This is a genomic window from Neobacillus sp. NPDC058068 (assembly GCF_042885335.1).
Lineage (GTDB): Bacteria > Bacillota > Bacilli > Bacillales > Cytobacillaceae > Neobacillus.
In genome coordinates, this window is sequence record NZ_JBHVSI010000029.1 from 1 (window position 1) to 56622 (window position 56622).

Annotated in this window: 55 protein-coding genes and 1 rRNA gene; 53 read left to right on the forward strand and 3 right to left on the reverse strand. The window is 41.8% G+C overall.

Features of this window, described 5'->3' with window-relative positions; all coding sequences use genetic code 11:
- The 11 genes from rrf to rsmI form a co-directional block, all read left to right on the forward strand.
- Positions 1-95, forward strand: a 5S ribosomal RNA gene (gene rrf / locus ACFVSW_RS24960); the annotation flags it as partial.
- A 210-nt stretch (positions 96-305) separates the two neighbouring features.
- Complete coding sequence (locus ACFVSW_RS24965) at positions 306-524, forward strand: sigma factor G inhibitor Gin (RefSeq protein ID WP_387319313.1); 219 nt, start codon at positions 306-308, stop codon at positions 522-524.
- 86 nt (positions 525-610) lie between these two features.
- The gene (locus ACFVSW_RS24970) at positions 611-2050 is read left to right on the forward strand and encodes an aminotransferase class I/II-fold pyridoxal phosphate-dependent enzyme (protein WP_387319314.1); all 1440 of its coding nucleotides are present in this window, start codon (positions 611-613) and stop codon (positions 2048-2050) included.
- Positions 2051-2077: 27 nt separating this feature from the next.
- Positions 2078-2704: a dTMP kinase gene (gene tmk, locus ACFVSW_RS24975; RefSeq protein WP_387319315.1), complete on the forward strand. Its 627-nt coding sequence runs from the start codon at positions 2078-2080 to the stop codon at positions 2702-2704.
- 141 nt (positions 2705-2845) lie between these two features.
- On the forward strand, positions 2846-3175 hold the full coding sequence (locus ACFVSW_RS24980) for a cyclic-di-AMP receptor (protein ID WP_034725482.1): 330 nt from the start codon (positions 2846-2848) through the stop codon (positions 3173-3175).
- Between the two features lie 25 nt (positions 3176-3200).
- Positions 3201-4208 (forward strand): DNA polymerase III subunit delta', encoded by a 1008-nt coding sequence (gene holB, locus ACFVSW_RS24985; protein WP_387319316.1) that lies wholly within the window; start codon positions 3201-3203, stop codon positions 4206-4208.
- A complete protein-coding gene (locus tag ACFVSW_RS24990; protein ID WP_387319317.1) occupies positions 4201-5028 on the forward strand; it encodes a PSP1 domain-containing protein in 828 nt (275 codons plus the stop codon). Before holB ends, ACFVSW_RS24990 begins: the two co-directional genes overlap by 8 nt.
- A 13-nt stretch (positions 5029-5041) precedes the next feature.
- The gene (gene yabA / locus ACFVSW_RS24995) at positions 5042-5410 is read left to right on the forward strand and encodes a DNA replication initiation control protein YabA (RefSeq protein ID WP_387319318.1); all 369 of its coding nucleotides are present in this window, start codon (positions 5042-5044) and stop codon (positions 5408-5410) included.
- 65 nt (positions 5411-5475) lie between these two features.
- Positions 5476-6216, forward strand: a complete 741-nt coding sequence (locus ACFVSW_RS25000) for a tRNA1(Val) (adenine(37)-N6)-methyltransferase (protein WP_387319319.1) — start codon at positions 5476-5478, stop codon at positions 6214-6216.
- Positions 6206-6493 (forward strand): GIY-YIG nuclease family protein, encoded by a 288-nt coding sequence (locus tag ACFVSW_RS25005; protein ID WP_387319320.1) that lies wholly within the window; start codon positions 6206-6208, stop codon positions 6491-6493. Before ACFVSW_RS25000 ends, ACFVSW_RS25005 begins: the two co-directional genes overlap by 11 nt.
- Positions 6471-7352: a 16S rRNA (cytidine(1402)-2'-O)-methyltransferase gene (gene rsmI, locus ACFVSW_RS25010; protein ID WP_387319321.1), complete on the forward strand. Its 882-nt coding sequence runs from the start codon at positions 6471-6473 to the stop codon at positions 7350-7352. Before ACFVSW_RS25005 ends, rsmI begins: the two co-directional genes overlap by 23 nt.
- Positions 7353-7388: 36 nt before the next feature.
- Here rsmI and ACFVSW_RS25015 read toward each other — a convergent pair whose 3' ends face one another.
- Positions 7389-7673 (reverse strand): transition state genes transcriptional regulator AbrB, encoded by a 285-nt coding sequence (locus tag ACFVSW_RS25015; protein ID WP_387319322.1) that lies wholly within the window; start codon positions 7671-7673, stop codon positions 7389-7391.
- Between the two features lie 469 nt (positions 7674-8142).
- Between ACFVSW_RS25015 and metG the strand changes: the two genes are divergently transcribed.
- From metG to spoVT, 19 genes are all read left to right on the forward strand, one after another.
- Entirely contained in the window at positions 8143-10119 is a 1977-nt protein-coding gene (metG, locus tag ACFVSW_RS25020; RefSeq protein ID WP_387319323.1) for a methionine--tRNA ligase, read from the forward strand.
- Positions 10120-10377: 258 nt separating this feature from the next.
- Positions 10378-11145 carry a TatD family hydrolase gene (locus ACFVSW_RS25025; RefSeq protein WP_387319324.1) on the forward strand — a complete coding sequence of 256 codons (768 nt, stop codon included), beginning with the start codon at positions 10378-10380 and terminating at the stop codon, positions 11143-11145.
- 237 nt (positions 11146-11382) lie between these two features.
- A complete protein-coding gene (locus tag ACFVSW_RS25030) occupies positions 11383-12564 on the forward strand; it encodes a ubiquitin-like domain-containing protein (RefSeq protein ID WP_387319325.1) in 1182 nt (393 codons plus the stop codon).
- 201 nt (positions 12565-12765) lie between these two features.
- Complete coding sequence (gene rnmV / locus ACFVSW_RS25035) at positions 12766-13323, forward strand: ribonuclease M5 (RefSeq protein ID WP_387319326.1); 558 nt, start codon at positions 12766-12768, stop codon at positions 13321-13323.
- The gene (gene rsmA, locus ACFVSW_RS25040; protein WP_387319327.1) at positions 13320-14198 is read left to right on the forward strand and encodes a 16S rRNA (adenine(1518)-N(6)/adenine(1519)-N(6))-dimethyltransferase RsmA; all 879 of its coding nucleotides are present in this window, start codon (positions 13320-13322) and stop codon (positions 14196-14198) included. The genes rnmV and rsmA overlap by 4 nt, the downstream gene beginning before the upstream one ends.
- Positions 14199-14701: 503 nt before the next feature.
- On the forward strand, positions 14702-15625 hold the full coding sequence (yabG, locus tag ACFVSW_RS25045) for a sporulation peptidase YabG (protein WP_387319328.1): 924 nt from the start codon (positions 14702-14704) through the stop codon (positions 15623-15625).
- A 395-nt stretch (positions 15626-16020) separates the two neighbouring features.
- Positions 16021-16284, forward strand: coding sequence for a biofilm formation stimulator Veg (veg, locus tag ACFVSW_RS25050; protein WP_007084178.1), 264 nt, complete (start codon positions 16021-16023; stop codon positions 16282-16284).
- A gap of 309 nt (positions 16285-16593) precedes the next feature.
- A complete protein-coding gene (locus ACFVSW_RS25055; protein ID WP_387319329.1) occupies positions 16594-16779 on the forward strand; it encodes a small, acid-soluble spore protein, alpha/beta type in 186 nt (61 codons plus the stop codon).
- Between the two features lie 289 nt (positions 16780-17068).
- The gene (gene ispE / locus ACFVSW_RS25060) at positions 17069-17938 is read left to right on the forward strand and encodes a 4-(cytidine 5'-diphospho)-2-C-methyl-D-erythritol kinase (RefSeq protein WP_387319330.1); all 870 of its coding nucleotides are present in this window, start codon (positions 17069-17071) and stop codon (positions 17936-17938) included.
- A 55-nt stretch (positions 17939-17993) separates the two neighbouring features.
- Positions 17994-18821, forward strand: coding sequence for a pur operon repressor (gene purR / locus ACFVSW_RS25065; protein ID WP_387319331.1), 828 nt, complete (start codon positions 17994-17996; stop codon positions 18819-18821).
- A gap of 1 nt (position 18822) precedes the next feature.
- Positions 18823-19197 carry a 2-iminobutanoate/2-iminopropanoate deaminase gene (gene ridA, locus ACFVSW_RS25070; protein ID WP_387319332.1) on the forward strand — a complete coding sequence of 125 codons (375 nt, stop codon included), beginning with the start codon at positions 18823-18825 and terminating at the stop codon, positions 19195-19197.
- Positions 19198-19385: 188 nt separating this feature from the next.
- Entirely contained in the window at positions 19386-19676 is a 291-nt protein-coding gene (gene spoVG, locus ACFVSW_RS25075) for a septation regulator SpoVG (RefSeq protein ID WP_003347151.1), read from the forward strand.
- A gap of 211 nt (positions 19677-19887) precedes the next feature.
- Positions 19888-21261 carry a bifunctional UDP-N-acetylglucosamine diphosphorylase/glucosamine-1-phosphate N-acetyltransferase GlmU gene (glmU, locus tag ACFVSW_RS25080; protein ID WP_387319333.1) on the forward strand — a complete coding sequence of 458 codons (1374 nt, stop codon included), beginning with the start codon at positions 19888-19890 and terminating at the stop codon, positions 21259-21261.
- Positions 21262-21284: 23 nt separating this feature from the next.
- Entirely contained in the window at positions 21285-22241 is a 957-nt protein-coding gene (locus ACFVSW_RS25085) for a ribose-phosphate diphosphokinase (RefSeq protein ID WP_387319334.1), read from the forward strand.
- A 74-nt stretch (positions 22242-22315) separates the two neighbouring features.
- A complete protein-coding gene (locus ACFVSW_RS25090; protein ID WP_387319335.1) occupies positions 22316-22948 on the forward strand; it encodes a 50S ribosomal protein L25/general stress protein Ctc in 633 nt (210 codons plus the stop codon).
- Between the two features lie 121 nt (positions 22949-23069).
- Positions 23070-23633, forward strand: a complete 564-nt coding sequence (gene pth / locus ACFVSW_RS25095; protein ID WP_387319336.1) for an aminoacyl-tRNA hydrolase — start codon at positions 23070-23072, stop codon at positions 23631-23633.
- Positions 23634-23784: 151 nt separating this feature from the next.
- The gene (fin, locus tag ACFVSW_RS25100) at positions 23785-24015 is read left to right on the forward strand and encodes an anti-sigma-F factor Fin (protein ID WP_387319337.1); all 231 of its coding nucleotides are present in this window, start codon (positions 23785-23787) and stop codon (positions 24013-24015) included.
- 93 nt (positions 24016-24108) lie between these two features.
- Positions 24109-27648 carry a transcription-repair coupling factor gene (mfd, locus tag ACFVSW_RS25105; protein WP_387319338.1) on the forward strand — a complete coding sequence of 1180 codons (3540 nt, stop codon included), beginning with the start codon at positions 24109-24111 and terminating at the stop codon, positions 27646-27648.
- Between the two features lie 187 nt (positions 27649-27835).
- Complete coding sequence (gene spoVT / locus ACFVSW_RS25110; RefSeq protein ID WP_387319340.1) at positions 27836-28372, forward strand: stage V sporulation protein T; 537 nt, start codon at positions 27836-27838, stop codon at positions 28370-28372.
- A gap of 293 nt (positions 28373-28665) precedes the next feature.
- Here spoVT and ACFVSW_RS25115 read toward each other — a convergent pair whose 3' ends face one another.
- On the reverse strand, positions 28666-29523 hold the full coding sequence (locus ACFVSW_RS25115; RefSeq protein WP_387319364.1) for a TatD family hydrolase: 858 nt from the start codon (positions 29521-29523) through the stop codon (positions 28666-28668).
- Between the two features lie 17 nt (positions 29524-29540).
- The gene (locus ACFVSW_RS25120) at positions 29541-32624 is read right to left on the reverse strand and encodes a GNAT family N-acetyltransferase (protein WP_387319341.1); all 3084 of its coding nucleotides are present in this window, start codon (positions 32622-32624) and stop codon (positions 29541-29543) included.
- A gap of 435 nt (positions 32625-33059) precedes the next feature.
- Here ACFVSW_RS25120 and ACFVSW_RS25125 point away from each other — a divergent pair, with 435 nt between their 5' ends.
- The 23 genes from ACFVSW_RS25125 (at position 33060) to lysS (ending at position 56255) form a co-directional block, all read left to right on the forward strand.
- Positions 33060-34682: a putative polysaccharide biosynthesis protein gene (locus ACFVSW_RS25125; protein ID WP_387319342.1), complete on the forward strand. Its 1623-nt coding sequence runs from the start codon at positions 33060-33062 to the stop codon at positions 34680-34682.
- A gap of 3 nt (positions 34683-34685) precedes the next feature.
- Positions 34686-36152: a bifunctional methyltransferase/pyrophosphohydrolase YabN gene (gene yabN, locus ACFVSW_RS25130; protein WP_387319343.1), complete on the forward strand. Its 1467-nt coding sequence runs from the start codon at positions 34686-34688 to the stop codon at positions 36150-36152.
- Positions 36153-36170: 18 nt separating this feature from the next.
- Complete coding sequence (locus tag ACFVSW_RS25135) at positions 36171-36437, forward strand: RNA-binding S4 domain-containing protein (RefSeq protein WP_387319344.1); 267 nt, start codon at positions 36171-36173, stop codon at positions 36435-36437.
- Positions 36438-36636: 199 nt separating this feature from the next.
- On the forward strand, positions 36637-36939 hold the full coding sequence (gene yabP, locus ACFVSW_RS25140) for a sporulation protein YabP (protein ID WP_387319345.1): 303 nt from the start codon (positions 36637-36639) through the stop codon (positions 36937-36939).
- Positions 36936-37568 carry a spore cortex biosynthesis protein YabQ gene (yabQ, locus tag ACFVSW_RS25145; RefSeq protein ID WP_387319346.1) on the forward strand — a complete coding sequence of 211 codons (633 nt, stop codon included), beginning with the start codon at positions 36936-36938 and terminating at the stop codon, positions 37566-37568. The genes yabP and yabQ overlap by 4 nt, the downstream gene beginning before the upstream one ends.
- Positions 37569-37583: 15 nt before the next feature.
- Positions 37584-37967: an FtsB family cell division protein gene (locus ACFVSW_RS25150; protein ID WP_387319347.1), complete on the forward strand. Its 384-nt coding sequence runs from the start codon at positions 37584-37586 to the stop codon at positions 37965-37967.
- Between the two features lie 95 nt (positions 37968-38062).
- Positions 38063-38494 carry a S1 domain-containing RNA-binding protein gene (locus tag ACFVSW_RS25155; RefSeq protein WP_387319348.1) on the forward strand — a complete coding sequence of 144 codons (432 nt, stop codon included), beginning with the start codon at positions 38063-38065 and terminating at the stop codon, positions 38492-38494.
- A 271-nt stretch (positions 38495-38765) separates the two neighbouring features.
- The gene (spoIIE, locus tag ACFVSW_RS25160) at positions 38766-41240 is read left to right on the forward strand and encodes a stage II sporulation protein E (protein WP_387319349.1); all 2475 of its coding nucleotides are present in this window, start codon (positions 38766-38768) and stop codon (positions 41238-41240) included.
- Positions 41241-41470: 230 nt separating this feature from the next.
- Positions 41471-42208 (forward strand): vWA domain-containing protein, encoded by a 738-nt coding sequence (locus ACFVSW_RS25165; protein ID WP_024026457.1) that lies wholly within the window; start codon positions 41471-41473, stop codon positions 42206-42208.
- Positions 42177-43196, forward strand: a complete 1020-nt coding sequence (locus tag ACFVSW_RS25170; protein ID WP_387319365.1) for a serine/threonine protein kinase — start codon at positions 42177-42179, stop codon at positions 43194-43196. Before ACFVSW_RS25165 ends, ACFVSW_RS25170 begins: the two co-directional genes overlap by 32 nt.
- 209 nt (positions 43197-43405) lie before the next feature.
- Positions 43406-44791, forward strand: a complete 1386-nt coding sequence (gene tilS / locus ACFVSW_RS25175; protein ID WP_387319350.1) for a tRNA lysidine(34) synthetase TilS — start codon at positions 43406-43408, stop codon at positions 44789-44791.
- Positions 44792-44816: 25 nt separating this feature from the next.
- Positions 44817-45362, forward strand: a complete 546-nt coding sequence (gene hpt, locus ACFVSW_RS25180; RefSeq protein WP_483872663.1) for a hypoxanthine phosphoribosyltransferase — start codon at positions 44817-44819, stop codon at positions 45360-45362.
- Positions 45363-45503: 141 nt separating this feature from the next.
- The gene (gene ftsH / locus ACFVSW_RS25185; protein ID WP_387319352.1) at positions 45504-47468 is read left to right on the forward strand and encodes an ATP-dependent zinc metalloprotease FtsH; all 1965 of its coding nucleotides are present in this window, start codon (positions 45504-45506) and stop codon (positions 47466-47468) included.
- 112 nt (positions 47469-47580) lie between these two features.
- Complete coding sequence (locus tag ACFVSW_RS25190) at positions 47581-48348, forward strand: type III pantothenate kinase (RefSeq protein WP_387319353.1); 768 nt, start codon at positions 47581-47583, stop codon at positions 48346-48348.
- Positions 48349-48450: 102 nt separating this feature from the next.
- Positions 48451-49329: an Hsp33 family molecular chaperone HslO gene (gene hslO / locus ACFVSW_RS25195; protein WP_387319354.1), complete on the forward strand. Its 879-nt coding sequence runs from the start codon at positions 48451-48453 to the stop codon at positions 49327-49329.
- Positions 49330-49347: 18 nt separating this feature from the next.
- Positions 49348-50253: a peptidyl-prolyl cis-trans isomerase gene (locus ACFVSW_RS25200; protein WP_387319355.1), complete on the forward strand. Its 906-nt coding sequence runs from the start codon at positions 49348-49350 to the stop codon at positions 50251-50253.
- A 392-nt stretch (positions 50254-50645) separates the two neighbouring features.
- Positions 50646-51575: a cysteine synthase A gene (gene cysK, locus ACFVSW_RS25205; RefSeq protein WP_387319356.1), complete on the forward strand. Its 930-nt coding sequence runs from the start codon at positions 50646-50648 to the stop codon at positions 51573-51575.
- 105 nt (positions 51576-51680) lie between these two features.
- On the forward strand, positions 51681-52523 hold the full coding sequence (folP, locus tag ACFVSW_RS25210; RefSeq protein ID WP_387319357.1) for a dihydropteroate synthase: 843 nt from the start codon (positions 51681-51683) through the stop codon (positions 52521-52523).
- Complete coding sequence (folB, locus tag ACFVSW_RS25215) at positions 52516-52875, forward strand: dihydroneopterin aldolase (protein ID WP_387319358.1); 360 nt, start codon at positions 52516-52518, stop codon at positions 52873-52875. The genes folP and folB overlap by 8 nt, the downstream gene beginning before the upstream one ends.
- Positions 52876-52878: 3 nt before the next feature.
- Positions 52879-53400 (forward strand): 2-amino-4-hydroxy-6-hydroxymethyldihydropteridine diphosphokinase, encoded by a 522-nt coding sequence (gene folK / locus ACFVSW_RS25220; protein WP_387319359.1) that lies wholly within the window; start codon positions 52879-52881, stop codon positions 53398-53400.
- On the forward strand, positions 53352-53558 hold the full coding sequence (locus ACFVSW_RS25225; protein ID WP_387319361.1) for a helix-turn-helix domain-containing protein: 207 nt from the start codon (positions 53352-53354) through the stop codon (positions 53556-53558). Before folK ends, ACFVSW_RS25225 begins: the two co-directional genes overlap by 49 nt.
- A gap of 11 nt (positions 53559-53569) precedes the next feature.
- Positions 53570-54571 (forward strand): tRNA dihydrouridine synthase DusB, encoded by a 1002-nt coding sequence (gene dusB, locus ACFVSW_RS25230; protein WP_387319362.1) that lies wholly within the window; start codon positions 53570-53572, stop codon positions 54569-54571.
- A gap of 199 nt (positions 54572-54770) precedes the next feature.
- Positions 54771-56255, forward strand: coding sequence for a lysine--tRNA ligase (gene lysS, locus ACFVSW_RS25235; protein ID WP_387319363.1), 1485 nt, complete (start codon positions 54771-54773; stop codon positions 56253-56255).
- The last annotated feature ends 367 nt before the right edge of the window (positions 56256-56622 follow it).

Sequence of the window (56622 nt, forward strand, 5' to 3'; positions counted from 1 at the left end):
TCACACCCGTTCCCATACCGAACACGGAAGTTAAGCTTCTCAGCGCCGATGGTAGTTGGGGCAGGCGCCCCTGTGAGAGTAGGACGCTGCCAGGCACGATAAAAGGCAACCTTTAGAGGTTGTCTTTTTCTTTTTTATCCGTTAGGACATATACAGGATCAAAAAAGTACGAATTGTTTTGAAAGAATTCACTTATAGACATACACCCAATCGCTACCTGCGACATAGTATATTACAGGATGGGTTTGGAACGAGATTATTCGAAAAAGTGTATACAAATTGGTGAATGAGGGCAGAATGGGTGTATGGAGGTGGAGGAATTGAGTTCATTTTTGGCACATAATCATTATGAAGAAACATGTGTTATTTGCGAAAATTTAAAACCGAAAGGCATACATCTATACACTTCTTTTATTTGTACAGAATGTGAAAATGATTTGATTCAAACAGATACAAATGATCCAAAATATAAATACTTCCTAAAACAGCTTAAAAAAATAACAACGCCGGAAATCTTTTCGTAACAAAGTCCATAACGGGCTTTATTTTTTTTGCTTAGAGATGTGATTTCAATTAAAATGAATGAGACTATAAAAAGGAAGTATGGGAAATGAACGCTCAATTGAAAACACCCTTATACCAAGCCTTATTGGATCATGCAGCCAAGCAGCCGATTTCCTTCCATGTTCCTGGGCATAAACAAGGCTTAATCAATCAACCTGAAGCAAATGCTGCTTTCAAGGACCTATTGCAAATCGACGCAACCGAGCTGACAGGCTTGGATGATTTACATGCAGCGGAAGACGTTATATTAGAAGCAGAAACGCTCTTAGCGAAGTTATATCAAACGGAAAAAAGTTTTTTCCTTGTCAATGGTTCCACTGTAGGCAACCTGGCGATGATTATGGCGGTCTGTGAGGAGGATGATCTGGTTCTCGTGCAACGGAATTGTCATAAATCCGTCTTGAATGCCTTGAAATTAACAAAAGCGAGACCTGTTTTTTTAGAGCCGGAATACAATCAGGAATGGAAAGCAGCCGGGGGCATCAAACTTGAAACTATTAAGGAAGCAATTAACCGCTATCCGGAAGCAAAAGCGATTATTTTGACCTATCCCAACTACTATGGATTGGTTAATGATTTAGAGGGAATCATTACGGTGGCCCATCTCCATCATATCCCAGTGCTTGTTGATGAGGCACACGGTCCTCATTTTATTATCGGTGACCCGTTTCCAGTTTCAGCAACAAAAATGGGGGCTGATATTGTAGTTCAGTCCGCCCATAAGACATTACCGGCAATGACAATGGGTTCTTTTTTACATATTAACAGTCAATTAATTAATCTGAACAAGGTTAAAGGATACCTGGGTATGCTTCAATCAAGCAGCCCCTCCTATCCGATTATGGCGTCACTAGATATCGCGAGGAATTATTTAGCTACATATGATGGGAAGGATTTATCTTTCTTTTTAACAAAGCTCAGCTGCTTTAAAGAGGAATTAAGCAAAATTCCAGCGATTAAAGTGTTGGATTTTCCAAATAATCAAGGTGATCCATTAAAAATAACGATACAATCCCGATGTGGATTAAGCGGTTTTGAGCTGCAAAACCGATTGGAAGAGCAGTCCATTTATCCAGAATTGGCAGACCCATACAATGTGCTACTTATTCTCCCTTTATTAAAAGCAGGACAGTGTTATCCGTTTGAAGCAGCTGCAGCAAAAATCAAACAGGCGCTTATTGATATACCTGTACAAGAACTAAAGGAAGATATTCATGTCGATAGGCAAAATATATCTGAGTTGGCAATTCCCTATAAAGACATGGAAAAACTAACTCAGAAAGAAGTCCTGATTGAAAAAGCATTAAACCTGGTATGTGCGGAAACGGTTATTCCTTATCCTCCAGGAATACCACTGCTTTTAAAGGGTGAAACAATAACAATAGACAAGCTTAACCAGCTCAATCTTCTTTTACAATCAGGAGCCAGGTTTCAAGGAAGCTCCTCGGTTAAAGAGGGCAGGATTAAGATTTTTAGCGCAACTTGAGATTTTTACAGTTTTGGAGGTTTTATTTTGAAGAAGAGCGGGACATTTATTACATTTGAAGGACCGGATGGGGCGGGAAAGACGACCATCATCAGGATGGTAGCGGAGCAGTTTACTAACGTTCTGCTTACGAGAGAACCAGGTGGTATTGATATCGCGGAGCAAATCCGCAGCGTCATTTTGTCGAAAGAGAACACGGCGATGGATCCGCGGACGGAGGCATTACTTTATGCGGCCGCGCGACGACAGCATTTGATTGAAAAAGTAAAACCAGCATTAGACAAAGGAAGAATTGTCTTATGTGACCGGTTTGTTGATAGTTCATTGGCTTATCAGGGTTATGCACGCGGTTTAGGAATAGATGAGGTATATTCGATTAATCAATTTGCCATCGAGGGCTTTATGCCGGAGTTAACGATCTACTTTGATATTGAACCAGAGCTCGGATTGCAACGGATTAACAAAAATAAAGGAAGAGAGATTAATCGGCTGGATTTAGAAGACCTTGAATTCCATGAAAAGGTTAGACAGGGGTATCAGCTATTAATGGAGCGTTTTCCCACGAGAATCGTTAAGGTTGATGCATCCGGTTCAGTAAACGAAGTCTATAAGCAAACAATCGAGCTGATTGAAAACAAGTTAGCAAAGAAGTAGTCTTCATTTGAAGGCTGCTTTTTTGCTAAAAAGAAATTATTAATGCTTTTCCAACCTATTACAAATGTAAGCAGGACGAGAACCTGTTATAATATAGGGAGAGGTAACCAGATTCGGAAAAATTGGAGAGAGGGTGGTTTGATGAAACTCATCATAGCAGTTGTTCAAGATCAGGATAGCAATCGTTTATCAAAGGCATTAGTAGACAATAATTTTAGGGCGACAAAATTAGCGAGTACAGGCGGATTTTTGAAATCGGGGAACACCACCTTTATGATTGGGACTGAAGATATTCGCGTTGATCGTGCTTTGCAAATTATTAAGGATAACTGCAGGTCCAGGGAACAGCTCGTTTCACCGGTTTCTCCAATGGGCGGGAATGCAGATTCCTATGTACCGTATCCGGTCGAAGTTGAGGTTGGCGGTGCGACGGTTTTCGTGCTTCCAATCGAGCAATACCTACAGTTTTAAATACCTTTGTGAGTGAGTGATAAATTTGGTGAAAACATGGGATCAACTAGAAGAATTGCAGCCAGCCGTCCTCCGAATGGTAAAAAACAGCTTGGTGAAAAATCGAGTAGCCCATGCGTACCTTTTTGAAGGCATGAAAGGGACAGGGAAAAAGGAAATAGGGTTGTTGTTCACGAAGGCTCTTTTTTGTGAATCGCTCATAGATGGCTATAAACCTTGCGAGGCATGTCATCATTGCCGCCGAATTAATAGCGGCAATCATCCTGATGTTCATATTGTTGAGCCGGAAGGCTTATCCATCAAAGTAGACCAAATCAGAAACCTGCAGGCTGAGTTTTCAAAAAAGGGAGTAGAATCGTTAAAAAAGGTTTACCTGTTATCAGGTGCAGATAAAATGAGTGTAAGTGCCTCAAATAGTTTGCTTAAGTTTCTTGAGGAACCAAGTGCAGAAACGGCGGCATTTTTATTAACCGAGCAGCCGCAGCAAATGCTGCCAACGATCCTTTCGAGATGTCAGATTCTAACATTTCAACCGCTTCCGCCTCAGGTTATGATTAAACAGCTTGTGGAAAACGGTGTTGATCCGGGAAAGGCCCCGCTGCTTGCGGAGCTGACCAATAATCTTGAGGAAGCAATACAATTAAATGTCGATGAATGGTTTGCACAAGCTCAAAAAATAGTGTTAAAATTATATGGAGTGTTGGAGAAGAATTCATTGGAGGCCATGGTAACACTTCAACAAGAATGGTTTCAACACTTTAAAGACAAAGAACAGCATCATCGCGGTTTAGAACTTTTTCTTCTTATATTTAAGGATTTACTATATATACAATTAGATAAGCAGGAGCAAATTGTTTTTAAAGCTGAAAGTGAGCGCTTAACACAATACGCCTTAAAAACATCGGGACGGCGCTTATCGAATCAAATGTCAGCTATTCTTGAGGCAAAACGAAAGCTCGAGAAGAATATGAATCCTCAGCTGATGATGGAACAGCTTGTGTTAAAATTGCAGGAGGGATCTTCATTTGTATGATGTTGTAGGAGTACGCTTTAAAAAGGCGGGGAAAATCTATTATTTTGACCCTGGAGACCTCTCAATTGAAAAGGATGACTTCGTGATTGTCGAAACAGTCCGCGGAGTGGAATATGGTAGGGCAGTTATCGCCCGAAAACAGGTTGAGGAGCATGATGTTGTCCTTCCATTAAAAAAGGTCGTCAGAATTGCTGACCAAAAGGACCGGATGATTGTCGAAGAGAATAAGCAGGCTGCCCATGAGGCTTATGAAGTTTGTAATGAGAAAGTGAATGAACATCAATTGGATATGAAGCTTGTTGATGTTGAATATACATTTGATCGAAATAAGATTATTTTCTACTTTACGGCTGATGGAAGAGTTGATTTTCGTGAGCTTGTGAAGGATCTAGCAGCTATTTTTCGGACACGGATTGAATTACGCCAGATTGGTGTCCGCGATGAAGCTAAAATGCTTGGCGGCATCGGTCCGTGCGGCAGAATGCTGTGCTGTTCTACTTTTTTAGGGGATTTTGACCCGGTTTCGATAAAAATGGCGAAGGACCAAAATTTATCATTAAATCCTACGAAAATATCCGGTCTCTGCGGCCGGCTGATGTGCTGTTTAAAATATGAAAATGATGAATATGAATCTGCAAAAGAGGCTTTGCCAGATTTAGGTGAAATCATTGAAACACCGCAGGGTACAGGGAAAGTAGTAGGATTAAATATTTTAGAACGGGTACTTCAAGTGGAACTTAAGGAACAAGAGCGGGTTCTGGAATATACCTTGGATGAAATCACTAAAGAAGGTGCCTTGTCGATACAATCCACAGATTAATGAGGTGGAAGAAGTGGATAAAAAAGAAATATTTGAGTCGGTAAGTAATATGGAAACACAAATTGGCAGTCTTTATCAGCAGCTTGGGGAATTAAAGCAGCATTTAGCTGAAATACTAGAAGAAAATCATTATTTGAAACTTGAAAATGAGCATCTAAGGCGCCGTTTAGATGTAACCACAGAGGAAAAGAAGGAAACAGATAGTAAAAAGAATGCAACTAATGCCGAAACCCCTGGCGTGAAGCCGTTTGATGTAGGGGAAGGATATGATAACCTCGCTCGTCTTTATCAAGAAGGGTTTCATATTTGCAACCTTCATTTCGGGAGCCTGCGGAAGGAAGGCGACTGTCTATTTTGTCTTTCCTTTCTTAATAAGAAATAACCTTAAGGAGGCTGAGAAAATCAGCCTCTCTTTTCATACATTTTTAGCTAAAAGGATGGATTTATGTGGTTAATTTAAAGGAAGATGAACGGCTCGATTATTTACTCGCAGAAAATTTAAGGATTATCCAAAGTCCTTCTGTTTTTGCCTTTTCACTTGATGCCGTTCTCTTGGCCCGGTTTGTTTATGTTCCGATTCAGAAAGGAAACTTACTGGACCTCTGCAGCGGGAATGGTGTGATTCCCTTATTTTTAAGTGCAAGGACAAAGGGGCAAATTACAGGTGTCGAAATTCAGGAGCGCCTATATGAAATGGCGGTAAGAAGCATCGCCTATAACGGTCTTGAAGATCGCCTCCAGATGGTTCACGGTGATATTAAGGAGATGGCGAAGCGGTTAGGCTATGGGAAGTTTGATGTCATTACCTGTAATCCCCCTTATTTTACGACACCGGAAGCGGGGGAAATCAATCCAAATGAACATCTGGCGATTGCCCGCCATGAAATACTTTGTACGCTGGAGGATGCCATCAAGGCCTCAAGCGACCTGGTTAGACAAGGCGGTAAGGTGGCATTCGTCCACCGCCCGGGCAGGTTAATCGATATCATTACCTTAATGCGCCGGTATAGGCTGGAACCGAAGCGGATACAATTTGTTTACCCGAAAATAGGGAAGGAAGCCAATACCCTCTTGATAGAAGCAATAAAGGATGGCAGCCCGGACTTGAAAATTCTCCCGCCCATCATTGTCTATAATGAAAACGATGAATATACACAAGAAATAAGAGCAATTTTATATGGAGAATAGCCATCACTATTTTTATGTATTGACCTGTACAGATGGCAGTCTTTATGGCGGCTACACGAATAATCTGGAACGGCGGATTAGGATGCACAATGAGGGAAAAGGGGCAAAATATACCCGCGGCCGCGGTCCGGTCCAATTAACCTATTTTAAAGGCTATCCTAATAAAAGTGACGCCTTAAGGGCGGAATACAATTTTAAACGATTACCGCGGAAGAAAAAGCTTGAGTTTTTATTAAAAGAAAATGGTGATGATCATGTGGCAGCAGAAGAGCTTTGAAAACGAGGAACATAAAGGAATACTTTACCTTGTTCCCACACCGATTGGAAATTTAGAGGATATGAGTTTCCGGGCAGTTAGAATCCTAAAAGAGGCAAATCTGATTGCCGCTGAAGATACACGGAACACGAAAAAGCTGTGCAATTACTTTAACATTGAAACTCCTGTTGTCAGCTATCATGAGCACAATAAGGAGTCAAGCGGTGAGAAGCTAATTCAAAGGGTGAAGGAAGGGTTAAAAATTGCGCTTGTCAGTGATGCCGGGATGCCGGCAATCTCTGACCCTGGGTATGAGCTAGTGGCAGCTGCAATTGAAGAAAGGGTCCCTGTGGTTCCGTTACCAGGTGCAAACGCGGCTTTAACCTCGTTAATTGCCTCAGGCCTAGCTTGCCAGCCCTTTTATTTTTATGGATTTTTAAACCGGAGCAAGAAAGAGAAGCGGGCGGAATTAGAGGCGTTAAAATGGCAGTCGGCGACGATCATCTTTTATGAGTCCCCGCATCGTCTTAAGGAAACATTAGCCATTATCCAAGAGGTTCTCGGAAATAGGAAGATAGCAATCTGCCGGGAGTTAACGAAAAAATATGAGGAATTTATTAGAGGCACGGTTGAAGAAGTAATTACTTGGGCCAGCCAAGATGAAATACGCGGAGAGTTTTGCTTGATTGTTGAAGGAACGGATGAACAGCAGGAGGAAGGACCAAGCTGGTGGCATGAGTTATCACTTGCGGAGCATGTTAATCACTATATTTCTGAAAAAGATATTCCTTCGAAAGAAGCGATTAAACAGACGGCTAAAGACCGGGGTATAAACAAAAGGGAAGTATATCAGGCCTATCATGTAGAAAATCAAGAGTAAAAAAAATCCAGCACGATAAAAGTGCTGGATTGTTCTTTATTTCGCTACTTCAAGATTGTTTTGAATTTCTTGGATTAATTGCTCTGCACCTTCACGGCTAAGAATTAATTTACCGTTGGCAAGTGTCATGTTATCATCAGAAACTTCACCAGTTACTTGGCAAGTCATGTTTGGCTTATATTTTTTTAGGATAATGCGCTCATCGTCAACATAGATTTCAAGAGCATCCTTTTCAGCAATACCAAGTGTACGTCTTAATTCAATCGGAATAACCACACGACCTAATTCATCAACTTTACGAACAATACCTGTAGATTTCATTTTTTCCTATCTCCTCTCGAGAATTAAAGATTATCTATCTATTTTTTATTCGTCATTTTTCGACAAATTTTTCATACCTTTATAATACAAGAAATTCCCATATCCGTCAATTATTTTATTTTAAAAAATTTTATTTTTTTTTGCTATCAAACGAACTGTTGGTTTACCAAGGGTTAATAGAATCATTTTGTTATTGTAATGATTATCGAGGCGCAACGATAATCATTATTAATAATTCTACATTTCGACAAGATTCTACAATAAATTGGCTCCCTATTAATATTGTTTCGTTAGGTCTAACCCCTTTTTGGGTGTATTAGGTAAAATATTTAAATTACTGGAATTGCAGCAGTAACGGTTTCTTGCACAAAAGTTTATTTTTCGGTATATTTTGATGATAGAAGCGGGAAAACGAGGCAATAATGATTTAATGAGGTTTGTGATTGCCTGCCTAATAGGAGGGGTTTTAATGGAGGAAAAATTAAAGACTTTTTATCTAACGACACCAATTTACTATCCAAGCGGAAATTTACATATTGGACATGCGTATACGACAGTTGCAGGTGATGCAATGGCGCGTTATAAGAGGCTGCGCGGCTATGATGTTATGTATTTAACGGGTACGGATGAACATGGGCAGAAAATTCAGCGTAAGGCGGAGGAAGCGGGAATTACACCGCAGCAATACGTTGATGGAATTGTTGATGGCATTAAAAAGCTTTGGAAGAAGCTCGATATTTCCTATGACGATTTTATCCGGACTACTGAGGAAAGACATAAGCAAATTGTCGAAAAGATTTTTGCAAGACTGCTCGAACAAGGGGATATTTATCTCGATCAGTATGAAGGGTGGTATTGTACTCCGTGTGAAGCGTTTTATACTGACCGCCAGCTCGTAGACGGCAATTGTCCGGATTGCGGCCGTCCAGTTGAAAAGGTAAAAGAAGAGTCATACTTTTTTAGAATGAGTAAGTATGTTGATCGATTATTACAGTATTATGAGGAGAATCCTGACTTTATCCAGCCAGAATCCCGTAAAAATGAAATGATTAATAACTTTATCAAACCAGGTCTTGAGGACTTAGCTGTATCAAGGACAACGTTTGACTGGGGCATTAAGGTTCCGGGGGATCCGAAGCATGTAATTTATGTTTGGATTGATGCGCTCTCCAACTATATAACGGCCCTTGGTTATGGCACAGATCATGATTCTAAGTATTTGAATTATTGGCCGGCAGATGTTCATCTTGTCGGGAAAGAAATTGTTCGTTTCCATACGATTTATTGGCCAATTATGTTGATGGCCCTTGAGGTGCCACTTCCAAAGAAAGTGTTTGCCCATGGCTGGCTGTTGATGAAGGACGGAAAAATGTCCAAGTCGAAAGGAAACGTCGTTGACCCGGTTACGTTAATTGACCGCTACGGCCTTGATGCACTTCGCTATTACTTATTAAGAGAAGTACCTTTTGGTGCTGATGGTGTGTTCACGCCTGAGGGATTTGTCGAAAGAATTAACTTTGACCTTGCTAATGACCTTGGGAATCTCTTAAATCGAACGGTTGCGATGATTGAAAAGTATTTTAATGGTGTCATTCCTGAATATGCCGGATCCGTTGGTGAATTCGATGCGGCATTGCTGAAAGTAAATCGTGAAACGGTAGCCAAATACGAGGAAGCCATGGAGAAAATGGAGTTCTCAGTTGCATTAACCTCAATTTGGCAATTAGTCAGCCGGACAAATAAATATATCGATGAAACAAAGCCGTGGGCATTGGCTAAGGATGAGGAACAAAAAGGGGAGCTCGCAAGTGTTATGGTTCACTTAGCTGAATCATTGCGCCGAATTGCGATTCTGTTACAGCCGTTTTTAACACGGACACCGAATGGAATCTTTACACAATTGGGCATTCAGGATGAAATGCTTAAAGCTTGGGACGGCCTTGAAAGCTTCGGGAGAATTCCAAGCGGCACTATCGTTAAAAAGGATGCGCCGCTTTTCCCAAGACTTGAAATTGCCGATGAGGTGGCATTCATTAAAACGAAAATGCAAGGCGGCGATACTGCGGTACAGGCACCAGCAGCAGAAGCAGAAGCACAGAAAGAGGAAAAGCCGGAAGCCATTGATGAAATCGCAATAGATGATTTTATGAAAATTGATTTGCGGGTGGCCGAAGTTATCCAGGCGGAGCCGGTTAAAAAGACAGATAAACTTCTGAAGCTGCAGCTCGATCTTGGCTATGAAAAACGGCAAGTTGTTTCGGGGATTGCTCAGTATTATAAGCCGGAAGAGTTGGTCGGGCGGAAAGTGATTTGTATTACAAACTTAAAGCCAGTTAAACTACGTGGTGAATTATCACAAGGAATGATTTTGGCAGGATCAAAAGATGGCCAGCTTTCCCTGGCAACCGTTGACCAAACATTGCAAAATGGAGCAAAGGTAAAATAAATTTTTATAAAGCGTCTGAATAAGGCGCTTTTTATTTTGCGAAATGTCTAGCTCCAGCGCCCTAGCGGCTAATGTCCTTCGCTCTCCGCCCTACGATAAGTCAACATCGAATCGCTAACGCTCTTCGTGTTTCCTTTATCTCAGTTGGAGCGCTCCAGGCCATACGCCGCTGAACAGGGCGCTTGCGCTTTTCAATGTTCCACGTGTAACAATTTTCGGGACATTTCTATTTTTTTTATATGGAAAGGAGTTTAATCTATGTTATTCGACACGCATGCACATTTAAATGATAGTCAATATAACGAGGATTTGCTGGAAGTGATTGAAAGGGCGCAGCACGAGGGAGTTTCAAATATGGTCGTTGTCGGTTTCGATCGGCCGACGATAGGGCGCGCGATGGAACTAGCCGAAAGCTATGAATTTATATACGCCTGCGTTGGCTGGCATCCAGTCGATGCCATCGACATGACCGACGAGGATTTAGTCTGGATTGAGGAATTGGCTTCCCACCCAAAGGTTGTCGCAATTGGCGAAATGGGCTTGGATTACCACTGGGACAAGTCCCCTAAGGAGATCCAAAAAGAGGTCTTCCGCAAACAAATTCAGCTTGCAAAAAAAGTGAAGCTGCCCATTGTCATTCACAATCGCGAGGCAACCGCAGATATCGTGGAAATATTGAAGGAAGAAGGGGCAGAGGAAGTCGGGGGCATCATGCATTGCTTTAGCGGCAGCCCTGAAGTTGCCAAGGAATGTGTGAAAATGAACTTTTATATTTCTCTTGGCGGTCCAGTAACCTTTAAAAATGCCAAGAAGCCGAAGGAAGTGGCGGCTGAAATTCCATTAGATAAACTGTTAATCGAAACAGACTGCCCGTATTTAGCCCCGCATCCTTTTCGTGGTAAACGAAATGAACCGGGGTATGTCAGACTTGTTGCTGAGGAAATTGCCGAAATAAAAGGGTTGACATTTGCAGAAGTGGCGGAGACAACGACACGAAATGCTAAAAAATTATTCGCCATAAAGTGATAAAGGAAATTGTCGAAGCGACAGAAAGCTTGTCTTAATTTTTTCTAATAACAAAAAGTTCTACACGTCTCCTTTTCAACATAGGATAATCATGTCGATAAGTTTTTCTTTGCATTGTTTCCAGTATTGTGCATAATTAGAAATACATTCACAGGATATAGCAGGGATTGACAGCCGACAACATGATAGAATAATCTCTCTGAGAAAAAGGAGGCGTTTTTCATCGTATTCAAACACATGAAAAACCTGTTTTCTATGTCTTGGAGCGGGAGGTCATTGACCATTGTCTTTGCTAGTTTTATAGTGTTGCTAACAGCGCTTGGGATTCTTTTTTTTGAAGGATCAAAGAATACTGTAGCAATTACACTAAATGGCGAGCAACAGGTCGTAAAAACGCATGCAGAAACCGTCGAAGAATTATTAGATGAACTGGATGTATCACCTCGCTCACAGGACTACTTGTCTCCAACGGCCAATATGAAGGTGACAGACCACCTTAAGGTTGTTTGGAAACAGGCAAACAAGGTTCAAATTGTCAAAGACAACGAGGAGAAAACCGTCTGGACTACAGCCGCAACAGTGGCTGAGCTCCTAGCAGAGCAGAAAATTATTTTGAAGGAACAGGATCAAATTTCACCTAAACCACAATCGGCAATAAAAGATAAGATGAATATTGCGATTAACATCGCTCACCATCTTACTTTAGTGGACGGTGGGAAAGAACAGCAAGTTTGGGCCACTTCGGCTACGGTCGCTGACTTTTTAACGCAGCAGGGCATCCAGCTAAATGAATTAGACCGAGTTGAACCTTCATTAACAGAAACCATCACAGGGAATGGTGTTGTTAACGTCATTCGAGTAGAAAAAGTCACCGATGTAGTGGAAGAACCCGTTCAGTTTGCCGTGGTTACCAAAAAGGATGAAAGCCTGGAAAAAGGGAAAGAAAAAATTATTACTAATGGCAAGCGTGGCCGTGTGTCGAAACAATATGAAGTCGTGCTTGAAAATGGCAAAGAAGTAGCAAGGAAACTGATAAGTGAGCAGAATATTACTCAAAAACAGGATAAAGTGGTGGCTGTTGGAATGAAGGATACGGCCATGCAGGTATCGCGCGGAGCTGCCGAAACGGGAACCGAGTTTTACGTGACAGCAACTGCCTATACAGCTTTCTGCAATGGTTGTTCAGGGCGGACGGCAACAGGTTTAAACCTCCGGGCTAACCCGAACATGAAAGTAATTGCTGTCGACCCAAGAGTCATTCCGCTCGGAACAAAGGTGTATGTGGAAGGCTATGGCTATGCTGTCGCGGCTGACACGGGCGGTGCGATTAAAGGGTATAAAATTGATTTATTTATGCCGTCGAATTCGGATTGTTACCGCTGGGGGCGCAAGAAAGTAAAGATAAAAATTTTACAGTAATTTTTACTAAGATGCAGAGGATAACATACTCCTCTGCATTTTGCTTTTTCCCTAAAATTCTTTATACTTACATCGTTAGATAATTGTTTTTCTTACTTTCATTGTATGAATCAGTTTAATAATATAGACGATGGACATTACAAAATTGTTTCAGGTTTTTTTCAAATTTTTATTTTATGTTACGGAGGCTTTCGTTTTAGCATGAAGATTAAAGAAGTTATTGTTGTTGAAGGAAAAGATGATACAACGGCGATCAAAAGAGCTGTTGATGCTGATACCATTGAAACAAACGGGTCTGCAGTAAATGAAGCCACCATTGATAGTGTAAGAAGGGCCCAGGAAACACGCGGTGTAATCATTTTCACAGACCCGGATTATCCTGGCGAAAAAATTAGAAAGACAATTGCAGCTAGTGTTTCAGGCTGTAAACATGCGTTTTTAGCGAAAGAAGAGGCGATTGCTAAAGGCGGTAAAGGCCTCGGTGTTGAACATGCCAGCCCTAAGGCAATCAGAGAGGCCTTGAAGGATGCCCAAATCATGCATGAGTCAATATCAGAAGAAATAACGCAGGAAGATTTACTGAGCGCAGGTCTTATTGGCGGCGAAGGAGCAAAAGACCGAAGAATCATGCTTGGTAAGCTTTTAAAAATTGGCTATACAAATGGAAAACAACTGCATAAGCGCTTAATGATGTTCCAAATTAGCAGACAGGAATTTGCAGAAGCACTAAGCGTTGTACGTCAGGAGGAACAAAAATGAATAAAGATATCGCTACCCCTGTGAGGACAAGAGCAATACTCGAAAAGTACGGTTTTTCTTTTAAGAAAAGCCTTGGTCAAAACTTTTTAATTGATACCAATATCTTAAAAAAAATTGTCAGCTTTGCAGATCTGAATGAAAATTCTGGAGCAATTGAAATTGGTCCGGGGATTGGTGCACTCACCGAACAGCTTGCCCGAACGAGTAAAAAGGTCGTAGCCTTCGAAATTGACCAAAGATTATTACCGATTTTAAAGGACACCCTTTCACCGTATCCAAATGTGAACATCATTCATAAGGATGTATTAGAAGCGGATGTCCAGGCTGTATTTGCTGAAGAATTTAGCGGGATTGAGGATGTTATGGTAGTAGCCAATTTACCTTACTACGTGACGACGCCCATCATTATGAAGCTTTTGGAGGACAAGCTGCCCATTAGAGGGATTGTTTGTATGCTTCAAAAAGAGGTAGCTGACCGCATATCGGCTCGGCCAGGAACGAAGGAATACGGCTCGCTTTCAATTGCGATCCAATATTACACAGAAGCAGAGACGGTCATGATTGTCCCGAAAACAGTATTTGTCCCACAGCCGAATGTCGATTCTGCGGTAATTAGACTAACAAAACGGGAGAAGCCTGCTGTGACTGTAAAAGATGAGGATTTCTTCTTTCAAATTACAAGATCTTGCTTTGCTCAAAGGAGAAAAACACTGCTCAACAATCTAACAAGCCAACTGCCTGATGGGAAACAAAAGAAGGAGTCTATCCTCGCTGCACTGAATGTGTGTGGGATTGAACCATCAAGAAGAGGCGAGACCCTTTCCTTAGAGGAATTTGGCCGATTAAGTGATGAACTATACCCTTATTTTCATTAGACCCATTTCGATTAATAATTACTTGCGATATTGCCTTAAAAAGCTTGGAGGAACTTATCTTCAAGCTTTTTTGTCTTAAAAATCTCCATGAGGACAAAAATCGGGGTTACCAAGTCAAACCTGTCATCATGACTGTCTCATGAGGACAAAAATTGAGGTTACCAACCCAAACCTGTCCTCATGACCGTCTCATGAGGACAAAAATCGGGGTTACCAAGCCAAACCTGTCCTCATGACCGCCCAATGAGGACAAAAACTGGGGTTACCAAGCCAAACCTGTCCTCATGACCGCCCAATGAGGACAAAAATCGGGGTTACCAAGTCAAACCTGTCCTCATGACCGCCCCATGAGGACAAAAATCGAGGTTACCAAGCCAAACCTGTCCTCATGACCGTCTCATGAGGACAAAAACAAGGGTATTAAACTGCTTTTATAAACACTAAATCCAGATTTTTTTTCACGTGGACATCGTTGTTTGCATAGCCTATGAGAGAAACCCTATATGAAAGGCCTTTTTGCTGGTCTTATTGGAGTGACGGCGGTGGATATAAACATAAATGATATTGTCGGTAGAAAATCATATAGCTGTGATATTCTATTTCGTGTTATTGATATACGCATAATCAACGGCCAGAAATTTGCCATCCTTTATGGTGAGGATTTCCGCCTGGCAGCAGATGCCCCTTACGCTGATTTGGTAATCGTTAATCAAAATGAAAGGGTGAAGCTGAGACAGGAATACAGGACGCTTGAGGAACAGTCGTTAAGGCTTTTCACCCAGGATGTTGATTTATTGAAATCCAGGCAGGAATATGATGCTACGAACGGCTATGCAAACCCAAGGAGTTATTTCCAAATCCCGGGAAGGGTTCTCCATTTGGACGGGGATCCAGCTTATTTGAAAAAATGTATGGCATTATATGAGAAAATTGGCGTACCTGTTTTGGGCATCCATTGTAATGAAAAGGAAATGGCTGACAAGATTGGTGGATTGATGGATCAATATCGCCCGGACATTCTCGTCATTACAGGACATGATGCCTATTCAAAGGCGAAGGGAAAGATGACGGATATTAACGCCTATCGCCATTCGAAACATTTCGTGCAGACGGTCAATGAGGCACGAAAAAAGGTCCCTCATTTAGATCAACTGGTCATCTTTGCAGGCGCCTGCCAATCCCATTTTGAATCGCTTATTCACGCAGGTGCAAACTTTGCCAGCTCACCATCAAGAATTAATATTCATGCACTTGACCCAGTCTATATCGTCGCAAAAATAAGCTTTACCCCGTTTATGGAAAGAATTAACGTTTGGGATGTCTTGCGGAATACATTAACGGGAGATAAGGGGCTCGGCGGGCTGGAAACAAAAGGTGTATTACGCACCGGGATGCCCTACCGGCCGATTCAGGAAATGGAGGAATAAGCCTTTAAGTTTGAGGGCTTATTTCTTTTGGGAAAAGGGGCGGAGCGCCGCAGAAATGAATCGGAATATCCAACTTAAGTGGGTATTATGGGTTTATTGCTTGGAATTGGGCGAATCTAGCTCTACTCACACCGCCCTTATTGACAAGGATGGTTCTCTCAACATTCTCCCGTAAAAATGCTGGCTTGTAGCACTATATACATTTTCATGGAAAGGAATTGTCAATGTCGGATACATAATCCATTTTAAATAAGGCAACAATAGAAATGTTGAAAATTAGTAGAAAAAGTAGAATAAAAAATGTTGACAATCTTTTTGTGGTACTGATATAATTTATGTTTTTGTTTGACAGAACTATGTCAGTGTGTTATACTTTACATAGTGAGGTGGACCGAATGCCAAAAACCTTAGCCGATATCAAAAAGGCTCTTGACACGAATTTAGGGAAAAGATTATTGCTAAAAGCAAACGGGGGTCGAAGGAAAACAATCGAACGTTCCGGTGTTTTAGCAGAAACTTACCCATCTGTATTTGTTATTGAATTAGATCAAGACGAAAATTCATTCGAGCGTGTTTCTTACAGCTATGCGGATGTATTAACGGAAACAGTGCAAATTACCTTCTACGATGATGCAGCAGGACATGTAGCTTTAAGCTAGTATATAAGCAATGACTGGCAGTAAACATAACGTTTACTGCCTTTTGCTATTCTTTAGGCTGTGTTAAAGCACAATGTTGATTGGAGTGGAAGGCGCGAGACTCCTGCGGGAGCAGCGGGACAGGTGAGACCCCGCAGGCGCTTTAGCGCCGAGGAGGCTCACCGCCCGCCCCGCGAACCGCTCGCGCCTGGAACGGAAATCAACATTCACTTTTAACACAGCTATTCTTTAAAAGACCTTTTATTGGAATGATGAAAATTCCCCTTTATCTCATACTAAGAATGCTGTGGTATGAAAGGGGTTGTTTAGATGGGCAGAAGAAGAGGTATCATGTCTGATCGGTTTAAAGAGGAACTTGCTAAAGAACTTGGTTTCTATGACGTCGTTCAAAAAGAGGGATGGGGCGGTATTCGTGCCAGGGATGCAGGGAATATGGTAAAGCGTGCCATAGAACTTGCGGAAGAACAGCTGACCAATCAGAACCCGAAGTCGTAATTTCTAGAAAAGGCACTTCCGCATTTTATTTAAACAAATCGATGCCACGGCCGGGCCAGAGAGGTTCCATCTCTGGCCTTAAAATTGTTTATTTTTACGGCAATTCGTCCCTTTTGCCTGTGATAAAATAATAAAATTGTTAGGATATATCATATCTGACGTCTTACATGTATCATTTTGTGGTAAAATAGGACAAAATGTGGATTTTCGGGAAGTGAAAAAGCGAAAGCGCCTTGAGGGGCTAGGAGGCTTTCGCTGGGCATGGATATTATAAAAGTAGGTGGACGTAGTGAAGCTTTTAGTCAAGGCACCGGCCAAAATAAATTTGGCATTAGATGTTTTACATAAACGTTCCGATGGCTTCCATGAGGTGGAAATGATTATGACCACGATTGATTTGGCAGACCGGGTTGAACTAACCTTATTAAATCAAGATAAAATACATATTCTCTCCCATAATCGTTACGTACCGGATGATCAGCGAAACTTAGCCTATCAAGCAGCACAGCTATTAAAGACTAGGTTTAATGTAGAAAAGGGCGTAATGATTTCGATTGAAAAAATGATCCCTGTTGCTGCAGGGCTTGCTGGGGGCAGCAGTGATGCTGCTGCCACTTTAAGAGGATTAAATAAGCTTTGGGACCTTGGGTTAACCATAGACGAATTAGCAGAGCTTGGCTCAGAAATCGGTTCGGATGTTTCTTTTTGTGTCTATGGAGGCACAGCCCTGGCAAAGGGGAGAGGGGAAATCATCACGGAGCTGCCTGCACCGCCGACATGCTGGGTAATCCTTGCCAAGCCCTTCATTGGAGTATCGACAGCAGAAGTCTACCGCAGACTTGATATAAATGGTATGGATCATCCGGACATAAAGGAAATGATTGCGGCAATTACCCAACAAAACTATCAAGAGGTTTGCAGAAATCTAGGAAACGTTCTAGAAGATGTCACCCTAAACCTGCATCCGGAAGTTGCGCAAATAAAAGACCAAATGAAGCGTTTTGGAGCAGATGCGGTCTTAATGAGCGGCAGTGGACCAACCGTATTTGGAATTGTCCAGCATGATTCGCGAATGCACCGCATCTATAATGGACTAAGAGGCTTCTGTGATCAAGTATTCGCTGTTCGCTTGCTTGGAGACCGGCACACACTTGATTAAAGACGTATAATGATGCTACTATTGAATGAGAATATTCGGTTTTTGGAGGCAAGAGATGAAATTTCGCCGCAGTGAACGTTTGATTGATATGACGAATTATTTACTGGATCATCCGCGTCAGCTAGTACCGCTTACGGTGTTTGCTGAGCGTTATTCTTCTGCCAAGTCTTCCATCAGCGAAGATTTAGCGATTGTGAAGGAAACTTTTGAAAAAAGGGGAATTGGAACCCTGCAAACCGTCCCAGGGGCTGCTGGCGGTGTCAAATTCTTTGTCAAAGTAAGCCAAGAAAAGGCAGCACCTTTTGTTGATGAATTGTGTGAATTAATTGCCAATCCCGAAAGGCTGTTACCTGGCGGCTATTTATATTTAACCGATATTTTAGGAGACCCTCAGGTAGTGCAAAAGGCCGGGCGCATCATTGCATCCGCATATGCCGAAGCCAAAATTGATGTTGTTATGACTGTTGCAACAAAAGGGATTCCCCTTGCCTATGCTGTCGCAAGTCAACTGAATGTCCCTGTTGTGATTGTCCGGAGGGATAATAAAGTCACCGAGGGACCAACAGTTAGCATTAATTACGTGTCCGGTTCAGCCAAGAGGATTCAAACGATGGTCCTATCAAAAAAGAGCATGAAACAGGATTCCCGTGTTCTGATTGTCGATGATTTCATGAAGGCTGGCGGAACGGTAATGGGGATGATCAGCATGCTGGAAGAATTTAATTCCCATTTGGCTGGTATTGCTGTCCTAGTAGAAGATGAAAAAATCCAGGAACGGTTAGTGGATGAATATTTATCGCTCGTTCAGCTGTCAGACATCGATGTAAAAGAGAAAAAGATTAATGTCCAAGCGGGAAATTATCTCAACATTTGGAGGGATTAATATGAAAGCAATTCAAACGAATCAAGCACCAGCTGCGATTGGTCCTTATTCTCAAGGAATCGTAGTGAATAATCTATTTTATAGCTCTGGACAAATTCCGTTAACAGTTGAAGGAACGATGGTTGCTGGTGATATTAAAGACCAGACCCATCAGGTTTTTCAAAATTTGCAGGCTGTCCTAAGTGAAGCAGGTGCTTCCCTTGAAACAGTTATAAAAGCAACTGTCTTTATCAAAGATATGAATGATTTTGCTGCAGTAAATGAAGTGTACGGTGAATATTTCAATGTCCATAAACCAGCCCGCTCCTGTGTAGAGGTCGCGCGATTGCCGAAAGATGCGTTAGTTGAAATTGAAGTTGTCGCACTCGTAAAGTAAATAGATGTTTATTAACTGAAAAACAAGGACTAATCTACCTAAACTTGTCAGTGAAATGCCGTTTTTTACAAAAGTTCACTAATTTGTCGTAATTTTTCTAAAATATTTTGAATATAAAGAAGGATTCCTGAGTAAAATGTTGAATTTAATTATTTAGCATTTTATCTAACAAAAAAGGGTGTGAGCACATGGAAGTAACTGACGTAAGATTACGCCGGGTTAACACGGATGGAAGAATGAGAGCGATTGCATCTATTACATTAGATAATGAATTTGTTGTCCATGATATTCGTGTTATCGACGGAAACAACGGTTTATTTGTAGCTATGCCAAGTAAACGTACTCCAGATGGAGAATTTCGTGACATTGCGCATCCAATTAATTCAGGAACACGCGGCAAAATCCAAGAAGCTGTTTTGGCTGAATACCATCGTTTAGGTGAATTGGAAGTAGAATTTGAAGAAGCCGGAGCTTCCTGAGGATTTTAACAACTAGGGCCTTTTCTTCTCCAGAAGGCTCTTTTTTATTTTGAAAAAATCTCCACATCGACTCAAGTCTATACCTTCGCTTTTCTCCCCAAAATATACATAATATTATAAAATTAGACAGTTATTGTTCATTCCTTGAAATGAGAGGCCATTTACGTTAATATTTTTAATGGATAAAAAGGTGAAATTGGAGGACTAGAACATGCCCAATCGTTATGCTGTGATTTTGGCCGCGGGGCAAGGAACGCGGATGAAATCTAAGCTATATAAAGTACTGCACCCAGTATGCGGCAAACCAATGGTTCAACATGTTGTTGATCAAATTACAAAGCTAAATATACAAGAAATGGTGACTATTATTGGTCATGGAGCAGAGATGGTTCAATCCCAATTAGGTGCCAGCAGTCAATATGCTTTGCAGGATACTCAGCTGGGAACAGCCCATGCAGTCATGCAGGCAGAGAATATGCTCGCAACTAAAGAAGGTGTTACCATTGTCGTCTGCGGTGATACCCCATTAATTACAGCGGAAACGATGGAAGCCCTTTTTACACATCACGAAGAATTAAAGGCAAAGGCTACCATACTCACTGCAAAAATCACTGACCCAACAGGCTACGGGCGAATTATTCGCAATGAAAACGGCCTTGTTGAAAAAATTGTTGAGCATAAGGACGCAACAGATGCTGAACGGAAGATAAATGAAATCAATACAGGAACTTATTGTTTTGATAATCAGGCTTTATTTGAGGCGTTAAGAAATGTTTCTAATGACAACGTTCAAGGTGAATACTATTTACCAGATGTTATTGAAATTCTTAAAAACCAGGGTGAAGTTGTTACAGCCTATATAACAAATGAATTTGCAGAAACGATAGGTGTTAATGATCGGGTTGCATTGGCGGAAGCAGAACGGATTATGCAGAGCCGGACGAATGAAGCCCATATGCGTAATGGGGTAACAATTATTGACCCGCAGAACACCTATATCGAAACAGATGTCGAAATTGGCCAGGATACTGTTATTTATCCAGGAACGATGATAAAAGGAAAAACAAAGATCGGTTCCGACTGTCAAATTGGTCCCAACTCAGAAATTGATTCCTGTGAAATTGGCAATGAAACTGTTGTCCGGCAATCGGCAGTCCATAAAAGCTTAATTGGCGCCCATGTCAACATCGGGCCATTCGCCCATATCAGACCGGATTCAACCATTCATGATGAGGTGAAAATTGGTAACTTCGTCGAAATTAAGAAGGCTGTCTTCGGAACTGGGAGCAAAGCCTCACATCTAAGTTATATTGGTGACGCGGAGGTTGGCAGTAATGTCAACATCGGCTGCGGTTCCATTACAGTGAATTACGACGGTAAGAATAAATTTTTAACTAAAATTGAAGATGATGTCTTTATCGGCTGTAACTCCAATCTAGTTGCCCCTGTTACAATTGGAAAGGGATCATATGTGGCTGCTGGTTCCACAATTACAAAGAATGTACCAAGTGAAGCTTTGTCGATTGCCCGTGCACAGCAAGTCAATAAGGAAAATTACGTTCAAAAGCTTAATTTAAAGAAATAAGCAAAAATAATTGGAGGGCACAAATGTCTAATCAATATTTAGATCCGAACTTAAAGGTATTCAGTTTAAATTCAAATATTCCGCTTGCACAAGAAATTGCCAAGGTTATCGGCGTGGAACTTGGAAAATGTTCCGTCTCAAAGTTTAGTGATGGAGAAATCCAAATTAATATTGAAGAAAGTATCCGCGGCTGTGACGTGTATGTGATTCAATCAACTAGCTTACCTGTAAATGACAATATTATGGAATTGTTAATCATGATTGATGCCTTAAAAAGAGCATCTGCGAAAACAATTAACATTGTCATGCCTTACTATGGCTATGCCCGTCAGGACCGTAAGGCACGTGCTCGTGAACCGATTACCGCTAAATTGGTGGCAAATCTGCTTGAGACTGCCGGAGCAACAAGGGTGATCTGTCTTGATTTACATGCGCCGCAAATTCAAGGTTTCTTTGATATTCCAATTGACCACCTAATGGGTGTGCCGATTTTGTCAGAATACTTTAAGAACAAGGAATTGAATGGTGATATTGTAATTGTTTCCCCAGATCATGGCGGTGTAACAAGAGCAAGGAAAATGGCAGAACGCTTAAAAGCACCAATTGCGATTATTGACAAACGCCGTCCAAGACCGAATGTGGCGGAAGTCATGAACATCGTCGGTAACATTGAAGGAAAAGTAGCAATCCTGATTGATGATATTATCGATACGGCAGGAACGATTACACTTGCAGCCAATGCCTTAGTAGAAAATGGGGCGGCAGAAGTATATGCTTGCTGTACACATCCAGTATTATCAGGTCCAGCGATTGAAAGAATTGAAAACTCAAAAATAAAAGAATTAGTCGTTACGAACTCTATTCAACTTCCGGAAGAGAAAAAGACTGATAAAATTATTCATCTATCGGTTGCACCGTTAATTGGCGAAGCGATTATCCGCGTCCACGAAGAGCAATCAGTAAGTACGCTTTTTGATTAAATAATGTTTAGTTCCTCCTCTTTTAGGGTATTTCTATATAGATAGTTGTATCTAAAATAGGAAGGTGACAAACAATGAGTACAGTCTTACAAGCGAATGAACGGAAAGAGTTACGCCGCTCAGCATTGCGGAAAATTAGAGATAATGGCAATATTCCTGCAATCATTTACGGTTCGAAAGTAGAAAGCAAACCGGTATATATCAGCTCAGCTGATTTAACCAAAACGATGCGCACAGTCGGCAGAAATGGAGTTATTTCCCTTGATATCAATGGCAGTAAACAGGATGTCATTTTAACCGAATATCAAGAGAACTTTATAAAAAATGAAATCATCCATGTTGATTTTCTTGCCGTTGATAAGTCATCAAAAATTACAGTGAATGTAAGGGTTGTCCTCACGGGTGAGGCAGCAGGAGTAAAGGATGGCGGGGTCCTGCAGCAGCCATTCCATGAGCTATCGGTTACGACTACACCAGACAAAATTCCGCAGCAAATTGAAGTGGATGTTACCAGCTTGCAAGTAGGCGACACACTGACAGTTGCTGATATTCCATATCAAGGTACAGAGTTTGAAATCAATCATGATGAAGTCGATGTGGTCGCATCCATTCTGCCTCCAAAGGCAGAAGAAGAAATAAATGCGGGTGAGCAGCAAGAAGAAGGCCACCCTGACAATGAAGAAGGCAGAGAAACAACTCCGGAATAGATAAGCGGACGTAACCTTAAAAAAGGTTACGTCTTTTGTCGCATAATATAGAGTAGGAGAAAAAATGATGTTTCGAAAATTTTTTAAAAGGTTGGCTAAACCGGAGGAGGTAGGGGGCCCGATGAAATTAATCGTTGGTTTAGGTAACCCTGGAAAACAGTATGAACATACAAGGCACAACATTGGCTTTGATGTCATTGATGCCTTATCAAGTCAATTGAATATCCCGCTAACACAATCCAAATTTAAGGGACTGTACGGAACGGGATTACATAAAGGGGAAAAGGTATTACTATTAAAACCGCTAACCTATATGAATTTATCGGGAGAATCGATTCGAGCTGTCATGGATTACTACCAAATAGACATCGAAGACCTGCTTGTTATTTATGATGACCTTGATTTACCAGTTGGGAAAATCAGGCTCCGCCAAAAGGGAAGCCCGGGCGGACACAATGGCATAAAATCAACCGTCGCTCACCTGGGCACGCAGCAATTTAATCGCATTCGGATAGGCATTGACCGCCCTCTGCCAGGGACGATTAGTGTTCCTGATTACGTTCTCGGCCGTTTCCGACCGGATGAGAAGGCGCTTACTGAGGAATCCTTGAAAAAAAGTGCTGACTCTTGCCTTGCATGGCTGGAGAAGCCTTTTCTTCAAGTTATGAATGAATTTAATCAGTAATTTCTTCATGATACAAGTCCTTCTTTCATACAATAAAGCAATCCAATAATTTATTGAATGTTAGTTGATAGAGAAGTACGTATACACGTTGAATAAGTTCCCTCGCTAAAGTTAATACTAATAAGGAATCATAGATTAGGGAGGGACCAGCGTGGCCATCCATTACCATTGCAGGCATTGTGGTACAAAACTAGGGTCTATTGATAGAACTTCCGTCCACTCAGAAACTCTTGGGCTTCATAAACTGACGGACCAAGAAAGACAGGAAATGGTTGCATATGACGTAACCGGCGATATCCATATCACAGCTATATGTGAGGACTGTCAAGAAGCTTTAGAACGGAATCCTGATTACCACCAATACGATTTTCTTATTCACTAATTTTTTGCTTTGGATTTACCTCCAAAGCGTTTTTCTATTTATAATTTTCTACTACCAAAATGATATATTTTTAAAGGAAGGGAGGAGAACCGCTTGAACGGATTAAAGTCCTTATTCCTCCAGCAGGAAGATATCCACTCCGTTATTGCCGGCGTGGAAGAAGGGTTGAAAGAACAGTTGATTGCGGGTTTATCAGGTTCATCTAGAACGGTCATGACCGCTGCTATTTACGAACAAATGGAAAGGCCAATCATCCTGGTAACCCACAATCTTTTACAAGCACAAAAACTCTATGACGATATTGCCAATCTATTAGGGGAGAATGAGGTTTTTCTTTTCCCAGCGAACGAATTAATAGCCGCAGAGCTAAGCGTTGCCAGCCCAGAATTAAAGGCACAAAGAATCGAAGCCTTAAATCACTGGTCGCGGTTTAATCGAGGAGTATTAATTGTCCCTATTGCCGGGTTAAAGAAAATCATACCCCCTAAGGCATTGTGGAAGCAATATCAGCTGTCCATCAAACTAGGGGAAGACATCAATATTGAAAAGTTATTATCAACATTTGTCAAAATGGGTTATGTACGGGCGGAAATGATAACAACCCCGGGGGAATTCAGTGTCAGGGGCGGAATTATTGATATTTACCCGCTTACCGAAGCAAACCCGCTGAGAATCGAATTATTTGACACGGAAGTAGATTCAATTCGTTACTTTTCTCTTGAGGACCAGCGTTCCAAAGAGAAAGTAAGTGAGGTATTGGTTGGTCCGGCAACTGAAATCCTGCTAGAAGACGAGGATTACGGCAGGGTTATTGCTAAGCTTGAAGATGGCTTGGCTAGCAGCCTTAGAAAGCTGAAAGATGACAAGGCAAAAATTCTGCTGACGCAGAATATTAGCCATGAGCTTGAGCAGTTAAAAAACAGACAAAAGCCTGATCAAGTATATAAATACCTATCCTTAGCCTACGACCGGCCTCATAGTTTACTAGACTATCTGCCTAAGAACGGTCTTGTGTTTATTGATGAAATTAGCAGGGTACAAGAGATGAATGATTCCCTTGTAAAAGAGGAAGCAGAATGGTATACCGGTTTACTCGCAGAAGGTGAAATCATTCATGATTTACATATTTCCCATGACTTACCGGCCCTTTTGCAAAAGAAGGAATTCCCGATTCTGTATATGTCCTTGTTTTTGCGTCATGTCGCCAATACAAACCCGCAAAATATTCTCAATATTTCTTGTAAGCAAATGCAGAACTTTCACGGGCAAATGCATGTATTAAAAGCGGAAATCGACAGGTGGAAAAAAGGTAATTATTCTATTTTATTTTTAGGAGCAGATGAAGAGCGGGTTAAAAAGCTCGAGCGTGTCCTTGAGGACTATGAGATTGAGGGCAGTATTATCAAAGAAAATCAGCAAATCTTGCCGGGCAAGGTTCAAATAATGAAGGGCAATCTCCATACAGGCTTTGAACTTTCGATCCAAAAAATTGCGGTTATTACCGAGGAAGAATTATTTAGTAAACGTGTGAAAAAGCCTGCGAGCCGGCAGAAGCTATCAAATGCGGAACGGATTAAAAGTTACTCGGAGCTTAAAATTGGTGATTATGTTGTTCACGTTAATCACGGGATTGGGAAATATTTAGGCATCGAAACACTAGTTATCAATGGAGTCCATAAAGATTATCTTCATATTCGCTATCAAGGGTCAGATAAATTGTATGTTCCCGTTGAACAAATTGACCTTGTTCAAAAATTTGTCGGTTCAGAAGGAAAAGAGCCCAAGGTTTATAAGCTTGGCGGTACCGATTGGAAAAAGGTTAAGAAGAAGGTCGAATCATCAGTTCAAGATATTGCGGACGATTTAATCAAATTGTATGCCGAACGTGAAGCAGCCATTGGCTTTGCTTATTCTCCCGATGGGGATATGCAAAGGGAATTTGAAACATCCTTTGCCTACCAAGAAACAGAAGACCAGCTTCGTTCCATTCACGAAATTAAAAAAGATATGGAACGGCCGCGGCCAATGGACCGCCTGCTCTGTGGCGATGTTGGTTATGGAAAGACGGAGGTTGCGATTCGTGCTGCCTTCAAGGCGATTGCAGACGGCAAGCAAGTTGCACTGCTAGTGCCAACCACCATTTTGGCCCAGCAGCATTTTGAAACGATGCGGGAGAGGTTCCAAGACTATCCGATTAATATTGGTCTGTTAAGCCGTTTCCGTTCAAAGAAACAGCAAACAGAAACAACCAAAGGCTTAAAAGCAGGTACGGTCGATATTGTAGTCGGAACACACCGCTTACTCTCGAAGGACATTGTTTATCGCGATTTAGGATTATTGATTGTCGATGAAGAGCAACGGTTCGGGGTTACCCATAAAGAAAAAATTAAAAAGTTAAAGACAAATGTAGATGTCCTAACCTTAACAGCAACGCCAATCCCAAGAACACTTCATATGTCGATGCTTGGTGTCCGCGATTTATCGGTCATCGAGACACCGCCAGAAAATCGTTTTCCGGTGCAGACATATGTGATGGAATACAATGGATTGTTGGTGAGGGAAGCGATTGAGCGGGAGCTTGCGCGTGACGGACAAGTCTACTTTTTATATAACAGAGTAGAAGATATTGAACGCAAGGCAGAGGAAATTTCCATGCTCGTCCCTGATGCGCGCGTTATCTGCGCCCATGGGCAGATGTCTGAAAATGAATTAGAATCGGTCATGATTAGCTTCCTGGCCGGAGAATTTGATGTTCTCGTGAGCACAACGATTATTGAAACCGGTGTCGATATTCCGAACGTCAATACATTGATTGTCTTTGATGCGGACCGAATGGGACTTTCCCAGCTTTATCAGCTCCGTGGCCGTGTAGGAAGATCAAATCGTGTCGCTTACGCCTATTTCACCTACCGTAAGGACAAAGTGTTAACAGAGGTCGCAGAAAAACGTCTGCAGGCAATTAAAGAGTTTACTGAATTAGGTTCTGGATTTAAAATTGCGATGCGTGATTTGACAATCCGGGGTGCAGGAAACTTATTAGGTGCCCAGCAGCATGGCTATATTGACTCTGTGGGTTTTGACCTTTATTCACAAATGCTGAAGGAAGCAATTGAAGAACGAAAGGGAGACTTGGGAGCTGCTGAAGTGAAAAAGTCAGTTGAAATTGACCTTGAGATTGATGCGTATATTCCTGATACCTATATTAAGGATGGACATCAAAAAATCGAGATGTATAAGCGGTTTAGGGGAGCGGTTTCGCTCGAAGATATCGCCGAGCTGCAGTCAGAAATGCTTGACCGTTTTGGCGAGTATCCAGACGAAGTTTCCTATCTGTTCCAGATTGCCGAAATGAAAGTTTATGCACTAACTAATGGTGTGGAACAAATTAAGCAAGTCAAACAAGAGGTAACTATTCTTGTCAGTGAAGAAGTGACGAAGACAATTGATGGCAGCAAAATCTTCCACCTCGGCAGTCAATTTGGCAGAAATGTAAACCCAGGAATGGAAGGGTCCAGACTCAAAGTCGTGATTAATAATAAGGAGTACCGGACAACACAATGGCTCCATATTGCGCTTGAAATGATTAAAGGAATCCCGCTGGCAAAAAGGGATAAGGAAAATTCGGTGAAATAAAAGAAAAACAGTGTGCTTTCTTCCATTTGTTAGACTATTTACTTTATTTGTGAAAAAATATTCCGAATGTGTATAGAACTTTCCAGTTGAAAGATACTAAGTTCAAAGTTGGTGATGATTTCAATTAAAGGAAAAGAAGTCAACCACCAAGTTGAAAAATCATCAGATGAAAGTGAGGCAACATTGGATGAAAGCAACTGGAATAGTTCGTCGAATTGATGATTTGGGTCGCGTTGTCATTCCCAAAGAAATACGCAGAACCCTGCGTATCCGCGAAGGGGATCCGTTAGAGATTTTTGTTGATCGAGACGGTGAAGTCATTTTAAAGAAGTATTCACCAATCAGCGAATTAAGCGATTTTGCCAAGGAGTATGCAGAAGCACTATTTGACAGCCTCGGAAATCCGGTATTAATTTGTGATCGAGATACGTATATTGCTTTAGCAGGCAGTTCTAAGAAGGATTATTTAAATAAAAATATTAGCGATTTAGTGGAAAAAACAATGGAAGAGCGCAACTCAGTTCTCCATACCCAGCAAGGCGATATTGCCTTAGCTGATGGAAATGAAGAATCAGTTTCTTCCTATACGATTGGTCCAATTATTGCAAATGGAGACCCGATTGGAGCGGTAATTATCTATTCTAAAGAAGGAACCTTAGGTGAAGTTGAACAAAAAGCGGTAGAAACAGCTGCGGGGTTCTTAGCACGACAAATGGAATCCTAACTAAAAAAGACAGCCTAGGCTGTCTTTTTTTGTCGATAGGAAGGGGATCTAGTTCTTTTAAGCCTTTTGATTTTTCCAGTAAATGTCTAATTAGCCAAAACCCCTTGAAAAATAGCCAAACCTCTATAAAAAATAGCCAAAAGATTTTTCCGAAGTTGGATAGGCAATTAAAAACCAAAAAAACGGCCTCTTAAAGGCCGTTTTACAAATTAATTTAGGGAAAAAATCAATTCTCCAAAAAATTCCTTATTCTGAAGTATAACCTCTAATCTCCAGGTCTCACTTTTTGTTACTTATTCTACAAAACGCTTAATTTTCGGAAACAGCTTTACCGCATTATTGAAAAATAAGTCTTCATGCGCCTCTTGCGGAATCAACTCCTGTAACAGCTCAATATAGGGCTGCACTTGAACTAAAGGCCAGTCCGTGCCAAACAGAAACTTTGAATAATCATCGGTAAAGGCCAGCGCATGTTTCAGGTGATTAAAAAAATAAGGTGACTCCAGCTTTTTCTGCAAATCAACCTTTGTACCAACAAGAAGCCCGGACAAGTCCGCATACATATTGCGATTCTTATATAAAACCTCAGCACCATCAAGGACCCACGGGTCGCCAAAGTGCGCCATCATGAAGTTAATCTCGCGATATTTCACCGCCACTTCATCAAGGGTAAGCGGGTGGGCATACTTCAGCAAGCCGCGTTCCGAATACGTATCCCCGGTATGAAACACTACCGGAAGCCCATATTTAATCGCCAGCTCATAAACAGGACTGTAGACCTCATCATAGGCAAAGAACGGATAGTAGCCAAGATATATTTTTATCCCGACGACCTCTGGTTTCTCAAGCAGCGCCTCAAGTGCCGCCAATTCTTGAGCGCCTAATCGATACGGGTTAATTCCAGGACAATAACAGATGTTTGCGGGAAGCTGTGCTTCTAAATCAAGGCCCATTGGTGTTGCCGTCTCATAATCCGGGAAGCCGTCCTCTTTGGTCTCGGTTAACCCCATGGCAATTCCAAGCACAACATTCGCATCGCGATACTCCTGCCATAAACCAGCGGATGAATAATCCAGCTTCGACAGATTCCTGGCAGTCTCCTTAAAGCTTGAAATATTAGAAAAATGCATATGGGCATCAATAATTCGCATCACGCACTCGTCTCCTCTCAGCCGCTAGTACCACAAAAGCGAATATTTTTTAAATCTTGAAGTGCATCTTCAGGAATCTTCTCATCATTAAACAGATAGAAAATCGGTGCAGTCCAATATGTTTCTCCATGTCGTAAATGCAGTTTTGAAAAGACCGTATGATGGGCGACTTCTTTATTTAGGTAAAGGTCTGATTTTCCCGCCTGGTAATCAGAGATGACCTGAAGTTTTTCAGATACAGCTTCATGACCAATGGTAAAGCTTTGTTTCACATCGATTTCCAGTTCACCTTTTCCAAAATACGCTTTCTGACTCGGATGATACTCGATCCAGCTATTTTCCACATTTTTAAAAGCAGCCTGGCAAAACCAACCTTGATTTTTAAAATATTGATTGGTATCCTGCAGAATTTCGGTGGTATGGCACATCACAGGAGCACCCGGCTGCAGTAAATAATATTGGTTGTAGGTAAGCCCTTTAAAGGATTCATGCTGTAAAATTCGAACCTGGAGCTTGATTCCCGTCCAACGATTTCCTTTGTTATCGGTGATAGCAACAAACTCCGCCGACCGTTCCTCTTTTATCAGGGAATTGCCTGACATGTTTAATAAGGCATTGCGAATTCCGCCGGCCCAAGGGTTCCACCACGCTTTAGGCTTAAGTGCAGGAAATGACGTATCGAGCCATTCGTGCCCCTTATAGGTTAACGAATAGAGGGCAGGGAAAAAGTCCGGAGCCGCTTTAATGCTGACCAGCCCATTATCAACCTGATAAACGGGGATTCCATCTTCGACAAATTGCTCGGTTTGAATCACCGTATTGTCTGGGCAAATGATAAGCGAGCGCTTCTCCGATTGTTCTATTTTTAGGTCGGCACTGAGCTTAAGAAGCTGCACCCCTGACCCGCCATCGAAATGCAGCGGAAAAACAGCTTCACTTTGTGCATCTTCTTGGGAAAACTGTTGTTTCTTTACTGCTTCCTGACTTTCAATCTGAACACTAATTTCACCGTCAAGATGGGCAAGCTTCGCATTCTTATAATGAACCGTCGTCTGCCCTTGAACAAACGGATTATGATTCTCTGGGTAAAATTGTGCCGGTTGAGCGGTTGCCGCCTCAACAGCATGAACTTTTTTAAGTGCAAACGTCCGGAAAGCCTCCCAGGTTGGGAATGCCCCCATTGAAAGATAAGTTGGTTGTGTCTTCGCTATCCCATTGGCCGGGATTACCCCAAGTTTGTGTTCAAAGAATAAGAACCAATGTTCAAATTGAACCTTTGTCTTACCGCTCCAGCAAATCCCGCTTGGAAGAGCAGAATCGCGCTTGAAAATCCAATTCTCATCCAGTTTATCACTTTGCCAATACCCAATCATTCCATCCTTCAATTCATTGACCTCAATCATCTGACCATCATAAGGAAAAGTAGAACCGTACATGGTCTGGACGAAATTATGACTGTCATTCAGCCAAATTTCCTGCTTCGTCGCCGTATCGGCAAGATTATGAATTTGATAATGATGCTCCATCAATCCTTCAGCATAAACCCTGGCAATCGAGTACAGCTCCAGCTCCGGAAATGACTGTGAATGATAAACAGCCTTCAGACAAACAGCCCCTTTTTCTTCAAAAAATTCGATGTGATCGGGCCGTTTTTTCGAGAATTCGCTTGAAAAAGGTTTGCCAAGCTTCGGATAGAAAAAGAAAGGTATATCCTCTTCAGCGGACCCGGAGCGTCCCAAATAAAGGCGATTATCAAATTTACTTAAGTACACATGGGCGAGTCCGTTATAGGCATGCCAATAGTCGTCACATTCTCCGGTCAATTTGGCGCTCATCCCGTAAAACGCTAAGCCAATTTTTTTGGAAAAATAAATCGGTTCACCTGATTCCTTTACTGCTTTAATTTGTAATGGCTGCTGATAAAAGCCATATTCTGTTAAGCGGTAAGGAATCGGGAGGAGCTTCCGCTCTTTAGCTCCCAGCTCAATTTGCACCTGCTCATTTGCAAACTCAATAAAGTCTGCCTTCGGTAATATAAACGAGAAGTGCACTTCTTCATTGAAATGATTCTCCAACTCTAAATAGAGCTCTGAGTCGCTCTCAAGAAAGGGCAGATCATTCGGAACTTTCGCCGTTACCTTGGCGGGGTATTTGCTATTAATACCGAGCTTAAAAGTGGCTTCTTTCCCATTGATCGTCACTTTAGCGGCCACGGTTGGGTGGGTGCGCCAAATATTTTGTTCTTCCATAATTTCACCGACAAAGAATCTGCCTTCGACAATCTCTGAATCCATCACTGTCAACTGCTTCGCATAATCAAAGTGGATATTTTGATCATCGAACCCTTCAATCGCAATAGTTAACGGCTCATTCGTTTTGTTTTCTATCTTGAATTGAATCGGGTATTCTGCACCGAAGATCAGGTCCTGCTGTTCTATTGAGGCTGAGATGAAATATTCGTCCGTTTCAATCAATCTTAGGCCACGGCCTTTGCGTTCATATTCCATCCGCAGCCGCTGTCCATCCTTCTCCCACTTGTACTCATAGAAATCAAACCCATTTTCTTTCCTGCCATCGGGCTTCACTTCAATTTCCATTTTTCGGTCTTGGTACCAATCCGCTTTTTCAAAAAAGCCTTGGACTGCCTCTGTGGTGAGTACCGCGGGGATGAAGTTCATCAGATGAACGGTGTCATCGCGGTTTTCCCAGAAGAAGCCGCATTTTTTATACAAGGGAACTGCCTTAATATTGCCGCCCCAAGTATAGAGGTCAAGCCGCGGCCAGCCCAATTCAATGGTTCGTTCGACGGCCTTCAGCACCAGCTGTTTGCCAATCTTTTTCCCTTGGTATTCTTCGCGCACGTTAAGCAAAGGGATGTAGAGCGCACCGCTATCCTCACGGTATTCACTGACACCGCAATATCCGGCGACACACTTTTCATCCATTGCTAAATAAGTATTTAGATTAATTGAATTCTCTTCCTGCTGCCGAATACTCTCAGCGGTCGAAATATCATTGCTGCCGCCCCAGCCTTCACGGCTATGATTCCACATATCGGCGACCTTTTCAGCTAAATCATGACGATATTCTACGATTTTCATTTGTTTGCTCCTCATCCATTGCGTATTTTTTCACTAACCATCCTCGATTACCTCAACGTTTGAAAAATTAGTTAACTGAAAAATGATCATGCTAAAAACCCCCTCTCATAAATTTGAAAAAAATAAAAGACCCTGCAGCTACAAGGTCTTTCGGTCACAAAGCGGCAATTTACCGTTTTGTTAGGAATAGGATGGTAGACTAGTAGGAATGCACAGGTTATTAATCATTAAATTAAGCGCTGACTCGTTAGAAAACATCCTGTACCCCTCCTCGTAAAGGTAATTCTTACCACGAAGATAATTATATAATAAAATATTTAGAAAAGTAAATTAATTAAATTGGCACTCGGTCCGGTTTTCCCGCATTCATTAAAACCCCCACTATGCTATAATTACCTCTAGTTTATTTATTTGAAAAGGGGCGGACCGCCGCAAATGAAATCAATGAATCATTCAACTGCGCTATTTAAAGGCGCGTTTATTTTAACATTCGCCGCACTCCTTACGAAAATATTGAGTGCGTTTTACCGTATTCCTTTCCAAAACATTGTCGGGGATATTGGTTTTTACATATATCAGCAGGTATATCCGTTTTATGGATTGGCGATTGTCCTGTCGACCACGGGCTTCCCGGTGGTAATTTCGAAGCTATATGCGGAACAAAAGGAGAATGGGGATGATGAAAAATCCCGCCTGCTTCTTTTCGTATCCTTCGTTTATTTACAGGTCATCGGCATTGTTTGTTTCCTCATCCTTTATGGTGGAGCCGGACAAATTGCAGCGTGGATGACGGACCCACAATTAGCGATCTTATTAAGGGTTGTCTCGATTGTGTTTTTGATCTTTCCGTTTGTTGCCCTATTAAGAGGGTATTACCAAGCAATTGGCGAAATGGTCCCGACGGCGGTATCGCAAGTCGGGGAACAAACCATCCGTGTTTTGACGATTATTTTTCTAGCTTCGCTTTTCATGGAAAAAGGCTATTCCCTCTATTTTGTAGGCGGTGGGGCGATGGTTGGCTCAATAACCGGGAGTGTGATTGCAAGCCTCATTTTGTTTATGTTTGTCCGGAAACGTAAAGAATGGAAAGTAATCGCTCCTAGCAGGGGGATGTTGCAAAATAACTCGTTGGAAGTGAAACGAATTGTAAAAATGCTCACTTTTCAAGGACTGTTAATATGTTTGAGTGGAATGCTGATGATTTTAATGCAGCTTGCGGATTCGTTAAATTTATACTCCTTACTTGTAGCAAACGGCACGGAACAAGATCTCGCTAAAAGCTTAAAGGGTGTTTTCGACCGCGGTCAGCCATTAATCCAATTAGGGACAGTCGCTGCGGCCTCGATGTCATTAACACTTGTGCCGCTCATAAGCCGCGAGCGATTAGCAGCAAAACCAGATTTCTTACATCATAAAATTCAAGTAGCGATTAAGGTAAGCATCGTGATTGGACTGGGAGCTTCAGCGGGTTTATGGGCGATTATCGATCCCACCAATGTGATGCTGTTTGAAAATACAAATGGTTCAGCAGTATTAGGGGTGCTGGGTTTTGTGATTCTATTTGCCTCGATTATTTCAACGATCATTGCGATTATGCAGGGGCTCGGCAGTCTGCTTTATCCAGCAATAGCCGTGGTAATCACCTTTCCGCTTAAATATCTATTAAATATGGTCTTCATTCCGTTATTTGGAACGATGGGGGCGGCGATATCTTCGCTTTTAGCTTTAGGACTGGTCACAGTTTTTCTATTGCTTAAATTTAAAAAAATAATTGCAATCCCGCTGTTTCCATCACGTTTTTTAAGAATAGTGCTAACAGCGGCCATCACGATGGTTTTGTTTTTAAAAGGCTATTTATTTGTAACGAATCATCTTGTTGCCACGATTGGGTCAGAACGGCTGGGAGCGGCGTTGCAATCGTTAACTGCTGTGTCACTCGGCGGCGTCATCTTTTTAGTAATCATCATCAGGGGGAACGTATTTCTTGAGGAAGAATTGGGGCTTTTCCCATTTGGAAGCAAATTACTTCATTTTCTCCCGCGAAAGGAAAGGAATTAATCAATGGTTAAAAATATTGAAATTGTCGGCTTGGGAGCAGGCGACCTTGAACAGCTCCCGGTTGGTGTTTATAAGAAATTGCTTCAGGCGCCGCAACTGTTTTTAAGAACGAAAGAACATCCAGTCATTCCCGAACTTGAAAAAGAAGGATTATCCTATACCTCTTTTGACAGTGTGTATGAAAAATACGATCAGTTTGAAGCGGTATACGAGGAAATCGCCCGGACATTATTGAAACTAGCCCAAACGGAAGCGGTTATTTATGCTGTTCCCGGACACCCGCTCGTTGCCGAGCGGACGGTGCAGCTTCTTTTGGAATACGGACCAAAGGAAGAAGTGGAAATCATCATTGGCGGCGGGCAGAGCTTTCTTGATGCCCTGTTTGCTTCATTAAAAATTGACCCGGTTGAAGGGTTTCAATTGCTCGATGGCACGGCTCTCGTGTCCTCCCAGCTGCAAATCGACCAGCATATCATTATTAGTCAAGTATACGACCAATTCATTGCCTCGAATGTAAAGCTAACGTTAATGGAGAAATTACCGGATGATTATCAGGTGTATATCGTAACGGCAGCAGGAAGCAAACATGAACTCATCGAAAAATTGCCCTTATATGAATTGGACCGGAATGTCACAATCAATAACCTCACATCGGTCTATGTCCCGCCAGTGACAGAAGAGGAAATTTTATTAAAAAATTTCTCAAAGCTGCGCTCAATCATTGCTGATTTAAGGGGCCCAAATGGCTGCCCGTGGGATAAGGAACAAACCCATGAGTCATTAAAAAGGTACTTAATTGAAGAAACATATGAAGTTATTGACGCGATCGACAGTGAAGATATTGATCACTTAATGGAAGAACTGGGAGATGTCCTGCTTCAGGTGATGCTTCATGCCCAAATTGGCGAGGATGATGGGTATTTTTCCATTGATGATGTCATCGAAGGCTTGTCCGCAAAAATGATTCGCAGGCATCCCCATGTGTTCGGAAATGTTATTGCTGCAAATAGTGAAGAAGTCTTGCAAAATTGGCAGGAGATTAAGAAACAGGAAAAAGGCGAAGCACCATCCACCATCCTTGAAGGGGTCTCAAAGTCGTTACCAAATTTGTTGAGGGCCTATGAATTGCAAAGATCAGCCGCGAAGGTTGGCTTTGATTGGCAGGAGATTGCCCCTGCTTTGGCGAAAGTGAAGGAAGAGCTTGAAGAATTCGTCAATGAATTGGATGGAACGGCGGAAGGCCTTGAGCGCGCAAAAAAGGAATTTGGCGATATATTATTTGCCTTTGTCAATGTGGCCCGATTCTTAAAAATCCATCCCGAAGAAGCGCTTTATGAAACAAATGAAAAGTTTACGCGCCGGTTTCAGTACATCGAGGAAAAAGTAAAGGCAAGCAGCAGGGCGTTTGAGGACTATACCCTTGAAGAGCTCGATCAGTACTGGGACGAAGCAAAACGAAAAGGATTATAGAAAAGAGGGGAAATAATCATGCGTCTAGATAAGTTTTTAAAGGTTTCAAGATTAATTAAGCGGAGAACCTTAGCCAAAGAAGTATCCGATCAAGGCAGAATTGAAATTAATGGGAAAGAGGCAAAAGCCAGTTCAACCGTTAAAGTCGGCGACGAATTAACGATTCGCCTTGGCCAGAGAAGAGTAACGGCAAGAATCGACCGGATTCAAGAAACATCCCGCAAAGACGAAGCGGCGGAGATGTATACGATTTTGAACGAAGAGAGACTTGGCTCAAACGACTAAAGCATGTTGTCTAGCTCCAGCGCCTAGGGGCTCGGGTCATAAGTCAAGCAGTCAAGAAGGTTAAAGAGCAACCTACTCGCCTGCTTGCCTTATGCCTGTCGCCCCTGATCAAGGCGCTTCCGCTTTTCGAAGTTCTAATTCTGCTGTCCTTCACATACATTTTACATAAAGGTTGTACAAATGATTGTGAGGGATGATAATGAGCCAATATTATGAAAGTAATACCACAAAAAGCAGTGTTCCTGATCATGATGTCATGATGAGAGGGAGAAGGCTTCTTGATATTACCGGCGTTAAACAGGTGGAAAGCTTTGATAATGAGGAATTCTTATTGGAAACGGTTATGGGATTTTTAGCAATCAAAGGACAAAACCTGCAGATGAAGAATTTGGATGTCGAAAAGGGGATTGTCTCTATTAAAGGGAAGATTTTTGACCTCGAATACTTGGATGAACAGCACGGGGAGAAAGCTAAAGGTTTCTTTAGCAAGTTATTCCGATGACCCTTTCGACGCAATTTCTCACCATGCTTTCAATGATTGGAATGGGGTCGTTATTTGGCGCCATGTTTGATACGTACCAACGGTTTTTAAATCGGCCAAAACGAAAAACTTGGATTGTCTTCTGTAATGACCTATTATTTTGGATCATTCAAGCATTGCTTATTTTTTACACCTTATTTATTGTTAACAATGGAGAAATAAGATTTTATATCTTTATTGCGCTTATTTGCGGGTTCGCGGCATACCAAGGCCTATTTAAAGGGATTTATCTGCAATTATTGGAGTTTGTAATCAAGACGATCATTGCCGTGACAAAGTTTTTGAAAAAAACCTTTCAACTGCTCATTTATAAACCAATTCTTGGTCTGACCCAACTGGTTATTACCATCATTCTCGTACTTGGCAGGGGTCTTTATGCCCTTGTCAAATTTGTTTTAAAAGTTTTACTATTACTATTAAAAGTAATAGTAGTACCATTGCAAAAAATAGTATTAATTTTTTGGAAACTTTTGCCGAAAGGTCTTAAAAAAGCCGTCGAGAAGTTATATAATAAAACAGCAGGAAATTTTAAGGGAATCAAGAATACTATTATTAAGTGGATTAATAGATGGAAAAAACGAAAAGAGTGAGGAGGTTAACGGGAAATGGGAGCGGAACGAAAGAGAAATGTGTCAAAGATGCAGACAACCTATGTCGAGCAGCAGGAATATGCAGAAATCGCATCAGCTAGAAAAAGGAAATTGTTACTTAGACGCCTCTCGCTCTTTGTGGTGTTTGCAGGCTTTCTATCGTATCTGATGATTTCCAGTTATCTTTCCCAAACCACTAAACTTGATGCAAAAATCGCTCAAAAGAAACAGTTTAACACCCAGTTGACTAAATTAAAACAGCAGCAGGAAGTCCTCAATGAGGATATCATTAAATTAAATGATGATGAATACATTGCTAAGCTTGCGAGAAAAGAAATTTTTTTCTCTGGGGAAAACGAAATTATCTTTAATATTCCGGAAACAAAGAAGGAAAAATGAACCATTGTGTAGTCATATTGACACTGAATTTTTACTTTTTGTATAATATAGAGTAAGATTGATTTTTTATTATTTTAAGGAGGAACATTCTTTTTATGTCAATTGAAGTAGGCAGCAAGTTACAGGGAAAGGTAACAGGGATTACAAATTTCGGAGCGTTCGTGGAGCTGCCGGAGGGCTCAACAGGACTCGTACACATCAGTGAGGTTGCTGACAACTATGTTAAGGATATTAACGATCACCTTAAGGTTGGCGACCAAGTAGAAGTTAAAGTCATCAATGTTGAGAAGGACGGGAAAATTGGCCTATCCATTAAAAAGGCAAAGGATAGACCCGAAGCACCGCAAAGATCCCACTCACATTCACAACGCCCTCGTCAAGGAAGAGCAAACGATCGCAATAATCCTAGACCAGAAAACTTTGAATCAAAAATGGCCAAATTTTTAAAAGATAGTGAAGATCGTTTATCTTCCTTAAAGCGCAACACAGAGTCTAAGCGTGGAGGAAGAGGAGCTAGACGGGGTTAACTTGCTGCTTAATTGTTGTCGGATAAAGCAGGTTTCACTAAATAACTTATAGTAAGACAGGTCCAAGCGGGCTTGTCTTTTTTGTCGTTTCTGAAAAATTATCTTCGCTCTGTGCACCTAAATCGACATAAATAAAGGTAGTTATGGTTATTTGAATGATTATAGTGAAAAGCGTCGAACGATTATTTTAACTTGTTCACTATTTTGACAAACTTTTAAGCCTATTAATTTTATAATAGTCCACAATGATAAAAGATTAGGGAGTGTGATTATGGAAAAGACAAATGCAAGTTTCATAGAACCGGTTGGGAAAGTTAGCCTGCATTCATCGAAATCGGCTTTGGGGAGTGGACTCGGGAAATTCCATGCGCTGCTCGAGTCCCTATTTATCAAAAAGGGTTATCTTTTGTTATTCGTGGGATTTTTACTGGGACGAGCGTTAATCCTGGCGAAGCTGACCCCGTTCTGCCTTCCTTTCTTTGCCTCTGTTTATTTAATCAGAAGAGAGCGGGCACCGCTGGCACTGATTGGACTAGTTGTCGGAGCGGCAACCTTGTCACTTGCAAATGCCGCCTTTACGTTCACCATCACCATCTGCTTTTTGGTCATTTTCCGGATCAGTCAAAAGTGGCTGACAAATGAAATGAGAGCACTGCCTTTTTTTGTCGGAATTATCCTCGGAATTGGAAAACTGGGTGAAGCGTTTATTTTATCGCAGCAGTTGGTTCTATATGATTTAATGATGGTCGGTGTCCAGGCAAGCCTTGCCTTCATTCTGACACTGATTTTTTTACAAAGTATTCCTTTATTAACCTTGAATAAGCGCAGACAGCTGTTAAAAACAGAAGAAATCGTCTGCCTCATTATTATGCTCGCTTCGATTATGACGGGCACCATTGGCTGGCAAGTGTATGATTTGTCGCTTGAACATATTATGTCGCGCTACTTAGTGCTAGTGTTTTCCTTTATTGCCGGAGCAACAGTCGGCTCCACTGTAGGAGTGGTGACTGGGTTGATTTTCAGCCTTGCAAGCGTGTCAAGCTTCTACCATATGAGTTTACTAGCCTTCTCAGGTGTGCTCGGCGGATTAATGAAGGAAGGGAAAAAAATCGGTGTTTCCATCGGCCTATTTATTGCCACCCTCCTTATCGGAATGTATGGGGAAGGGGGAGGCTCGTTATTGAAAACTGTATTGGAGTCAACAGCTGCTGTTTTCTTATTCCTCTTAACACCACAAGCTCTTACCTCTAGACTAGCAAAGTATATACCTGGTACACCGGAATACACGGCCGAGCAGCAAAAATATATGAGGAAAATGCGCGACGTAACGGCACAGCGGGTTTCGCAATTTTCTGGTGTGTTTCATGCCCTATCAAAAAGCTTTTCCCAAATGGAAGTCATTCAGGATGATACTGAAAGTGACCGCGAAATGGATTACTTTATGAGCAATGTAACGGAAAAAACGTGCCAAACATGCTTTAAGCAGGAACAATGCTGGGCAAAGAATTTTAATACAACCTATGCCTATATGGAGGAAATTATTCACGAAATGGATCAAAATGATGGAGCAGTCTCTACTAAATTATCAAGAGACTGGGAAAAGCTTTGTACACGTTCGAAAAAAGTATATGAAACGATAGGCCAGCAATTAACCTTTTTTCAGGCTAATCAAAAATTAAAGAAACAGGTTCAGGAGAGCCGGAAGCTTGTTGCGGATCAATTATTAGGAGTTTCTGAAGTGATGGATAGCTTTGCAAAGGAAATTCAACGGGAAAGGGAAAATCATCACAAACAGGAGGAGCAAATTATCGAGGCGATGCAAGGGTTTGGGATTCATATTGAACAGGTGGAAATTTATAGTCTGGATCCGGGAAATGTCGATATTGAGATGTCGGTGCCATTCTGTAACGGCCATGGGGAATGTGAGAAATTAATTGCCCCGATGCTGTCAGATATTCTGGAGGAAACAATTGTTGTGAATAAGGAGGAATGTGCAACCTTCCCGAATGGCTTCTGTCACGTCACGTTCAGATCATCGAAAGCGTTTACCGTGGAAACGGGGGCAGCCCATGCGGCCAAAGATGGCGGCTTGGTTTCGGGTGACAGCTATTCAACGATTGAACTGGGTTTGGGCAAGTATGCGATTGCCATTAGTGATGGCATGGGAAACGGCGAAAGAGCCCATTATGAAAGCAATGAAACACTAAAGCTATTACAAAAAATACTCCAGTCAGGGATTGAAGAGAGGACTGCGATTAAATCAATTAATTCTATTCTTTCACTAAGAACAACAGATGAAATCTTTTCAACTTTAGATTTGGCGATGATTGATTTGAAAAATGCCTCGGCAAAATTCCTGAAAATTGGTTCAACACCAAGCTTCATTAAACGGGGTAATAAGATCATTAAAATCCAGGCCAGCAACCTGCCGATCGGAATACTTCAGGAATTTGAAGTCGATGTCGTCAGCGAACAATTAAAAGCCGGTGATCTGTTAGTAATGATGAGTGATGGCGTGTTTGAGGGACCAAACCATGTGGAGAATTATGATTTATGGATGAAGCGGAAATTATTAGAATTAGAAACCGATGACCCGCAGGAAATTGCTGATTTAATTTTAGAAGAAGTCATTCGTTCGAAATCAGATATCATTGATGACGATATGACTGTGACAGTGGCAAAAATAAAACATAATACCCCGAAATGGGCATCGATTCCAGTGCACAAAGTAAAGCGTCATGCTTAACATTTCGACTTTGAGAATTGTCCAGCTCCATCGCCCAGCGGCTAATGGACTTCGCTCTTCTCCCTACGATAAGTCAACATCGGTTCGAAGAGCGCTCACCGTGTTTCCTTTATCTCAGTCGAAGCGCTCCAGCCCATATGCCGCTAAACGGGCGATTCCGCTTTTCTATGTATAAATCACCTTATTCCCGTCGAAAATGGTAGCAATACGTTACGTGGAGGGAGAAGGTTATGTATACAGGGAAAATTCGGCAAATCCTGCTGATTACAGATGGTTGTTCGAATCAAGGAGACGATCCCATTGCCATGGCAGCACTTGCGAAGGAGCAGGGGATTACGGTCAATGTTATTGGTGTCACTGAGAAGGATATTATTGATGAAAAGGGAATGACGGAAATAGAGGGGATTGCCATGTCCGGCGGCGGAGTCAGTCAGATCGTTTATGCTGAAGCACTCTCGCAAACAGTGCAAATGGTCACCCGGAAAGCGATGAACCAAACGATTCAAGGTGTAGTAAACAGTCAATTGCAGCAAATTTTGGGGCGTTCACAATCGATGGAAGACCTGCCGCCGGACAAACGCGGTGAAGTTATGGAGGTTGTCGATGAATTAGGGGAAACTGTCGAATTAGAAGTGTTGATTCTTGTCGATACAAGTGCGAGCATGAAACATAAGCTTCCAACCGTGAAAGAGGCGCTGCTCGACCTCTCACTAAGCTTAAACGCCAGAAGCGGCGAGAACCAATTTTCAGTTTACGTATTTCCCGGGAAAAAGAATGATGTCGAAAAATTGCTGGATTGGACACCGAAGCTACAATCTTTGACAAGTATCTTTTCGCAGCTGTCGACCGGAGGGATTACGCCGACAGGGCCGGCATTACGGACGGCGCTTTCTTCATTCAGCCAAAAAAAATCAATAAGGAGCCTGCTTTCACGTGATGATGAATCATACTTTGAAGAATCAATATAATCTTCGTCCTGGGACCATCATCTCTGGAAAATGGCATGGAAATAACTATACGATTGTAAAAGAACTAGGGTATGGGGCAAACGGGGTGGTGTACCTTGCCAAACACAAAAATACTCAAGTAGCATTGAAAATGAGTGATAATGGGATGTCCATCACCTCAGAGGTAAATGTTCTAAAATCCTTTGCGAAGGTCCAAGGGCCCCAAACCCTTGGACCTTCTTTGCTTGATGTTGATGATTGGCGAACTTTACAGGGGGGTCCAGCTATTTCCTTTTATGTCATGGAATATATTCAGGGTCCTGATCTCCTATCCTTTTTACATCAAAGAGGTAAATCCTGGGCGCTCGTGTTATTTTTGCAACTGCTTAGCGATTTAGAAGTGCTCCATGAAAACGGCTGGGTATTTGGTGATTTAAAGCCGGAGAACTTAATTGTCACAGGACCTCCTCCGAGAATCAGATGTATTGATGTCGGCGGAACAACGATGCAGGGAAGGGCAATTAAGGAATTCACTGAGTTTTATGACCGCGGTTATTGGGGGTTGGGTTCAAGAAAGGCGGAGCCGTCCTATGATTTATTTGCAGCGGCCATGATCATGATAAACTCTGCCTATCCAAATCGCTTTAAGAAGACCTCTGGCGGTATTTCACAATTAAGAGAAGCCATTCGGCAAAAGCCGGAACTGTTGAAATTTGAAAAGGCCCTCGTAAAGGCTCTTCAGGGTCATTATACTAATGCTAAGCAAATGAGAGTGGATTTATTAGATGTAATGGTGGATAAACCCATTTTAGACCCGCCTTCACCGCCAAAAAGAACTGACAGCGGCACCTCAGTAAATAGTCAAAAGAAAGTCCCACAGGCTATTAAGCCTTTGACAAGACAGACGTACCGAAAAAAGAAGAAAAAGAGCGGCTGGACAGAATTTTTCATAATTGCGATGGTTCTAGGCATTTTATATGCCTTGTATACTTTTAATAAATTGCTTTAATTCGTGAAACTAATTGTGAGTTTATCCGTATATAAGAAAAGCGCAAGCGCCCTGGTCAGCGGCGTATGGTCTGGAGCTGGACAAATAATGAAAATATTACTAGTTCATTTATCATGCCAATATTTTGATAGCTAAATGCGGTTAGTGGTAAGCTATTGGTATTCTAAAATTTTTTAGGTAAATACTTATGTTTAAGGAACGTGTAATCTATGTTGGAAACAAAGGTTGAGGTCCTTTTAAAGCACCACTCATTTCAGCTTGATAATAAGAAAATTGTGGTTGGTGTTTCAGGAGGACCGGATTCTTTAGCACTGCTTTACTATCTACAGGGGGAAAAAGTTAAAAGGAATCTTTCCATTATTGCTGCCCATGTCGACCATATGTTTCGTGGTCAGGAGTCTTATGAGGATGCCATGTTTGTCAAAAATATTTGTGAACAGCTTGATATTCCCTTTGAAATGGTGCGGGTCAACGTACCTGAAATATTGGAAACAACCGGGAAAAGTTCGCAAATTGCAGCACGAGAAGTAAGATATCAATTTTATGCGAAAGTAATGGAAAAGTATGACTGCCACTATTTAGCTCTTGGCCATCATGGTGATGATCAAATTGAGACAATTCTCATGAGGTTAACAAGAGGTAGCAGTGGAAAAGCGAGAGCAGGAATCCCATTTTCCCGGCCATTTTATTCAGGTGTTCTTTTCCGCCCATTTTTGAGTTTAACAAAGGATGAGATACAGCAATATTGCCGAAACCACAATCTTAACCCAAGGATGGACCCAAGCAATGAGAAAAGTATTTATAGTAGAAATCGATTTCGCAAACAGGTTCTCCCTTTTTTAAAAAGGGAAAACAGTCGTGTTCACGATCATTTTCAGCGGTTTAGCGAAGAGCTCCAAAGCGATGAGGCCTTCCTCCAGGAGTTAACGGTTGAGCAAATGAATACAGTAGTGACAAAGAGAGAAGAGAGTAAAATAACTCTTGACATTAAAAGATTTCTTGAAGTGCCTTTACCTTTACAAAGGAGAGGGATTCAACTAATATTAAACTATCTTTACAAAGAAAAACCTTCTTCTCTTTCGGCGATACATATCGATCAAGTATTTTTCTTAATTCATCATCGTGAACCTTCAGGTAAACTTGATTTTCCCAATGGCCTAAAAGTTATTCGCTCATATTCGCAGCTGTCTTTCCTTTTTTCTTCCGCTGCGGGGGAAAAATACCTTTTTGAAATCAACGAGCCAGGGATTATTGTCTTGCCAAACGGTGGGAGTATCCGAATCGATTATGTAGACAAGAAAATTCCTGATTCATACCAATACACAGCCTTGTTTAAGGCCTGCAGTATTCAGTGGCCGATTATCATTCGTACAAGAAATAAAGGCGATCGAATGACATTGAAGGGGATGCAAGGGTCGAAAAAGTTAAAGGATATTTTTATTGATCAGAAAGTCCCCGTTCAGGACCGAGATCAATGGCCTATTATTACGGACAAAAAGGATTGCATTCTTTGGCTTCCAGGTTTAAAAAAATCTTCTTTTGAAGGTATTGATACATCAACAAAACAATATATACTACTTACTTATGAAAAGTAACAATCTTCTAGGAGGCACATTTATGATGAAACAGGATATTGAAAAGGTGTTAGTTTCAGAAGAGGAAATTCAAGAGAAGATAAAAGTGTTAGCAGCTGAGTTAACAGAAGAATACAAAGATCGCTTTCCGCTCGCCATTGGCGTTCTAAAAGGCGCAATGCCCTTTATGGCAGATTTATTAAAACGGATGGATTGCTATCTTGAAATGGATTTTATGGATGTTTCCAGCTACGGTACTGGCTTTGTTTCTTCGGGAGAGGTAAAAATCCTCAAGGACTTAGATACATCAGTGGAAGGAAGGGACATATTAATTATCGAGGATATAATTGACAGCGGTCTGACGCTCAGTTATTTAGTCGATTTATTCCGTTACCGGAAGGCAAAATCCATTAAGATTGTTACCTTACTTGATAAGCCGACCGGAAGAAAGAGTGCTATTAAAGCGGATTATGTTGGATTCGTCGTCCCAGATGAGTTTGTTGTCGGTTATGGCTTGGATTATATCGAGAAATACCGAAACCTCCCATATATTGGCGTTTTAAAACCTGAGGTTTATAGCAATAATCAATAAGGAATAGCTAAATGGACTGGTTATCCCTTCGAATTGTCTAAGCAAACGAATGGTGCCAATAATTGAGAGCAATTCCTTGAATTAGTAAGATTTTCTATGATACTATTTATTATAGTTTTTACCCGCGGGAGGAGGTAAGAGATGAATCGGATTTTCCGTAATACCATCTTTTATTTATTAATATTTTTAGTTATTATTGGCGTGGTTAGTTTCTTTAATGGGAGTAATGAGCCAACCGATCACATTTCCTATGACAAGTTCGTTAAGCAATTAGAAAATGGTGAGGTTAAAACATTTTCGATGCAGCCTGAACGAGGAGTGTATGAAGTTCGCGGTGAGCTCAATGCAAAAGACAAGAAATTTATAACCTATATTCCAAACAGCGAGAAAATTCTTGCACGAATTGATGCGGCTGATTCAAAAGTGGAAGTAATGCCAGCAAAGGAAACTAGCGGCTGGGTAACGTTCTTTACATCGATTATCCCATTTGTGATTATCTTTATTTTATTCTTCTTCTTATTAAACCAAGCTCAAGGCGGCGGCAGCCGTGTAATGAATTTTGGTAAATCGAAGGCTAAGCTTTATAACGATGATAAGAAAAAGGTTCGTTTTAGAGATGTTGCCGGTGCGGATGAGGAAAAGGCTGAATTAGTTGAGGTTGTGGAGTTCCTGAAAGATCCACGCAAATTTGCTGAGTTGGGTGCCCGTATTCCAAAGGGAGTTCTCTTAGTAGGACCTCCAGGGACTGGTAAAACATTACTTGCCCGGGCAACAGCAGGTGAAGCTGGTGTTCCTTTCTTCTCAATAAGCGGTTCTGACTTTGTCGAGATGTTTGTTGGGGTCGGTGCTTCGCGTGTTCGTGATCTATTTGAAAATGCAAAGAAAAATGCACCATGTATTATTTTTATTGATGAAATTGATGCTGTCGGACGTCAGCGCGGAGCAGGACTTGGCGGCGGACACGATGAGCGTGAACAAACGTTGAATCAACTTTTAGTTGAAATGGATGGTTTTGGTGCGAATGAGGGAATCATCATCATTGCAGCAACAAACCGTGCGGATATTCTTGACCCTGCATTATTGCGTCCTGGCCGTTTTGACCGTCAAATTACCGTTGACCGTCCTGATGTAATTGGGCGTGAGGCTGTACTAAAAGTCCATGCGCGCAATAAACCGTTAGATGAATCAGTAAACTTGAAAAATATTGCGATGCGTACACCTGGTTTCTCGGGTGCTGACCTAGAGAATTTATTGAATGAGGCCGCACTAGTGGCAGCCCGAAGCAGCAAGAAGAAAATCGATATGGAAGATATCGATGAAGCAACAGACCGCGTCATTGCTGGTCCAGCTAAAAAGAGCCGGGTTATTTCCGAAAAAGAACGGAATATCGTCGCCTTCCACGAGGGTGGTCATACCGTTATCGGATTAGTGCTCGATGAAGCAGATATGGTCCACAAAGTGACGATTGTTCCGCGGGGTCAAGCAGGCGGCTATGCCGTTATGCTTCCTAGAGAAGACCGCTACTTTATGACAAAGCCGGAATTACTTGATAAAATTACCGGATTATTGGGTGGACGTGTCGCAGAAGAAATTGTTTTTGGTGAAGTTAGTACAGGTGCCCACAACGACTTCCAGCGGGCTACAAATATTGCTCGTAAGATGGTGACTGAATATGGGATGAGTGATAAGCTTGGGCCATTACAATTCGGTCAACCACAAGGCGGTCAGGTGTTCTTAGGCCGTGACATTCACAATGAACAAAATTATTCCGATGCGATTGCCTACGAGATTGATCTCGAAATTCAAAGAATTATTAAAGAATGTTATGAAAAGGCAAGAAAGATTCTTACTGAAAATCGTGACAAGCTTGATTTGATTGCTAAGACACTTCTTGAAGTAGAAACTCTTGTTGCCGAACAAATTAAATACTTGGTTGACCACGGTCATATGCCGGATCCTGCTGTTAGCTTAGAATCGGTTAAGATTGGACCAAAAAAGCCAGGGGATATGAAGGTTAACATTAATATTAAAAAGGATGAGGAAGCGAAAGAGAAAGAGGAAAAGTCTTTCCTAGATACCCCTCCTGATGAAATTGATTACAAGTAAATGACGAAAAGAGTGCTTCGAACCGAAGCACTCTTTTTTTCTCATCAAGATACGATTTATGTTATTATGTTTTCAGTGTAGAAAAGAAAAATCGATAAAGTGAGTGATAGCTTTGATTTTCGTATTTGATGTGGGAAATACCAATATTGTCTTAGGTGTTTATCAAGGTGATAAACTTAAATATCATTGGCGGGTTGAAACAAGCCGAAACCGCACAGAAGATGAATTTGGCATGAGCATAAAAGCATTGTTTGACCATTCAGGCTTGTCTTTTTCTGATATTAACGGCATTATTATTTCCTCGGTTGTTCCGCCGATCATGTTTGCGTTAGAAAGAATGTGCCAGAAGTATTTCCATGTTAAGCCGCTCATTGTCGGACCTGGAATAAAAACAGGGCTGAATATTAAATATGAAAATCCAAGAGAAGTCGGAGCAGACCGGATAGTAAACGCTGTTGCGGCTATTCAAGAGTATGGGAGTCCGCTGATTATTGTTGATTTTGGAACAGCAACCACCTATTGTTATGTGAATGAGGAACGGCAATATATGGGCGGTGCGATTGCGCCTGGTGTTGGGATCTCGACAGAAGCGCTATACTCTAAAGCGGCAAAACTGCCGCGAATTGAAATTGCCCGCCCTGAAGGGGTAATCGGGAAAAATACGGTGGCCGCTATGCAGGCAGGGATTGTCTATGGGTATGTGGGACAAGTAGAGGGCATTGTAAGGCGAATGATGGAGCAAAGCGGGAAGAAGCCAACCGTTATTGCAACAGGCGGGCTGGCCCCATTAATTGCCCAGGAATCAACGATTATTGATGTCGTCGATCCATTTTTAACGTTAAAAGGATTACAGCTCATCTATAAACGAAACATGGGATAAGCTAATTAGAAGAGCGAAGTCCGCTAGCCGCTGGGGGCTGTGCTGATCAATTCTAAAAGTCAATATTTTATGTTTTTTAAGCAGTTGGAAAGGGGTTATATTATGAAGGATTATCTAGTGAAAGCATTGGCATATGACGGAAATATTCGCGCTTATGCAGTAAGGACGACAGAAACAGTGCGTGAGGCGCAGCGGCGGCACCAAACATGGAGGACAGCTTCAGCCGCGCTTGGCCGTGCGGTGACCGCAGGGGTAATGATGGGTGCGATGCTTAAGGGTGAGGACAAACTTACAATTAAAATAAACGGCGGCGGACCCATCGGTCAAATTGTTGTCGATAGTAATGCCAAGGGCGAAGTTCGCGGCTATGTGACCAATCCCGAGGTTGATTTTGAATCAAATGAGCATGGCAAGCTTGATGTCCGCCGCGCGGTCGGCACCGATGGTTTGCTATCAGTCGTCAAGGATGTAGGCCTTCGTAACTTCTTCTCCGGCCAAGTTCCACTTGTTTCAGGAGAATTAGGAGAGGATTTTACCTATTATTTTGCGACATCGGAACAGGTGCCTTCATCGGTTGGTGTCGGCGTTTTGGTTAATCCTGACGATACAATTTTGGCCGCAGGCGGGTTTATTTTTCAATTAATGCCTGGCACTGAAGAGCCTGTTATTGCCAAAATGGAGGAACGATTAAAAACGATTGCCCCCATCTCCACATTAATTGAACAAGGCTTAACACCTGAGGAAATCTTAGAAGAGCTTTTCGGGAAAGAACATGTAAAGGTATTAGAAACAATGCCGGTCGGCTTCGAGTGTAACTGCTCTAAAGAGCGTTTTGCTAATGCTATTGTTGGCCTTGGGGCTGCGGAAATAAATGCGATGATTGAAGAAGATGGACAGGCGGAAGCCCATTGCCACTTCTGTAATGAAAAATATCATTTTTCGAAGGAAGAATTAGAAGCGCTGAAAAAGGATGCCAAGTAATCCTTTTGATGAGGGGTGATGAGGTTGGGGAGAAAGCAGCTTTGGATGGTTATTGCTGCTCTTATCATGGTTAATTGCCTGACTGTCGCTTTTTTTCTTTCAAAGGCGAGTGAGACAAGCGGAACCATGAGCAATGAAGAGGCAGTGGCAACGGTGGGCAAAGAGGCGATTTCAAGACAGGATTGGCTGAATGAGTTAGAATCCCGATACGGAAAAGACGTTTTAAAAGAAATGATTGATCAAATGGTCGTAGAGGAAATAGCAGCAAAATACCATATAAAAGTATCTGACCAAGAGGTTGAACGCGAATTTAGAATGCTTCAAGCCACCGCTAATTCTTTTAGTCAAAAGAACCATAAGAACGAGAAACAGTGGAAGGAACAAATCCGGCAGAGCCTTCTATTAGAAGAGATTTTGACAAGAGATGTAGTGGTATCGAATAAAGAGTTGAAAAGCTATTATGATAAAAATAAAACGCTTTTCGATGTACCGGCCGCATACCATCTATCCCATATCATTGTGAAAACCAAGGGAGAGGCAGAAAAGGCTTCAAAGGAGTTAGCGAATGGTTCAAGTTTTGCTGCATTAGCAATGGAACGTTCTATCGAAGAGTTTTCAGCTAATGAAGGCGGCGATATTGGTTATATTAGTGAAGAGGATGAGCGTTACCCAGAGCAGTATATCGAAACCGCAAAAAAACTAAAGACTGGAGCATACAGTAAGCCCTTCAAGGTGGAACAAGGATATGCCTTACTGAAGCTTGAAGCGAAAATAAGCGGGAAAAAATATAGTTACGATGATGTAAAAGAGCAAATTCGCCGGCAAATTGCCCTTGAGCAAATCAAAACACCCGTCTCAGCCTCAACTTTTTGGGATGACGCAAAAGTGGACTGGTTTTACGGCAGTAATAAAAAGGCAAATTAAAAGCACAGGGAATCTCCTGTGTTTTTTCTTATTGACTAGGAAATTATAGATTTATTTAGGTGTGGATAACTTTGACCTAGTTTTTTGAATCCAGCTCCAGCGCCCTAGCGGCTAATGTCCTTCGCTCTCCGCCCTACGATAAGTCAAGCACGAATGCGCCTCCGGCTCTTCGTGTTTCCTTTATCTCAGTTGGAGCGCTCCAGGCCATACGCCGCTGACCAGGGCGCTTGCGCTTTTTGTTCTTGACCAGCTTGAGCCCCTGAGCAAGGTGCTTCCGCTTTTGTTTCCAATAATATCACAAAATTACGAAACAAAATGATTGACAAAACAAGTATAAAACTGGTAAATTCAAGATAAATCCAACCAAATTACTCGGAATAGGGGTGCTCGTAATGGTTCGTGTTGCAAATTCAGTGGCTGAATTAGTCGGCCAGACTCCAATTGTTAAGCTAAATAGATTGACAGATGAAAACAGTGCAGAGGTTTATTTAAAGCTTGAATATTTTAACCCGGGGAGCAGTGTCAAGGATCGGATTGCCTTAGCGATGATTGAGGCTGCTGAGGAACAGGGATTAATTAAGCCTGGTGTTGATACCATTATTGAACCAACAAGCGGAAATACAGGCATCGGCCTGGCAATGATTGCAGCCGCAAAGGGGTATAAGGCCGTGTTTGTTATGCCAGAGACCATGAGTTTAGAGAGACGAAACCTGCTTCGCGCTTACGGGGCTGAGCTAGTATTAACACCTGGACCAGAGGGAATGAAAGGTGCTATTGCTAAAGCAGAAGAGCTAGTAAAGGAAAACGGCTATTTCCTGCCACAGCAATTTAAGAACCAAGCCAATCCTGAAGTTCATCGCCGAACGACAGGAAAAGAAATTGTGGAACAAATGGATCAGCTAGATGCATTTGTATCAGGAATTGGAACAGGCGGAACAATTTCAGGGGCCGGCAGTGTGCTCCGTGAAACATTCCCGGATGTTAAAATTTATGCAGTCGAGCCAACGGACTCAGCGGTGCTTTCCGGCGGAAAACCAGGCCCGCATAAGCTCCAAGGTCTTGGTGCAGGATTTATCCCTGACACATTAAATACAAATATCTATGATGAAATTATCAAGGTGGGAACAGAAGAAGCCTTCGAAGCCTCCCGCCGTGCCGCAAGAGAAGAAGGAATTCTTGGTGGAATCTCTTCAGGTGCAGCAATCTATGCAGCTTTAAAAGTTGCAAAGGAATTAGGAAAAGGCAAAAAAGTGCTTGCGGTTATTCCTGATAACGGAGAACGCTATTTAAGCACACCGCTTTATCAGTATGATGTGGAATAGAAACAATTGGGGGCGTTGGCGATGGCCAACGTCTCTATTTTTTTGTAAATTTATGAACGCTTCATGTATGATAAATGAGTGAAAACAAGCGAAGGGGGAATCGGAATGAAATCAGCTCAAGAACAAATTCAGTGTGGCCCATATACTTTGGACTTTACGAAGAAAACAAATGTGATGGGTATTTTAAATGCAACGCCAGATTCCTTTTCGGATGGCGGCGAATACAATCAAATCGAAACTGCAGTAAAGCGGGCAAAAGAGATGGCAGCGAACGGAGCGGACATCATTGATATCGGCGGTGAATCCACACGTCCCGGCTTTGCTGCTGTTTCTTTAGAAGAAGAGCTCGAACGTGTCATTCCAATCATCAAGGCTATTTCCCGCCATGTTCAAATCCCAATATCGATTGATACATATAAAGCAGAAGTAGCGAAGCAAGCGATTGAGGCAGGCGCCCATATCATTAATGATATTTGGGGAGCGAAAGCGGATGAAAAGATGGGAAGCGTTGCCGCCGAGTACAATGTCCCAATCATCCTGATGCATAACCGTCATAATCGAAACTATCGTGTATTCGTAAGAGATGTCATCAATGACCTATATGAAAGCATCGCCATTGTTAAAAATGCTGGAGTCATCGATAATAATATTATCCTCGATCCCGGTATCGGATTTGCCAAGGACTATCAAGAGAACCTGCTCATGATGCAAAACTTAGATAAACTAGTAATGCTCGGGTATCCTGTCCTGTTAGGTACATCACGTAAATCCATGGTTGGCCAAGCATTAAACCTTCCTGTTGAAGAAAGGATGGAAGGAACAGGTGCAACCGTTTGTTATGGGATTCAAAAGGGCTGTCAGATCATCCGCATTCATGATGTCAAGGAAATGAGCAGAATGGCAAAAATGATGGATGCTATGATGGGGAAGGGTGAAATCATTGGATAAAATATACGTAAATGGGATGGAGTTTTACGGCTACCATGGTGTGTTTCCGGAAGAAACTCGACTAGGTCAAAGATTTGCTGTCGACTTAGCTGTTTCCGTGGATTTGAAAAAGGCTGGGGATACCGATGAACTAGAACACTCTGTCAATTATGGCGAGCTGTATGAAGTATGCAAAGAAGTTGTCGAAGGAAAGCCATATAAGCTTGTTGAAGCTGTGGCGGAAAGAATTGCTGGAAATGTCCTGACGGGATTCCCGCTCGTATCTGAGGTCACGGTAAAAGTCATCAAACCAGACCCGCCGATACCCGGCCATTACAAATCCGTTGCTGTAGAAATTACAAGGAGAAGATAAAAAGTGGAAAACACAGCATTTATTGCCCTTGGCTCGAACGTAGGAAACCGTTATGATAATATAACTAGAGCAATCAAACTTTTAACTAGTGATTCGGAAACTCAATTAGTAACTTTCTCCTCAATTTATGAAACCGATCCGGTCGGCTATGAAGATCAGGATTTATTTTTAAATATGGTAATTGAGGTTATTACTGATTTGGATGCTCATGAGTTATTAGCTAAATGTTTAAAAATAGAATCGAATCTTGGGAGAAAGAGGGAAATAAAATGGGGTCCGCGGACAGTTGACCTTGACATTCTGACTTTTAACCAAGAAAATATTGAAACAGAGAAGCTTATTGTTCCACATCCGAGGATGTTAGAGCGGGCATTTGTGCTTGTGCCGCTTTTAGAATTGAAGCCGAATCTTTCGTGGATGGAAAAGCCTCTTGATGCAGTTCTGTCTGAATTACCTGATAAAGAAGGAGTCCGAATATGGAAGCAGAAAAGTGGGGAAGACGTATTCGAGCCTATCGGAAGCTGAAAGGTTACACACAGGAGAGCTTTTCGAAGGAACTAGGTGTATCGGTATCGATTTTAGGAGAGATTGAAAGAGGAAATCGCCTGCCTGCAGGTGACTTACTACAAAGAATAGCTCATTCCTTAAAAATAACTATAGATGATTTAACACCGAAAGAATAAGAGGTGGATTTTTGTTAAAAATTGGCGATATTGAAATGAAAAACCCTGTTGTCTTGGCACCAATGGCTGGTGTCTGTAACTCGGCATTCCGTTTAACGGTTAAAGAGTTCGGTGCCGGTTTAGTTTGTGCGGAAATGATCAGTGATAAAGGGATTGTTTTGAAAAATAAAAAAACGATGAATATGCTTTATATTGATGAACGTGAAAAACCATTGAGCCTGCAAATCTTTGGCGGGGAAAAGGAAACGCTTGTAGAAGCAGCTAAATTTGTTGACCAAAATACGAATGCTGATATTATCGATATCAATATGGGCTGTCCGGTTCCAAAAATCACCAAATGTGATGCAGGAGCAAAATGGCTTCTTGATCCCAATAAAATCTACGAAATGGTGTCGGCGGTTGTGGCGGAGGTTGAAAAGCCTGTAACCGTAAAAATGCGGATGGGCTGGGATGAAGAGCATATCTTTGCCGTCAAAAATGCCCAAGCTGTTGAGCGTGCAGGAGGAAAGGCAGTTGCCCTTCACGGCCGTACCCGTGTGCAAATGTATGAAGGAACAGCAAATTGGGACATTATCCGTGAAGTGAAACAGTCTGTTACCATTCCGGTCATCGGAAATGGAGATGTTCAAACACCGCAGGATGCTAAAAGAATGCTCGATGAAACCGGCGTTGACGGGGTCATGATCGGCAGAGCGGCATTAGGTGACCCATGGATGATTTACCGTACCGTTCAGTATCTTGAAACAGGTAAATTAATGGCGCCTCCATCTGTTCGTGAAAAAATCGATGTCTGTATCCTTCATTTGGATCGGTTGATTGCCCTGAAAAATGAACATATAGCAGTTCGGGAAATGCGTAAACATGCCGCCTGGTATTTAAAAGGGGTCCGCGGTAATGCGAGCGTGCGTAATGCCATCAATGAGTGTGATACGCGTGACCATTTAGTTACCATACTAAATGATTTAGTCATCGAGGTGGAAGAAAAAGAGCAATGCCAGGCAATTGTTGGCTAAATTTGACTTGCTTTAGGCTGATGTTCTATCCTATCTATGATTACTGATGGAAGCTGCCAGTGGGATAACTGGCAGTTTTTATTCTATATAAAATTTTTTTGGTGTCTGAAATCTTAAGATTGTGTAAAATAATAGAGTATGCAAAAAAAGTGATTATGCGCGTGTTTACATAATTAAGAAATTAATGGAGTTGATAGTGTTGAGTCAGGAAGAATTAAACGATCAATTAATGGTCAGACGTGAAAAAATGAATTCGATGCGTGAAAATGGTTTAGATCCATTTGGTAAGCGATTTGACCGTTCCCACTACAGTGCTGAATTGGTTGAACAATATGGAGATTTGGAAAAAGAAGAGCTTGATGGGAAAAACGTGACGGTTAGCATTGCTGGCCGCATCATGACAAAGCGCGGAAAAGGGAAAGCTGGCTTTGCCCACATTCAGGATTTAAAGGGGCAAATTCAGATCTACGTTAGGCAAGATGCTGTAGGAGAAGAACAATATCAAATTTTCAATTCCGCTGACCTAGGAGACATCATTGGGGTAACTGGTACTGTATTTAAAACCAAAATGGGTGAACTTTCGATAAAAGTTAGTGACTTTACCTTCTTATCTAAAGCACTGCGTCCATTACCGGATAAATTCCATGGACTTAAAGATGTTGAGCAGCGGTACCGCCAACGTTATTTAGATTTAATTATGAGCCAAGAAAGTAAACAGACCTTTATTTCCCGGAGCCGGATCATTCAATCAATGCGCCGCTATCTGGATAACCAAGGTTATTTAGAAGTAGAAACCCCAATGATGCATGCGATTGCTGGCGGTGCATCTGCACGCCCGTTCATTACGCACCATAATGCTCTTGATATGGAATTATATATGCGGATCGCCATTGAACTTCATTTGAAGCGTTTAATCGTCGGCGGTCTCGAAAAAGTTTATGAAATCGGCCGTGTATTTAGAAATGAGGGCGTATCGACCCGTCACAACCCTGAGTTTACCATGATTGAACTTTATGAAGCCTATGCGGACTATCGTGACATCATGAGCCTTACGGAAAACTTAATTGCCCATATTGCTCAAGAAGTAGTCGGAACAACCACAATCCAATATGGTGATTATGAAGTAGATTTAAAACCAGAGTGGAAAAGACTTCACATGGTCGACGCTATTAAAGAATTTACCGGTGCAGATTTCTGGAAGGAAATGAGCGTTGAAGAAGCGCGCGAACTTGCCAAAGAACATGGAGTGGAAATTAACGATAACATGTTATATGGTCATATCGTTAATGAATTCTTCGAGCAGAGGGTAGAGGAAAAGCTAATTCAGCCAACCTTTATTTTTGGACATCCAGTAGAGATTTCACCGTTAGCGAAGAAAAATGATGAAGACCCGCGTTTCACCGACCGTTTTGAATTGTTTATCGTAGCCCGTGAGCATGCAAATGCCTTTACCGAGCTTAATGACCCAATTGACCAAAGAGAACGGTTTGAAGCGCAGTTAATGGAACGTGAACAAGGTAATGATGAGGCCCACTTGATGGATGAAGACTTTGTTGAGGCGTTGGAATATGGTATGCCGCCAACAGGAGGCTTAGGAATTGGAATCGATCGCTTAGTTATGCTATTAACTAATTCCCCGTCTATTCGTGATGTCCTGTTATTCCCGTTAATGCGCCATCGTTAAGGATGGTAAAGTGCCGGCTGTGCCGGCACTTTTTCTTAATAATTTTTTATTAAAAAAAACGTAAAAAAAGTATTGCGTTGATCTAATAATGGTGGTATATTAATATCTGTTGCTGCGAGACAGTAACACAAACGAAAAAAAGAAATAAAAAAGTTGTTGACTTTCGGTTGATAACTTGGTAAGATTATAAAGTCGCTTTTGAGTGACAAACAACTTGTTCTTTGAAAACTAAACAAACAAAAACGTCAACAAACAATATTTTTTAGTTTCTATTATGAAACTAAGCCAACGTAACAAATGAGCTAATCAACTTTCTTGGAGAGTTTGATCCTGGCTCAGGACGAACGCTGGCGGCGTGCCTAATACA

What these genes read in the sequence shown, in the direction of transcription:
- metG (WP_387319323.1), top strand. Translation starts at nt 8,143, where the DNA reads ATGGAGGAAAAATTAAAGACTTTTTATCTAACGACACCAATTTACTAT.
- ACFVSW_RS25025 (WP_387319324.1), top strand. Translation starts at nt 10,378, where the DNA reads ATGTTATTCGACACGCATGCACATTTAAATGATAGTCAATATAACGAG.
- yabN (WP_387319343.1), top strand. Translation starts at nt 34,686, where the DNA reads ATGGTTAAAAATATTGAAATTGTCGGCTTGGGAGCAGGCGACCTTGAA.
- spoVT (WP_387319340.1), top strand. Translation starts at nt 27,836, where the DNA reads ATGAAAGCAACTGGAATAGTTCGTCGAATTGATGATTTGGGTCGCGTT.
- yabG (WP_387319328.1), top strand. Translation starts at nt 14,702, where the DNA reads ATGAAAGGCCTTTTTGCTGGTCTTATTGGAGTGACGGCGGTGGATATA.
- ACFVSW_RS25115 (WP_387319364.1), bottom strand. Translation starts at nt 29,523, where the DNA reads ATGCGAATTATTGATGCCCATATGCATTTTTCTAATATTTCAAGCTTT.
- yabQ (WP_387319346.1), top strand. Translation starts at nt 36,936, where the DNA reads ATGACCCTTTCGACGCAATTTCTCACCATGCTTTCAATGATTGGAATG.
- hpt (WP_483872663.1), top strand. Translation starts at nt 44,817, where the DNA reads ATGAAACAGGATATTGAAAAGGTGTTAGTTTCAGAAGAGGAAATTCAA.
- ACFVSW_RS25120 (WP_387319341.1), bottom strand. Translation starts at nt 32,624, where the DNA reads ATGAAAATCGTAGAATATCGTCATGATTTAGCTGAAAAGGTCGCCGAT.
- spoVG (WP_003347151.1), top strand. Translation starts at nt 19,386, where the DNA reads ATGGAAGTAACTGACGTAAGATTACGCCGGGTTAACACGGATGGAAGA.
- ACFVSW_RS25225 (WP_387319361.1), top strand. Translation starts at nt 53,352, where the DNA reads ATGGAAGCAGAAAAGTGGGGAAGACGTATTCGAGCCTATCGGAAGCTG.
- ACFVSW_RS25085 (WP_387319334.1), top strand. Translation starts at nt 21,285, where the DNA reads ATGTCTAATCAATATTTAGATCCGAACTTAAAGGTATTCAGTTTAAAT.
- hslO (WP_387319354.1), top strand. Translation starts at nt 48,451, where the DNA reads ATGAAGGATTATCTAGTGAAAGCATTGGCATATGACGGAAATATTCGC.
- yabP (WP_387319345.1), top strand. Translation starts at nt 36,637, where the DNA reads ATGAGCCAATATTATGAAAGTAATACCACAAAAAGCAGTGTTCCTGAT.
- ACFVSW_RS24980 (WP_034725482.1), top strand. Translation starts at nt 2,846, where the DNA reads ATGAAACTCATCATAGCAGTTGTTCAAGATCAGGATAGCAATCGTTTA.
- rnmV (WP_387319326.1), top strand. Translation starts at nt 12,766, where the DNA reads ATGAAGATTAAAGAAGTTATTGTTGTTGAAGGAAAAGATGATACAACG.
- ACFVSW_RS24970 (WP_387319314.1), top strand. Translation starts at nt 611, where the DNA reads ATGAACGCTCAATTGAAAACACCCTTATACCAAGCCTTATTGGATCAT.
- tilS (WP_387319350.1), top strand. Translation starts at nt 43,406, where the DNA reads ATGTTGGAAACAAAGGTTGAGGTCCTTTTAAAGCACCACTCATTTCAG.
- ACFVSW_RS24965 (WP_387319313.1), top strand. Translation starts at nt 306, where the DNA reads ATGGAGGTGGAGGAATTGAGTTCATTTTTGGCACATAATCATTATGAA.
- ACFVSW_RS25200 (WP_387319355.1), top strand. Translation starts at nt 49,348, where the DNA reads ATGAGGTTGGGGAGAAAGCAGCTTTGGATGGTTATTGCTGCTCTTATC.
- spoIIE (WP_387319349.1), top strand. Translation starts at nt 38,766, where the DNA reads ATGGAAAAGACAAATGCAAGTTTCATAGAACCGGTTGGGAAAGTTAGC.
- ACFVSW_RS25155 (WP_387319348.1), top strand. Translation starts at nt 38,063, where the DNA reads ATGTCAATTGAAGTAGGCAGCAAGTTACAGGGAAAGGTAACAGGGATT.
- ACFVSW_RS25170 (WP_387319365.1), top strand. Translation starts at nt 42,177, where the DNA reads ATGATGAATCATACTTTGAAGAATCAATATAATCTTCGTCCTGGGACC.
- ACFVSW_RS25055 (WP_387319329.1), top strand. Translation starts at nt 16,594, where the DNA reads ATGGGCAGAAGAAGAGGTATCATGTCTGATCGGTTTAAAGAGGAACTT.
- rsmI (WP_387319321.1), top strand. Translation starts at nt 6,471, where the DNA reads ATGTGGCAGCAGAAGAGCTTTGAAAACGAGGAACATAAAGGAATACTT.
- ftsH (WP_387319352.1), top strand. Translation starts at nt 45,504, where the DNA reads ATGAATCGGATTTTCCGTAATACCATCTTTTATTTATTAATATTTTTA.
- ACFVSW_RS25090 (WP_387319335.1), top strand. Translation starts at nt 22,316, where the DNA reads ATGAGTACAGTCTTACAAGCGAATGAACGGAAAGAGTTACGCCGCTCA.
- ACFVSW_RS25150 (WP_387319347.1), top strand. Translation starts at nt 37,584, where the DNA reads ATGGGAGCGGAACGAAAGAGAAATGTGTCAAAGATGCAGACAACCTAT.
- ACFVSW_RS25005 (WP_387319320.1), top strand. Translation starts at nt 6,206, where the DNA reads ATGGAGAATAGCCATCACTATTTTTATGTATTGACCTGTACAGATGGC.
- ACFVSW_RS25015 (WP_387319322.1), bottom strand. Translation starts at nt 7,673, where the DNA reads ATGAAATCTACAGGTATTGTTCGTAAAGTTGATGAATTAGGTCGTGTG.
- ACFVSW_RS25030 (WP_387319325.1), top strand. Translation starts at nt 11,383, where the DNA reads ATGAAAAACCTGTTTTCTATGTCTTGGAGCGGGAGGTCATTGACCATT.
- ACFVSW_RS25125 (WP_387319342.1), top strand. Translation starts at nt 33,060, where the DNA reads ATGAAATCAATGAATCATTCAACTGCGCTATTTAAAGGCGCGTTTATT.
- ridA (WP_387319332.1), top strand. Translation starts at nt 18,823, where the DNA reads ATGAAAGCAATTCAAACGAATCAAGCACCAGCTGCGATTGGTCCTTAT.
- ACFVSW_RS25135 (WP_387319344.1), top strand. Translation starts at nt 36,171, where the DNA reads ATGCGTCTAGATAAGTTTTTAAAGGTTTCAAGATTAATTAAGCGGAGA.
- glmU (WP_387319333.1), top strand. Translation starts at nt 19,888, where the DNA reads ATGCCCAATCGTTATGCTGTGATTTTGGCCGCGGGGCAAGGAACGCGG.
- ACFVSW_RS25165 (WP_024026457.1), top strand. Translation starts at nt 41,471, where the DNA reads ATGTATACAGGGAAAATTCGGCAAATCCTGCTGATTACAGATGGTTGT.
- folP (WP_387319357.1), top strand. Translation starts at nt 51,681, where the DNA reads ATGAAATCAGCTCAAGAACAAATTCAGTGTGGCCCATATACTTTGGAC.
- purR (WP_387319331.1), top strand. Translation starts at nt 17,994, where the DNA reads ATGAAATTTCGCCGCAGTGAACGTTTGATTGATATGACGAATTATTTA.
- cysK (WP_387319356.1), top strand. Translation starts at nt 50,646, where the DNA reads ATGGTTCGTGTTGCAAATTCAGTGGCTGAATTAGTCGGCCAGACTCCA.
- pth (WP_387319336.1), top strand. Translation starts at nt 23,070, where the DNA reads ATGAAATTAATCGTTGGTTTAGGTAACCCTGGAAAACAGTATGAACAT.
- rsmA (WP_387319327.1), top strand. Translation starts at nt 13,320, where the DNA reads ATGAATAAAGATATCGCTACCCCTGTGAGGACAAGAGCAATACTCGAA.
- veg (WP_007084178.1), top strand. Translation starts at nt 16,021, where the DNA reads ATGCCAAAAACCTTAGCCGATATCAAAAAGGCTCTTGACACGAATTTA.